Genomic DNA, 57,342 nt, shown 5'->3' on the forward strand with positions numbered 1-57,342 from the left:
GTCGACGATGAGACGGCGACGGCGGTCGAACGCGACGCGGAACTGCTCCGCCTCGGTCTGCGGACCCGTGAGCGCGGCCACCGCGGCGCGCTGCGCGACGTTGTTGACGTTGCTCGTGAGGTGCGACTGCAGGTTGCCGACGAGCGCGACGGCGTCGGAGGGGCCCACGAGCCAGCCCACGCGCCATCCCGTCATGGCATAGGTCTTCGCGACGCCGTTGAGCAGCAGGGTCTGCTTCGCGAGCTCGGGCACGGCCTCGACGATCGACACCGCCCGCACGCCCTCGTAGACGAGGTTCTGGTAGATCTCGTCGGTGACGACCCAGATGCCGTGCTCGAGCGCCCACTGGCCGATCGCCGCGGTCTCCTCCGGCGTGTACACCGATCCCGTCGGGTTCGACGGCGACACGAACACGAGCACCGTGGTCTTGTCGGTGCGCGCGGCCTCGAGCTGGGCGACGGTGACCTTGTACTCCTGGTCGGCGCCCGCGAATACCTCGACGGGGACGCCGTCGGCGAGTGCGATGGCCTCGGGGTAGGTGGTCCAGTACGGGGCGGGGAGGAGCACCTCGTCGCCCGGGTTCACGACCGCCTGGAAGGCCTGGTAGACGGCCTGCTTGCCGCCGTTCGTGACGACGACCTGCGACGGTGCGACCTCGAGGCCCGAGTCGCGCAGCGTCTTCGCCGCGATCGCCTCTCGCAGGACGGGGAGGCCGGCGGCCGGCGTGTAGCGGTAGCTCGCCGGGTCCTTCAGCGCCTCGGCGGCCGCGTCGACGATGAACTGCGGCGTCGCGAAGTCGGGTTCGCCGGCGGCGTACGAGATGACGGGCCTGCCTTCGGCCTTCAGCGCCTTGGCCTTCGCGTCGACCTTGAGGGTCGCGGATTCGGCGATGGCGCTGAGCTTGCGCGAGAGGGCGGGCGTGCGGGAGAGCGGTGCGCGGTCGGTCACGGCACCCAGCGTAGCCGTGCCCGCATTCCGCTGCGCGTACCCGCGTCACGCCCCGTCGTCCTCACATCATGGTGTCGAGGATGGCCTCGAGCTGCGCGCGGGTCGTGCGGGGGTTGAGGATGGCGAAGCGCACGTTGGGTCGACCGGCGTGCGAGCTCGGCACGACGAACGCGCGCTGCGCGTCGAGCAGTCGGTCCGACCACACGGCGTAGTCGGCCTTCGACCAGCCGTCGCGCTCGAACACGACGACGCCGAGCTGCGGTTCGCGCACGAGCGAGAACCCGTCGCGGGCGCGGATGCCGTCGGCGATGTCGCGGGCGAGCGCGATGGACGCGCCGATCGCGTCGCGGTACGCGGCGGCGCCGTAGCTCGCGAGCGAGAACCAGAACGGCAGGCCCCGCGCCCGGCGCGTGAGGTGCGCGGCGTAGTCCGACGGGCTCCAGTCGGCGGTCTCCGTGAGGGTGTCGAGGTACTCGGCGTGCTGCGTGTGGGCGCGCCGGCCCGTCTCCGGGTCGCGGTAGACGAGGGCGCAGGCGTCGAACGGCGCGAACAGCCACTTGTGGGGGTCGACGACGAGGGAGTCGGCGTGCTCGACGCCCGCGAAGCGGTCGCGCGCGAGCGGCGAGAGCATGGCGGCGAGCCCGTACGCTCCGTCGACGTGGAGCCAGAAGCCGTGCTCCTCCTTGAGCGCGGCGATCGAGGCGATGTCGTCGACGATCCCGAAGTTCGTCGAGCCGGCCGTGGCGACGACGGCGAAGACGGCGTCGCCGTGCGCGGCGAGCGCGTCGGCCACGGCGTCGCCGCTCAGCACGCCGTCCTCGCCGGGGACGACGCCCACGACGTCGACGTCCATGACGCGCGCGGCGGATCCGATCGAGGAGTGCGCCTCCGCGCTGCACACGACGATCCAGCGTGCCGGCGCCGGCGCGCCCGACTCGGCGAGCCGGGCGCGGGCGGCCTCGCGCGCCGCGACGAGGGCGGAGAGGTTCCCGAGCGTGCCGCCCTGCACGAACACGCCGCCCGCCCCGCGCGGCAGTCCGAACTCGGCGGCGAGCCACGCGATCACCTCGTTCTCCGCGTGCACGGCGCCGGACCCCTCGAGCCACGATCCGCCGTAGAGCGCGCTGGCCGAGACGACGAGGTCGAACGCGGTCGCCGCCTTCGTGGGTGCCGTGGGGATGAACGACAGGTACTGCGGATGGTCGGTCGTGATGCATGCGGGGGCGAGCACGTGCTCGAAGACGGCGAGCGCCCGCTCGCCGCCGATGCCCTCCTCGCGGATGGTCGTGCCCGCGAGGCGACGGAGCTCGGCAGCGGACGCCGGCTTGTCGAGCGGGACGTCGGGGTCGAGCATCCGACGGCGGGAGTAGTCGAGCACGAGGTCGATGAGCCGCTCGTTCTCGGGGGTGACGTCGTGCATGCGCGCGGGGGCAGCCATGCTCCGAATGTAGGACAGCCGCCTCGCGACGCGCGAGACCCCGGACGGGCGGCCGTCCGGGGTCCTGCGGCCGCTCAGCGCGCCTCGACCTCGACGAGGTGGTCGGCGTACGCCTTCACGGTGAGGAACGCGCGGAACGTCTCGCTCAGCGCGACGTCGCGGAACACCCCTGCGGCGTCGTCGAATCGGTCGCCGGGGGAGCGCGGCACCTCGGCGAGCACGCGGTCGACGAGAGCCGAGACGTGGTCGCGGGTGATCGGGGTGCCCTCCTCGGTCGCCTGCTCCTGACGGATCCACTGCCAGATCTGCGAGCGCGAGATCTCGGCCGTGGCGGCGTCCTCCATGAGGCCGTCGATCGCGACGGCACCCTGCCCGCGCAGCCACGCCTCGATGTAGCGGATGGCCACGGAGACGTTCCCGTGCACGCCGGCGTCGGTGATGGGGCGGCCGATGAACAGGTCGAGGAGGTGCCGCTCGTAGACGCGCACGTCGTCGCGTGTGCGATCGAGCTGGTTCGGGCGGGCGCCGAGCACGGCGTCGAACTCGGCCTGCGCGGTCGGGATGAGGTCGGGGTGCGCGACCCACGTGCCGTCGAACCCGGCCCCCGCCTCGCGGCGCTTGTCTGCCGCGACCTTCTCGAGCGCCCTGGCGTTCGCCGCCGCGTCGCGCCGGTTCGGGATCGAGGCGCTCATGCCGCCGATCGCGTAGGCGCCGCGACGGTGGCACGTCTGCACGAGCAGCTCGGTGTACGACCTCATGAACCCGACCGTCATGGTGACCTCGTCGCGGTCGGGCAGCACGAAGCGCGAGCCGCGGCCGCGGTAGGTCTTGATGATCGAGAAGATGTAGTCCCAGCGGCCGGCGTTGAGGCCCGCGCAGTGGTCTCGGAGCTCGTACAGGATCTCCTCCATCTCGAACGCCGCGGGCAGCGTCTCGATGAGCACGGTCGCGCGGATGGTGCCGTGCGCCAGGTCGAGGTACTCCTCCGTGAACGAGAACACCTGGTCCCACAGCCGCGCCTCCTCGGAGGACTCGAGCTTCGGGAGGTAGAAGTAGGGGCCGGCGCCGCGCGCGACGAGCTCGCGCGCGTTGTGGAACGCGTACAGCCCGAAGTCGACGAGCGAGCCGGAGGCCGGAAGCGTGCGCCCGTGCCGGTCGGCGAACCGCAGATGGTGCTCTTCCAGGTGCCATCCGCGCGGCCGCATGACGATGGTCGGCGTGCGCTCCGCCGTCACCTCGTAGCGTCGTCCCTCGGGGCTCGTGAACGAGAGCTCGCCGCGGATGGCGTCGCGCAGCGACAGCTGCCCGCCCACGACATTGCGCCACGTGGGGCTCGTCGCGTCCTCCTGGTCGGCGAGCCAGACGCGCGCGCCGGAGTTCAGCGCGTTGATGGTCATGCGGGGGTCCGTCGGTCCGGTGATCTCGACGCGGCGGTCCTCGAGCCCGGGGCCGGGGCCTGCGACGCGCCACGTGCGGTCGGCGCGGATGCGGGCGGTGTCCTCGAGGAACCGGGGATCGCGCCCGTTGCCGATCTCGTAGCCGCGCCGCATGCGGTCGGCGAGGCGGTCGTAGCGCGGGCCGGCGAACAGATCGTGCAGCTGTGCGAGGAAGGCGAGGGCCTCGGGCGTGAGGATCTCCTCGAAGCGGTCGTGCAGGGCGCCGGCGATCTCGATCGCGGGCGCCCTGCGCGCGGGTTCGATGCGGACACGGGCGGTGGCGGGGGCGGCGATGGTCATGATTCCTCCTCGGATGGTAGCGGCGTGCTCAGTGGAACTGCTCGGACTCGGTGGAGCCCGCGAGGGCGAGGGTGGCGCTCTCGGGGTTGAGGGCGGAGGACACGTGGTCGAAGTAGCCCGTTCCGACCTCGCGCTGGTGGCGTGTGGCGGTGTACCCGTCGGCTTCGGCGGCGAACTCCGCGTCCTGCAGCGCCACGTAGGCGCTCATCGCGCTGCGCGCGTAGCCGCGAGCGAGCTGGTACATGGAGTGGTTGAGGGCGTGGAAGCCGGCGAGGGTGATAAACTGGAAGCGGTACCCGAGGGCGGCGAGCTCGTCCTGGAACGACGCGATCTGCGCATCGTCGAGGGCGCGGTGCCAGTTGAAGCTCGGCGAGCAGTTGTAAGCGAGCATCTTGCCCGGGTGCTCCGCGTGGATCGCGGCGGCGAACTCGCGCGCGAGCTCGATGTAGGGTGTGCCCGTCTCGACCCACAGCAGGTCGGCGTAGGGGGCGTAGGCGAGGCCGCGGGAGATGACCGGGTCGATGCCGCCCCGCACCCGGTAGAAGCCCTCGCTCGTGCGCTCGCCCGTCGTGAACGCGCGGTCGCGCTCGTCGACGTCGCTCGTCAGGAGGTCGGCGGCGAGGGCGTCGGTGCGGGCGATCTGGATGGTCGGGACGCCCGCGACGTCGGCGGCGAGCCGCGCGGCGTTGAGGGTGCGGATGTGCTGCTGCGTGGGGACGAGCACCTTTCCGCCCAGGTGCCCGCACTTCTTCTCGCTCGCGAGCTGGTCCTCCCAGTGGATGCCGGCGGCGCCCGCCTGGATCATCGACTGCGCGAGCTCGTAGGCGTTCAGTGGACCGCCGAAGCCCGCCTCGGCGTCGGCGACGATGGGCGCGAGCCACTCGCGTGTGACGGCCCCCTCGGCGTGCTCGAGCTGGTCCTGGCGGAGGAGGGCGTTGTTGATGCGGCGTACGACGGCGGGGACGGAGTTCGCGGGGTAGAGCGACTGGTCGGGGTACGTCTGCCCCGACAGGTTGGCGTCGGCGGCCACCTGCCAGCCGGAGAGGTAGATGGCGGGGAGGCCCGCCCGCACCTGCTGCACGGCCTGGTTGCCCGTGAGGGCGCCGAGCGCTCGGACGTACGTGTCGGAGCGCAGCCGCTCCCACAGCGTCTCCGCGCCGCGGCGTGCGAGCGTCGGCTCCTCGCGGACGGTGCCGCGGAGGCGGACGACGTCCTCCGCGGTGTAGTCGCGGCGGATGCCGGTCCAGCGCGGGTCGGCGCTCCACTCCAGGCGGAGGTCGTCTGCGGTCTGCGTCTGGTCGCCCGGACGGGCGGCGGAGGGGGTGCTCATCATCGTGCTCCTCGTCGTCGGCGGCTGCGGTGCCGCGGGGTGGTGCTCCCACGATGCTCGACCGCCGCTGCCGTCGACCGGAATCTATACGGAGAATTTCCCCGCTTCTTCTGCGAAACGGATGTCCTGTGGCATCATCGGCGCATGGCACCGGCAGAAGACGTCGACGACGACGGGCTCGATGCGCTCGCTGTGGGGAGGCGCATCCGGCAGCTGCGCACCGACCGCGGCATGACGCTCGACGCGCTCGCCGCGGAGGTCGGGCGTGCGCCCAGCCAGCTGTCGATGATCGAGAACGGGCGGCGCGAGCCGCGGCTGTCGATGCTGCGGACGATCGCCCGCGCGCTCGGGGTGGGCGTCGACGCGCTGCTCGAGACGGCGCAGCTCGACGGACGCGCCGAGCTCGAGATCGCGCTCGAGCGCGCGCTGCGCTCGCCTCGCATGCAGACCATCGGCGTCGAGCCGTTCCGCGTGCCCAAGGGCGTCCCCGACGAGGTGCTCCGCACCATCCTGCGGCTCTCCGGGGAGGTCGACCGGCTGCATGACGAGCGCTCGGCGACGCCCGAGGAGGCCCGCCGCGCGAACGTGGAGGTGCGACGGCTGATGCGGCGGCAGGACAACCACTTCCCGGAGCTCGAGGCCCAGGCGCAGGCGCTGCTCGCCGCGGTGGGCCATCCGGGCGGTCCCCTCACGCAGCGCGCGGCGAGCGACATCGCCGCGCACCTCGGCTTCACCATCCACCACGTCCCCGATCTGCCGGCCTCGACCCGCAGTGTGGCCGACCTCCGCCACGGGCGGCTGTACCTGTCCGACCGCGGCGGCGGAGACCCCCGGGCCGCTGTGCTCCAGGCGCTCGCGAGCCGTGTGCTCGGCCATGCCGAGCCGACAGGATACGAGGAGTTCCTGCGTCAGCGCGTCGAGCAGAACTACCTGGCGGGCGCCCTGCTCGTGCCCGAGAGCCACGCGGTGCCGTTCCTCCAGGACGCGAAGGCGCGCAAGGCGATCTCGATCGAGGACCTCCGCGATGCCTACTCGGTGTCGTACGAGAGCGCGGCGCACCGGTTCACGAACCTCGCCACGCGGCACCTCGGCATCCCGGTGCACTTCCTCAAGGTGCACGAGTCGGGGACGATCACGAAGGCGTACGAGAACGACGGCGTGAACTTCCCCGCGGACCGCTTCGGCTCCATCGAGGGGCAGCTGTGCTGCCGGCGCTGGACGAGCCGGGTCGTCTTCGACGTCGACGACCGGTTCAACCCCTACTACCAGTACACGGACACGGGCGGCGGCACGTTCTGGTGCACGGCGCGCGTCGAGCAGTCGAGCCAGGGCGCCCACTCCGTCAGCGTGGGCGTGAGGTTCGCCGACACGAAGTGGTTCGCCGGCCGCGACACCCCGCATCGCGGGGTGTCGCGGCATGCCGTCGAGACCTGCTGCCGCCGCCCGCCCGCCGACCTCGAGGCCGCCTGGCGCGAGGGCGCGTGGCCGAACGTGCGGACGCCGCGCACGCTGCTCGCGACGCTCCCCACGGGCGCCTTCCCCGGTGTCGACACGACCGACGTGTACGCGTTCCTGGAGGCGCACGCGCCGGCGTGATCCACCCGAGGCCCTGAACTTAGGCTAGCCTTGCCTGACCGTAGCAATGTCGTGCCGGTGCCCGCGCAGTCCTCCGTCACGAGCGGAAGCGCGGGCGCCCGCGATCCCCGCGCCTCGCGCGGGCAATCAGGGAGCCATCGTGGCGATCGAGCGATTCGGCCTGTACGACCCCTCCGCAGAGCACAGCGACTGCGGCGTGGGCTTCATCACGCGCAAGGACGGCGTGCCGTCGCACGACGTGATCCTCCGCGGCGACGCGGCGCTCTGCGCCATCCCGCATCGCGGCGGGATGTCGTCGGAGGGCGTCGGCGACGGCGCCGGCGTCAACGTCGACCTCTCGGAGGAGTTCTTCCGCGCCCTCACCCGCCGTCCGCTCCAGACGGGGCGCTTCGGCGTCGGCAACTTCTTCCTCCCCGACGACCCCGCGCAGGAGGGCGCGGCGCGCGCGGTGGTGACGGCGGCGCTCGAGGCGGAGGGGCTCGAGGTCGTGCTCGTGCGCGAGGTGCCCGTCGACCACTCCGTGGCGCGCCCCGCGGCCGCGCGATACCAGCTGCCCATCCTGCAGTGGGTCTTCGCTGCGGGCGATCGGGCCGCCAGGGCCGACACCGACCACGCGGCCCATGCCGCGCTCCTCGCGATCGAGCGCGAGGCGTACGGGCGCGAGGAGCTGAGGGGCCTCTACCCGCTGTCGCTCAGCACGCGCACGCAGGTCCTCAAGGGGCGGCTGAACTCCCACGAGGTCATCCCGTTCTTCACCGACCTGCTCGACGAGCGCCACTCGGTGCGCACGCTGTACTTCCACACGCGCTTCTCGACGAACACCGAGCCGCACCCGTCGATGGCGCAGCCGTTCCGGCTCATGGCGCACAACGGAGAGCTCAACACCGACCGCAAGAACCGCCTCGCCGACGACGCCGTCGCCCGCGCCCGCTCGCGCCGCATCGTCCGGCCGCCAGGCCAGTCCGACTCGAGCCGTCTCGATCAGAGCCTGCAGAGCCGCGTGTTCGACGACGGGCTCGACCTCGTCGAGGCCGTCGTCGCCCTCATGCCGCCGGCTTGGGAGAACGACGCCACCCTGTCGCAGCCCGTGCGCGACATGCTCGAGTACTTCTCGCTGTACGAGGAGAAGAACGACGGCCCCGCCGCGGTCATCTTCAGCGACGGCGACGTCGTCGGCGCCCGTCTTGACCGCCTGGGCCTCCGCCCGCTCCGCACGGTCGAGACCGCCGAGTACCTCATGGTGTCGTCGGAGGCCGGTCAGCTCGAGGCCGCCGACGAGGACGTCGTCGCGCGAGGCCGCATCGAGGCTGGCGGCATGCTCTACCTCGACCACAGGACGGGCCGCAGCCACCGCACGCGCGAGGCGCTCGAGATGCTGGGCGCGCGCCGCGACTACGGTGCCCTGCTCGCCGAGGCCCGCGTCGAGATCTCCGACATCGCCGTGACGGGCATCGAGCGCGGAGACGACACCCTCGGCTACGAGGGCGACCTCTCGCCGGCCGGCCGCTACGTCGCCTACTCCCTGAACCAGGAGAGCTTCCGGTTCATGATGGACCCCATGCTCGCCACGGGCGCCGAGCGCATCTCGGCGATGGGCTACGGCAACGCGATCAACGCGCTCTCCGACCAGGAGGGCGGGATGGCGAAGTACTTCTCGCAGCGCTTCGCCCAGGTGACGAACCCGCCGCTCGACAGCATCCGCGAGGCCGACGGCATGAGCTTCCGCGTCGCGCTCGGGGCGAAGCCGGACGGCCAGGGGCGCGCGACGCGGCAGATCGTCGTGCCGTCGCCCATCCTCAGCCACCTCGACATGGTGCGCCTGCGCGAGCAGGAGGTCGCGCCGCTGGAGCGCTTCGACATGCTCTTCGAGGCTGACGCGCACGACCCTGCGCGCAACGAGCGGGCGCTCGTCGATGCGCTCGACGCGCTCTGTGACGGCGTCGAGCGGTTCGCGAGGGAGCGCGGCGGCATCGCCGTGCTCACCGACCGCGAGGTCGACGTGCGCCGCGCGCCGCTCCCGCTCCTGCTCGCCGTCGCCGCCGTCAACCAGCGCCTCATCGAGACGGGCCTGCGCCTGCGCGTGTCGCTCGTCGCCGAGAGCGGCCAGCTGCCGAGCTCGCACCACATCGCGGCGGCCCTCGGGTTCGGGGCGAGCGCGGTCTACAGCCTGAGCGCCCGCCTCCGCGCCGAGGAGAAGCACCCGAGCCCCGCGGGCCCCGCAGGTCGCGAGACCGAGACCGACCGCGCCTTCGACCGCTTCCGCAAGGCCGCGCTGAAGTCGCTCGGCAAGACGATGGGCCGTGTCGGCCTCTGCACCGTGGAGAGCTACATCGGCGGCGAGTTCTTCGAGCCGAACTACCTCGACACGCGCGACCCCGTGCTCGCACGCTGTTTCCCGCACATGGCGGCGCCCGTGGGCGGCGTCGGCTTCGCGCGCATCGCGCAGGCAACGGCGCAGTGGCACGACAGGGCGCGCTCGGTGCGGATCGAGAACCAGATCCCGCTCATCGGCCTCTTCAAGGAACGTTCGGAGGGTGCCGGCCACTCCTTCGGGACGGCCGCCGTGCGCGGCTTCGCCGGGATGACGGAGGAGCCGGTCTCGCTCTCGGCGGAGCGGCCCGACGACGACGCGCTGCGCCTGCTCACCCTCGGGCAGCTGAGCGACGCCTTCGGCCTCGACGACACTTCGTACCGCAACGCGGGATACGCGCAGCTGCCGCCCGAGCGCATCGACGGCTTCCACGTGACCCCGGGATACCGCGACTTCGTCTCGACGACCGAGGCCGAGCGCTCCCGCCGGCCCTCCGCGCTCCGTGACGTGCTCGCGCTGCCCGCCGATGTGACGGGGCTGCGAACGGCCGACGACTTCGCTCGCGAGCTCGGCCGGTTCTCGATCGACGGCAACCTCTCGATCCAGGTGCGCGGTCTCGAGGTCACGGGCGCGGACGGCGCGTTCTCGCTCGCGCTCGCGCCAGGCTACGGCACGCCGGACGCGCTCGCGCGCCACGGCGAGCTCGCCGTCTGGCTGCGCGACGCCCATCCCGGCGAGATCGCGCACGTGCGGGTCGCGGCCGAGGGCGTCGACCTCGATGCGACGGGCTCCGCACGCCGGTTCCTGGAGCTCCTGCAGGAGGCGCCGGCGTCCGTCCCCCTCGACGACGTGCAGCCGGCGCACGAGATCACGCGCACGCTGGCCTCGGGCGCGATGAGCCACGGCGCGCTCGTCGCGACGGCGCACGAGGCCGTCGCGCACGGCACGAACATGGTGGGAGGGATGTCGAACAGCGGCGAGGGCGGCGAGCACTTCTCGCGCTACGGCACCATCCGCGGCTCGCGCATCAAGCAGTTCGCGTCCGGGCGCTTCGGCATCTGGGCGGGCTACCTCGCCGACCCGCAGCTGCAGGAACTCGAGATCAAGATCGGCCAGGGCGCGAAGCCCGGCGAGGGCGGCCAGCTCCCCGCGCCCAAGGTCACGGTCGACATCGCGGCCGCCCGCGGCGGCACCCCCGGTGTCGAGCTCGTGTCGCCGCCGCCCCACCACGACACGTACTCGATCGAGGACCTCGCCCAGCTCATCCACGACTGCAAGGCGGCGCGCGTGCGCGTCATCGTCAAGCTCGTGTCGTCCGAGGGCATCGGCACGATCGCCGTGGGCGTCGCGAAGGCGGGCGCCGACGTCATCAACGTCGCCGGCAACACCGGCGGGACGGGCGCCGCTGCGGTCACGAGCCTCAAGTACGCGGGGCGCTCGGCCGAGATCGGCGTCGCCGAGGTGCACCAGGCGCTGCTCGTCAACGGGCTGCGCGACAAGGTGACGCTGCGCTGCTCCGGCGCGCACCAGACCGGACGCGATGTCGTCGTCTCGGCGCTGCTGGGCGGCGACTCGTTCGAGTTCGGGACGACGGCGCTCATGATGCTCAAGTGCGTCATGGCCAAGAACTGCAACATCAAGTGCCCGGCCGGGCTCACGACGAACCCCGAGGTGTTCGACGGCGACCCCCGTGCGCTCGCGCAGTACCTCCTCAACATCGCCCACGACGTCCGCGAGATCCTGGCGCGCCTCGGACTGCGGACGCTCCGCGATGCGCGGGGCCGCAGCGACCTGCTGCAGCTCCTCGAGCATCCCGCGAGCGTCGGACGCCTCGACGTGCGCGCCATGCTCGCGCGCGTCCCCGAGAAGGTCGTCATCGACCCCGTGTACCTCGAGAAGGACTTCTCGGTGGACGACGCGCTCGTCGAGACCGTGCGCGCCGCCCTCGTCGAGCGGCGCGAGCCCTCCGTCGCGATCGACGGCGTCGCGCTGCGCAACAGGAACAAGTCCGTCGGCGGGCAGCTGTCGATCGACGTCGAGCGCCTGCTCAACCACGAGCTCGATGCCGGCGTCGTCGACGCGCTGCCCGCAGTCCTCCGCGACGACCGCGGGCGAGCGCGCCTCGCGGACGGCGCCGTCGTCGTGCACACGCACGGCTCGGCGGGCCAGTCGTACGGGGCGTTCTGCAACGACGGCGTCGAGCTCGTGCACGCCGGCACCGCGAACGACGGCGTCGGCAAGAGCCAGTCGGGCGGGCGGATCGTCGTCCGGACTCCCGGCGGCGGTTCGTCCGAGCGCGGCGGCAACGTGCTCATCGGCAACTTCGCGCTGTTCGGCGCGACGGGCGGGCGGCTGTTCGTCGAGGGCGAGGCCGGCGACCGCTTCGCCGTGCGCAACTCCGGAGCCTCGGCCGTCGTCGAGGGCATCGGCGAGTTCGGCTGCGAGTACATGACGAACGGCGCCGTGCTCAACCTCGGCTCCTTCGGCAAGGGCCTCGGCAACGGCATGTCGGGCGGCTTCGTCTACCAGTACGACCCCGCCGGCGAGCTCGCCGGCATGGTGAGCGCCGACTCGCTCGCGGTGTTCCCCGTCACCGAGGAGCCCTTCCATGAGGACGCCGTGCTGCTGCTCCTCCGCTGGCACCTCGAGGCCACCGGGTCGGAGCTCGCCGCGCGCCTGCTCGACGACTGGGAGGAGACCAGGCGGCACGTCTTCTGCGGCATGCCTCGGGCGCTCCTCCTCACGCAGGACGCCGACGCCATCCTCGCCGCCGCGACGCGCAAGGAGCTGCTCGACGAGCTCGCGACGTCCATCGCGACCGACCGCGTCCGCGCCTTCAAGGTCGACTTCCGCGACCAGCGGCTCATCGCGGGAGGGAGGGCGCCGCGCGCCGGCGAGCAGGGCGCGTCCGACATGTTCGCACTGCTCGCCTCGTACACCGTGCTGTCGTCTGCCCGCGAGATCGCCCGCGAGCGCGTGCCCGGGGCGTCCGGGCCCGACGACCCGCGCATCGAGGACGCGGCGCGCAGGCTCATCCTCACCGAGGACTTCTTCGTCATGCAGAAGGTCGTGCGCTACCTGCGCGATGCCCTCGACCGCTTCGACGACGGCGAGCTCGCCGTCCTCATCTCGGCCAAGCGCCTCGACGACTACAAGCGCTCGCTGACGCTGCGGAACGTGCGCGGCATCGACGCGCCGGGCACCTACGGATGGATCCTGCACCAGGACCGCAAGAACGCCGGCCGCGCCGACGTCTCGCGCTTCGACGAGATCATCGCGACGGCCTCGCTCGACGACCTCGCGCGTGTCTGGTACGACGCGCAGGAGGTGACGGCATGAGCCTCCTCCTCCCGACCGGCGCGCCCTTCAGCGTCGAGCAGCAGGCGTGGCTCAACGGCTTCTTCGCCGGCCTCGACATGCGGCGCGGAGACGACGCCCCGACCGCGACGCTCACGGTCGAGGTGCTCTACGGCACGCAGACGGGCAACTCCGCCGACATCGCCGAGCAGCTCGCGGCGGGCGCCCGCGGCTCGGGCCTCGGCGCGAACGTCGCCGAGCTCGACACGGCCGGCGTCGAGCGGCTGCGGGCGGCGTCGCACGTCGTCATCGTGACGTCGACGTACGGCGAGGGCGAGATGCCCGACGACGCCGAGCTGTTCTGGGAGGCGCTCGAGGCCGAGGACGCCCCGCGGCTCGAGCACCTGCGCTATGCGGTGCTCGCGCTCGGCGACAGCGGCTACGACGACTTCTGCCAGGCCGGCCGGCTCATCGACCTGCGGCTCGAGCAGCTCGGCGCCGTGCGGTTCGCCGCGCGCGTCGACTGCGACGTCGACTTCGACGAGCCGGCGTCGGCGTGGACGGCCGAGGTGCTGCAGGTGCTCTCGGCCGAGGCCCCCGCCGGCGCGACGGCTCCCGCGGCCGCGCCCGCGCCGTCCGCCCCCGCCCGTGCGCGTTCGCCGTGGAACCGGCGGACGCCGTACGCCTCGCGCCTCGCCGTCAACCGCGTGCTGTCGGCGCCCGCGAGCGCGAAGGAGATCCGGCACTACGAGTTCGAGCTCGGCGACAGCGGCATCGCCTACGCCGCGGGCGACGCGCTCGCCGTCGTGCCGGAGAACGACCCGCAGCTCGCCGACGCCGTCATCGCGCACCTCGGCCTGCGCGGCGACGACGACGCGGGCGGCGCGCCGCTCGCGCAGCGGATGAACCTGGAGTGGGAGATCCGCACGCCGTCGAAGGAGCTCATCGCCGCGATCGCCGAGCGCGACCCGGAGAGCGAGCTCGCCGGGATGGTGCGGCGCGACGACCGCGACGCCATGGACTCGTGGCTGTGGGGGCGCGACGTGCTCGACCTGCTCGAGCAGAGCCCCGGCGTCCGCTTCGACCCGCTCGAGCTCGCCGAGGTGCTGCGTCCGCTGCAGGCGCGCGCGTACTCGATCTCGTCGAGTCCGCTGCAGAGCCCCGACCGCATCCACCTCACGGTCGCGTCCGTGCGCCACGGCGAGGACAGGGTGCGCGGCGGCGTCTGCTCGACGTTCCTCGCCGACCGGCTCTCCGACGACGACCCCGTCGGCATCTTCCCGCAGCCGAACGCGGCGTTCAGCGTGCCGGACGACGGGGCGCGGCCGATCATCATGGTGGGGCCGGGGACGGGCGTCGCGCCCTTCCGCGGCTTCCTGTACGAGCGCGCGGAGAGCGGCGCGACGGGTGGCAACTGGCTCTTCTTCGGCGATCAGCACCGTGCGACCGACTTCATCTACGAGGACGAGCTGCTGTCCCTCGGCGAGCGCGGCGTGCTCACCCGGCTCGACCTCGCGTTCTCGCGCGACCAGGCCGAGAAGGTCTACGTGCAGACGCGTATGCGCGAGAAGGCGGCCGAGCTCTACGCGTGGCTCGAGGACGGCGCGCACTTCTACGTCTGCGGCGACGCGTCGCGGATGGCGAAGGACGTCGAGCAGGCGCTCGTCGACGTCATCGCCTCGCAGGCGGGCGTGGACGACGACGGCGCCCGCGACTACCTCGCCCGCCTCAAGCGCGAGAAGCGCTACGTGAGGGACGTGTACTGATGGATGCGGTCGACGCGTGCGGCTGTGCGGGGGACTGCCCCTGGGGCGGGCCGGCGCCGAGCGGCGGTCCCGCCGCGCTCGTGCTGCCGGCGCTGCCTCTGCTGGAGTTCGCGCTCGCCGTCACGGGGCGCCCGGGTGTCGTCATGGCTCAGACGGGGCGCTACCAGCCCGTGACGCGCCCCGGCGAGGCGCTGGCTGCGCCGAGGGGGGCCATCGGCCTGCGTGTCGCGGAGGACCGGCTGCGGGCCTCGGTGATCGTACGCGGGCGGGGCGAGCGCATGCTGCGGCTCGCGAGCCGCGGCGGCGAGGTCGTCCACACCGTGCGGTCGCTCTCTCCCGCCGACGCGCTCGTCATCGACAGCCTCGATCGGCCGGAGGCGCGACTGGGCCGGTCGCGCCCATCAGCTCGGCGGGGGGCGGCGTCTGACGGCGGGGACCAGCTCGCAGACCTCGACGCCGTGATCGCGGACGGCGGCGCGGAGCGTCGTCGTCGGATGGCGGGTGCCGGACGAGAGCGGGCCGTCTCGATCGACGTCGGCGTGATCCCCGAGGTGCTCGACCATCTCTGCGCGACGGAGCTGCCGCTGTCCGCGGTCGTCTTCGCGGACGGAGCTGCGCAGATCGCGGACGGCGCCGTGCAGGTGGTCACGGGGACGGCGCAGGGCCGTGTCGGCGCGGTCCTCGGCTCGTGCACGATCGACGTCGACCTCGCGCACGTGCGCGAGGCGCTCGCGGTGACCTCCCACGGACCGCACGGACCGACCTCCGCGCTCGAGCTCTACGCGCACGACGGCTCCGTCCTGCTCCTCCTGACGCAGCTGGGGATCGTCGCCCCCGGCATCCACGCCGCCTGGCAGGACATCATGGAATCGCTGCCGCTTGCTCATTAGGTAAGGCTTACCTAATATGTAACGATGATCCCCGACGTCGACCGTCCGCATTTCCTCATAGCCGGAGACAGTGCCGATCTGCCGGTCATCAGGCGGATGCTCGGGCGGCTGCCCGTCGACGCCTACGGGCAGGTGCTCGTCGAGGTCGCCTCCCGCATCCAGGTCCAGCGCATGCACCTCCCGGCGGAGATGACCCTGACCTGGCTCCTGCGCGATGCCGATGGGACGGCGAGGTGCATGGCGCCGCGCGGAGAGCGTGTCGTTCGCGCCGTAAGGGCCTGGTTCGACGAGTGGATGGGCGCCGGCGGCCATGAGGCGCCGCGCGTGATTTGGATCGGCTGCGCGGCGAGCCCCCGCGTGGGCCGGCTGCACCGTGAGCTCCGCGAGCGTTTCCCGCTCCTCCGTCCGGAGAGCGCCGCGTCGCGGGAGCGCTAGGCTCACGATCCGTGAGCCAGTCCGCGACCGCCGCGCCCCGTGTCTTCCGCCAGTCGATGCTGCGGAGGATCCCGCTCGGTCTCATCCTGTCGGCGCTCGTCGTCCTCCTGGGCCTCGGGCTGCTGCCGCAGTTCAAGCCCGTGACGATGCCGAAGGCGCAGTTCGGGATGCTGTCGCTCGCCGTCATCTCGATCCTCATCGTGCTCATCTGGTTCTGGCTGCTGTGGTGGGCGAACACGCGCGTCGTCGTCACGGACGAGCTCGTCGAGGTGCGCCGTCCGTTCATGACGGTCCACTCCTGGCGCCGCGACGCCGTCGGTTTCTCGAGCACCGTGACGCGCCAGTACACCAACGGCATCCGCAGCGGCACGACGCGCACCCTCACGGTGCACACGCAGGGCGGGCAGACGGCGATCGCGCTCGCGGGCATGCCGCAGGCCGCGTTCAGCGACCTGCTCGCCGTGCTGCAGGCGCCCGCCGTGCGCGCGCCCGAAGACGACGCGTTCCTCCGCTCGGTCCCGCTTCCCGCCGTGTTCGCGCCGACACGCGGGCCCCTCGTGCGACGCGCCGTCGTGACGGGAGCGGTCGCCGCCGCCCTCCTGCTGCTCGGGCTCGGCGCCGTCGTCGCGGGCATCCTCCTGGACGGCGCGCTCATCGTGGTCGGGGCCCTGCTGCTGCTCGCCGCGACGGGGCTCGGGATCGCCGCGGGCGTCGCGGGCGGGCGCGCGGGCCGCATCCCCGGGCGCATCGAGGTGTCGCGCGGGGCGATCGCGATCGACGGCAGGGTCATCCCGCTCGGATCCCTCGAGCGCGTCTGGATCAGCCCGCCGACCTACACCGCATCCCGGCGGCTGTCCGTCGTCCACCCCGGCGGGAGCCGGGAGCGCTGGGCGCTCGGGGCGGGGAACGACGCCGCGAAGGTCATGCCGCAGTGGGAGCAGCTCGTCGTCGCGGTGCAGGCGGCGGCCGTCGACCATCCCGAGCTCGTCGCCTACGACCTCGAGTGACCGACACGCCCCGGTTCGCGGTGGGCATCGGCATGCCCTATGCTGGATCGAGCAGTGATCGTCTGCATTCTTCCGCCGTGCCTGGCGTGGCGGAGGGGATGGAGGGGATCGCCTCGAGATCGCGAGATCTCTAGGGCGGTAGCTCAATTGGCAGAGCAGCGGTCTCCAAAACCGCAGGTTGCAGGTTCGATTCCTGTCCGCCCTGCGCGTCAGCGACAGCTGACCCACGAAAGGTGACGAATGGCCCACGACGCATCGGGCGGCGAGATCGTCGCGGCGAACGGCACGACCGGCGAGAAGAAGGCGAACGTCTTCGCCCGCATCGTGATCTTCATCCGCCAGGTGATCGCCGAGCTCCGCAAGGTCGTCACGCCCACGCGCAAGGAGCTCGTCAAGTTCACGGCCGTGGTGCTCGGGTTCGTCGTCGTCATGATGGCACTCGTCTACGGCCTCGACTTCGCCTTCTCGTGGGTCACCTCGGTGGTCTTCGGGGTTCCGAGCTGATCCAGCCCGTCGGATGACGCGCGCGCTTCCCCGCGTCACAATGGGGGAGGGCGAATCTGCGTGACGCCGGCCCGGCGTCCGGAACGGAAGAGATAACCACGTGGCTGAGAAGTACTCCGACGACGTCGACCTGGCGACGGCTGCCGAGCAGTCGAGCGAGGAAGACGAGGCCCAGGAGGGCAACGTCCTCGCGCAGGAGGAGCGCGCGAGCTCCGCCGCCGAGCACTCCGCCATGCACGTCGAGGGCGACGACGCTGACGCAGACGACGAGGACATCGACGACATCGACGACCCGGAGGCGGACGCGATCGTGAACGACGCACTGAACATCGACGAGACGAGCGAGGTCGAGGCCGCGGCCGAGGTGCTCGCGGACTCCGCGGCCGAGGAGGCGGAGGAGGCCGCTGCGGCCGCCGCCGACGACGTGGAGCCCTACGACGGCCCCGAGCTCGGCGAGGACGACGACGCCGAGGCGTCCGACGACCCCTACGAGGCGTTCCGCCAGGAGCTGCGCTCCCTCGAGGGCAAGTGGTATGTCATCCACTCCTACGCCGGTTTCGAGCGCAAGGTGAAGGCCAACATCGAGCAGCGCAAGTCGACGCTCGAGGTCGAGGACGACATCTACCAGGTCGAGGTCCCCATGGAGGACGTCGTCGAGATCAAGAACGGCCAGCGCAAGATGGTCACGCGCGTGCGCATCCCGGGCTACGTGCTCGTGCGCATGGAGCTCAACGAGGACACCTGGTCGGTCGTGCGCCACACGCCGGGCGTCACGGGCTTCGTCGGCAACGCCCACAACCCGACGCCGCTGCGTTTCGAAGAGGCGTTCAACATGCTCAAGCCCCTCGCGGAGCTCAAGGAGGCGCAGGCCCAGGCCGCATCCGGCACGCCCGCGAAGAAGGGCTCGCCGGCGGCGACGCGCACGATCCCGGCCGAGGTCGACTTCGAGATCGGCGAGACCGTCACGATCAAGGAGAGCTCGTTCGCCGGCCTCCCCGGCACGATCAGCGAGATCTCGCCGGAGAGCGGAAAGCTCACGGTGCTCGTGTCGCTGTTCGAGCGCGAGACGCCCGTCGACCTCACGTTCGACCAGGTCACGAAGATGGTCTGAGGCCCGCCGCCTCCCACGCCCCCGTCGGATGCCGACGGGGGCGTTCCCGTCGGCGTGCGCGATCGGGTAGACTTGCGGGGTTTGCGTCCTGTCACGGGGCGCGAGCGTGCACCGCGCCCGGACCATCCGGGCCGCGGGAGAGCGGATGCATCCGGCGTCCGCTCGATGAAAGGAAGAGGAAATGGCACCGAAGAAGAAGGTGACCGGCCTGATCAAGCTTCAGATCAACGCCGGTGCAGCCAACCCGGCGCCGCCGATCGGCCCGGCCCTGGGTCAGCACGGCGTCAACATCATGGAGTTCTGCAAGGCGTACAACGCCGCGACCGAGTCGCAGCGCGGCAACGTCATCCCCGTGGAGATCACCGTCTACGAGGACCGCAGCTTCACGTTCGTCCTGAAGACCCCGCCGGCCGCGGAGCTCATCAAGAAGGCGGCGGGCGTCGCCAAGGGCTCGTCCACGCCGCACACGGTCAAGGTCGCCAAGCTCACCAAGGAGCAGGTCGCCGAGATCGCCAAGACGAAGCAGCCCGACCTCAACGCGAACGACCTCGAGGCCGCCTCGAAGATCATCGCCGGCACGGCCCGCTCCATGGGCATCACGGTCGAGGACTGAGGGAGAGAACGAACATGGCTGCCAAGTCCAAGGCTTACAACGCCGCCGCCGAGAAGATCGAGGCCGGCAAGTACTACACCCCCGCCGAGGCCGTCGCCCTGGCGAAGGAGACCGGCTCGAAGAAGTTCGACTCGACCGTCGAGGTCGCGCTGAAGCTCTCGGTCGACCCGCGCAAGGCGGACCAGATGGTCCGCGGCACCGTCATCCTGCCCCACGGCACGGGTAAGACGGCGCGCGTCATCGTCTTCGCCAACGGCCCCGCCGCCGAGGCCGCGATCGCGGCCGGCGCCGACGAGGTCGGTGGCGCCGAGCTCATCGAGAAGGTCGCCGCCGGCTGGACCGACTTCGACGCGGCCGTCGCCGTGCCGGAGCTCATGGGCCAGGTCGGACGTCTGGGCAAGGTGCTCGGCCCCCGCGGCCTCATGCCGAACCCCAAGACGGGTACCGTCACCCCGAACACGGCCAAGGCCGTCGAGGAGATCAAGGGCGGCAAGATCGAGTTCCGCGTCGACAAGCACGCCAACGTGCACTTCGTCGTCGGCAAGGCATCGTTCTCCGCCGAGCAGCTGAACGAGAACATCGGCGCGGCGCTCGAGGAGATCGTGCGCCTCAAGCCGTCCAGCTCGAAGGGCCGCTACATCCAGAAGGGCGCCGTGTCGACCACGTTCGGCCCCGGCATCCCGCTGGACGTCAACGCCATCGCGTGATCGCGTCCGCGTGAGAAGGGCCCCGCCTCGGCGGGGCCCTTCGTCGTTCTCACCGCGAACGGCCATCCGACTGCCGAGAGCTCATCGCCTGCCGAACATCCGGGTGGCTTCTCGTCCAACGGATATCCGTTGGACGAGAAGCCACCCGTTTGCGCCGAATCAGGTGCGCGTTCGGCGTGCAGGTGTGGGTTCGGCGTGCAGGTGCAGCCCCGCGGCAGGCCGTGTCAGCCGGCGCCGACGTCGACGACGATCTTGCCGCGGGCGTGGCCGTCGCGCACGGCGTCGAGGGCGGCGTCGGCCCGCGCGAGCGGATGGACCTGGTCGACGTAGACGGCGAGGTCGCCGGCGTCGAAGAGGCGCGCGAGGGTGGCGAGCGCGGCCCCGTCGGGGGCGACGGTGAACGACGTCGTGCGCACGCCGGCATCCGCGCCCGCCTCGGAGAACCCCTGCCATCCGCCCCGGGGCACCGTCACGAGCAGGCCGCCCCTCCGCAGCACGCCCAGCGACCGCGACCCGGTGCGGTCGCCGCCGTCGCCCACGAGGTCGAGGACGACGTCGACCTGCGGCACGACGTCCTCGAAGCGGGTCGTCGTGCGGTCGACGACGACGTCGGCGCCCAGTTCGCGCAGCCACGCCGCGTTGCGCGGCGAGCTCGTCGTCGTCACATGGGCGCCGAAGTACGACGCCAGCTGCACGGCGAGGTGGCCGACGCCTCCCGCGCCCGCGTGGATGAGGATGCGCTGGCCCTCGTGGGCGCGCGCCGTCTCGACGACCAGCTGCCATGCCGTGAGGGCGGCGAGTGGCACGGCGGCGGCCTCGACATGCGACAGCTTCGCCGGCTTCGCGGCCACCGAGTGGGAGGCGGCCACGACGTATTCCGCGAACGACCCGCTGACCCGGGGGAACGCGGTCATCCCGTAGACCTCCGTGCCGGGCGCCAGCGGATGGGCCTCGTAGGGTGCGCGCACGACGACGCCCGAGAAGTCGAAGCCCGGCGCCGTCGGGTACGCGGCGATCTGCGGTGCCACGCCTCGCCCCTCGCGCGTCGCCGCGTCGACCGGGTTCGCACCCGCCGCGACGACCCGGATCAGCAGCTCGTCCATGGTCGGCTCGGGCACGGGCACGGTGGCGATCCGCAGCGGCTGGCCGGGCCCCGCCGACGACGCCCTCCGCATCGTCGTCGGCACGGTCGCGGCGGCGGCGTCATCGGCGGGCGTGCCGTCGGAGCCCGATGCGGCGGGGGAGCGGGTGGTGCGGAAGCGCATGGATGTGCCCTCTCGGCTCGTCGGGCGCGGCCCCGCGCCCCGTCCTCGCAGTCAACAGGCGCATTGTCACCCCGGCGTTACGGGAGTGAGACCCTTGCGAGTCGGCTCATGCCCGAGTGATGCTGTGCGGGGTTGCGGTACCCGCCCGAACCCTGGAGGATCGGTCATACCGATATCCACGGGGGTATCCTTCGACACAGCTGGGGAGCTGACATGGCAGACGACACTCGACGCCGCAAGGTATTCGCCGTTCTCGCAGGAGGACTCGTGCTGGGGGTCGGCGCCGCCGTGACCCTCGCCGCCTGGAACGACTCGGAGTTCGTCACGGGCGACTTCGCCGCGGGCGCGTTCAACCTCGAGGGCTCCACGACGGGAGCCGATGCGGGATACGACGAGCACCCGGACGCGGCCTCCGCCGCCGACCTCGTCTTCGACCTCCCCGCAGACCTCGTCGACAACCTCGCTCCCGAGGACACCGTCTACGCCCCGTTCTGGGTGCGCCTCGATGACACGACGACGACGGCGGCCACCCTCGTCGCCGACAGCACCGTCGCGGGGACGGGCGCGAACGCCGCCAACCTCTCCTACACGGTCTATGAGATCCCGGCCGCGGGCACGTGCGACGCGGCGACGGTCGCCGCCGCTCCCGTCGTGGCATCCGGCGCCACGCTGACCGCGATCACGGTCGGCGACTCGGTCGACCTCGCGATCGGCACGACCGCGGGCGAGGCCGGTGCTCCTGCGCAGCTCTGCTTCGAGGTGACGGCCGGCGCCGACCTCGTGGAGAGCGAGACCGCGACGGCGACCTGGTCGTTCACGGCGACGTCGAACTGACATCGTGCAGCGCAAGGACACGCGGAAGGCGGCTCGGTCGGGCCGCACCTGGCGTCGCGTCCGCGCGCTCCTCGCGGCGGGGGTCGTGCTCGGCATCGGATCGGGCGCGACCCTCGCGGCGTGGAACGACACGGAGTACACGACGGCCACCCTGACGGCGAGCACCTTCGGCATCGTCGGCGCCGCCGACGGCGCGACCTTCACCGAACACAGCACGGCCGGCACGGCTGCAGCGCTCGCGTTCTCGACCCCCGCGACGGCGATGTCGCCCAGCACGACGACGTACGCGCTCTTCAGCGTGCGGACGATCGCATCGTCGCTCGGCGGGACGCTCAAGATGAACGCCACGACCACGGCGTCGACGCTCAGCGCCCAGCTCACCTACGGCGTGCGCACGATCGCAGGCACGACGTGCAACCTGACGACGTTCAACGCGGGAGCCGAGATCCTCGCACGCGGTGCCGCGATGACCGCCAGCCCTGCGGGCACGCAGACGCTCGCCGCGAATGCCGGCACCGCCGTGAACTACTGCATCGAGATCACGATGAGCCCGACCGCTCCGTCGAGCGTGCAAGGGCAGTCGGCCGCCCTCTCCTGGGAGTTCGTGGGAACCTCGTCCTCGTGACGTCGGAGCACTCCATGAGCACCACCGCCGTCCCCGCGACGCGACGTTCGCGTCGCGGGGGCGGCGACGCCGCGCGCCCGCGCAGGACGGCGGGTCGCGTCCTGGGCGATCTGCTGCTGAGCGCGGCCGCGCTCGCCGGCACGATCTGCATCGTCCTCGTGATCCTCGCCGCCGTGCTCGACATCACGCTCATCATGTTCCGCACCGGGTCCATGGCGCCGACCATCCCCGCGGGGTCGGTCGCCGTGGTGCAGCGCATCCCGGCGAGCGAGATCGACGTCGGCGAGGTGGTGACCGTCGACCGCGCGGGGGAGCTTCCCGTCACCCACCGGGTCACCTCGGTCTCGGCCGGCGCATCCGACGAGGAGCGGGTCATCACGATGCGCGGCGATGCGAACGAGGCCGACGACGTCGCGCCCTACACGGTGTCGTCGGCGCGTCTGGTGCTCTTCTCGGTGCCGGGCATCGCGCCCGTGATCGCCTCGTTCGGCAGCCCCTTCGTGATCGGCGGGATGACCGTGGGCGCGGCTCTGCTCGTGGGATGGGCGTTCTGGCCGCGGACGGCGCGGATGGAGCGGACGGTCGACGAGAGGGCCGACGCAGGATGATCCGCGTCGCCCTCGGCATCGTCGCCGCCGTCCTCCTCCTCGGGGCAGCGGCGGTGCCGGCGAGCGCGGCCGAGTCGACGGAGGTCTACCAGGGCAGCGTGATCAGGGTCGTCTCGGTCGCCGACTGGGAGCGCGCCGGCCGGCTCGCTCCCGGCGAGGCCGTGGACTGGACGCTCGACATCTCCGCCTCGCCGCCCGATCCCGGCACGCTCGAGGTCGGCGTGCGCGGCGGCGGCGAGCTGCCGGTGTCGCTGGACGCCGAGACGTGCAGCCGGCCCTGGCAGGGCGCGAGCTGCACGGGCGAGCGCACCACGCTGCTCGAGGGATGGCGGCCGGCCGGCGACGGGACGACCTGGATCGAGGAGGTCGACGCCGACAGGTCCGTCCACCTGCGGCTCGTCGTCTCCCGCGACGACGACGCCGTCGAGGGGCAGGAGGCCGAGGTCGCCGTTCACGTGCGGGGAGCGTCGGAGGAGATCATCGTCGGGGAGCAGCCGCCGCCCCTCGCGCCGACGGGCGGCGGGCCGCACCCCCTCCTCCCCGCGATCGTCGCGGGCGTGCTCGGCGCCGCGATCGCCGCGACGGGCTGGCTGCGACGCGGCAGGGAGCGCAGCGGATGACGCGCCGTCGACTGCCCCGACTCGCCGCCGTGATCGCCGCCGCAGGGCTGCTGTTCGCGACGCTCGCGCCCGCGCAGACCGACGCCGCCTGGGTCGATCGAGAGCACAGCCAGGCGACAGTGACCGCGTTCGTGCTTCGCCCGCCCGTGATCACGAATGTGACATGCTCCCGCCCGGCGCTGCTCAACCCGGGAGCCGTGTACCTCACGATCACCTGGCGCTGGACGAATCAGTCCGCCCCCTATTCCGCCTACACGGGCGCGAACGCCATCTGGAGTCTGAACGGCGTGGCGGCGACGAATCCCGCGCCGACGACGACGGTGAACGGCAACACCTACACGACGACCTTCACGGGAACGCTGCTCGGCAACCTCCTCGGCGGCCTCAGCAACCTGCTCCTCGGTTCGACCATCAACGCCGATGCCGTGACCACCGGACCCGTCGGCACGCCCACCTGGACCTCCCCGGCGAGCAGCGGCATCGTGATGAACATCCCCGCCCTGAGCACCACGGCGAGTTGCAGCATCAAGGCGTGAGCTTCAGCGCGCCTCCGGCGTGACCCCGTTGGTCAGGGCGTGGAGCAGCTCGGCGAGATCGCGCACGCGATCGACGTCCCACAGGCGCAGCGTGTCGTAGAGCAGGCTCTCATGGTGCGACCGGGCGGCCTCGAGACGGCGGATGCCCTCTGGTGTCGCCTCCAGGAGGCTCACCCTCCGGTCGGAGGGGGCGGGCGTGCGGGCGATGAGCCCGAGGCCCTCGAGCTCGCGGATCGTGCGGCTGAGCTGCCCCTTGTCCACGGCCATCCGATCGACCATGTCGGAGGAGGTGACCGGCCCGTGCCGCACGATCGAGGTGAAGATCTTGTACGCGCCCGGGTTCAGGCCGGGCGACACGCGCTCGGCGTGCTGGTGGATGATCCGTCGCACCTGCGTCATGAGCTCGCTGAACTCCGCCTCGACGGCCTTGATCGCCTCGGCCTGCTCGGGGGCGACGTCGGCCGCCCCCGAGCGGGTGTCCTCGGCGTTCGCGCGCGAGGGGATGTCGGTGGTCACGACGACATTCTCTCGCGTCAGCGCGCGCGGTCCGCGTCGTCGGCCACGTGCACAGGGATGGACCCCGTCTCCGCGGTCGCCACCGCGAGCTCGCCCTCGAGGCGCTGGGCGCGCATCCGCTCGACGTTGTTCTGGCGGGTGAGCGGCTTGTTCGGGAGGAAGACGATCGCGATGAGGCTCAGGACGGCCAGGGGCACGCCGATGAGGAACGCGTGCGAGATGGCCTGGGCCGACGCGTCCTCGATGATGACGGCGATCGCCTCCGGCATGTCGCGCGTCGTGGGCAGGGCGCCGGACTGGAGCTCGGCGAGGATGGTCTGGCCCTGCTCGCCGAGGGTCGCGATCGCGGCCCCGATCTCGGCCATCCGGTCGGTGAGCTGCTGCGACAGGCTCGACGCGAGCACGGAGCCCATCACGGCGACGCCCGTCGTGCCGCCCACGGTGCGGAAGAAGTTGACGCCCGAGCTCGCGACGCCGATCTCCTGCGGCTTCGTCGTGTTCTGGACGACGAGGACGAGGTTCTGCATCGTCATGCCCGTGCCGGCGCCGAGGAGGAACATGTACGTTCCGACGAGCCAGAGCGACGTGTCGTAGCGCAGGGTGGAGAGGAGGCTCGTGCCGGCGATCATGAGGATCGCGCCGACGACGAGGTAGCTCTTCCACCGGCCGAAGCGCGTGACGAGCTGGCCGACCACGGTCGAGGCGATGAGCATGCCCGCCGCCATCGGGATCGTGAGCAGGCCCGCCTCCGTGGGACCGTAGCCGCGTGAGATCTGCATGTACTGGCCGAGGTACACCGACGTGCCGAACATGGCCACGCCGATGGAGATCGAGGCGAGCACCGACAGCGTGAACGTGCGGTTGCGGAAGAGCGTGAGCGGGATGAGAGGCTCCGACACCCTGAGCTCGACGAGCACGAAGGCGATGGCCGCGATCACGGCGATGCCCACCATGTACAGCGTCTCCCAGCTGGCCCAGCCGTAGTCCGAGACGTTCGAGATCCAGATCAGCAGGAGCCCGGCCGCGACGCTCAGCAGCACGATGCCGAGGTAGTCGATGCGCACCTTCGCGGCGCGGACCTGGTCGATCTTGAGCGTGCGCAGGAGGACGACGAAGGCGATGATGCCGAGGGGCACGCCGACGTAGAAGTTCCAGCGCCATCCGATCGTGTCGGTCATGACGCCGCCCAGGAGCGGCCCGCCCACGGTCGCGACCGCCATGACGCCCGCGAAGAGGCCCATGTACTTGCCGCGTTCGCGCGGGCTGATGATGTCGGCCATCAGCACCTGGCTGAGAGCGGCGAGCCCGCCGCCGCCGAGGCCCTGGAAGGCGCGGAAGGCGATGAGCATCTCGGCGCTCGTCGACATGCCGGCGCCGGCGCTCGCGAGCACGAAGATCGCGAGGGCGAGGAGCATGAGCGTCTTGCGGTTGACGAGGTCGGCGAGCTTGCCCCAGATCGGGGTCGAGATGGCCGTGGTGAGGAGGGTGATGGTGACGACCCAGGTGTACGACGCCTGGGTGCCGCCGAGCTCGGGGACGATGATCGGCAGCGAGGTGCCGACGACGGTCGTGGAGACCATGGAGCAGAACATCGCCAGGAGGAGGCCGGAGAGGGCCTCGAGCACCTGGCGTCGGGACATCCGCGCGGCTGTAGCCTGCGTGTCCGTGGAGTGCGCGCTCATATGCGCCTTTCGATGAAGCGGTGGAGAGGGCATGGCGGCGTCGGCATGCAGAAGTTGATGGAAGTCAACGATACCCGGAACGTTGACCTGGCGCAACTAATTCCCCGGGCGCGCTCGCTCCTCGGGCGGATGGCCCGCCCGCCGCGTCCGCGCGGGCTCAGTCCATGAGCGCGAGCGCGCGGTACGCGGAGCGCTGGATGGCGCGCTCGCGCGGCGTCGGCGCGTCGTCGGCGCGCCGCGTCGGCGGCTCGTTCCCCGTGGTGCGGCGGTACAGCTCGTCGATCAGCGCCGTGGCGAGGCGCACGAGCTGGCCGATCTCCGCGTCGTCGCGCTCGATCCAGAGGCACTTCGGCTCGTCGTGGAGAGGTCGGAAGTCGCGGTGCTCCTCCCACGCGAAGAGCGTCCGCTCCGCGCCCAGCACGTGCTGCTGCCACCACACCTGCCGCAGGTAGGAGCGGGGGATCGACCGCCACGACTTGTTCGTCGTCTTGATTTCCGCGAGGAGCACGCGACCGCCGCCGTCCACGGCGATGCCGTCGGGGGTGGCGAGGTGACGCCGCTCGACCTCCGCGTGGAAGAGCGCGCTCGACGGCTGGATGCCGTGCGTCGCGGCGACCCATGCCGCGATCTCGGGCTCGCGCCGGCGGCCGTGGTCGGTGTACGCGTTGCCGCCGAACGACGATCCGCGCAGCTTCTGCTCGGCGGCACGCGGGATGACGCGCTCGCTCGTGATGGTGGCGATGTCGGTGGCCGTGATGCCCTGCGATCGCGCCCGCAGCCACGCGACCCGGTCGCGCGAGTCCGCGACGATCCGGGCGGCGAGTTCGGGGGTCACGGCTCGACCCTAACCCCGGCGCCCGACAGGTCTCCGCGCGGACGCGCCCGATTCGGCGGATGGCCATCCGGCCTGCTACAGTGGTCGAAGCCGAAGACCGCCGGTCATCGTCGTGTGCGCAAGCGCCGGCGATCGAAGCTCTGCGAAAGCAGGGGCCCGCGCAGGTGTCACGAAATCTCCTCAGAGCTCCGTGCGCTTGCGCCGGGGCTCTTCCTGTTTCTCCGGGGCGGGCGGCGCGGCCGGTGCCCCACCACCGTGGGGCTCCCCGTATCCACCAAGGAGTGACCATGGCGCAGAAGGATGCAACGGTCTCCGAGCTCACGAAGTCTTTCGAGAACTCGAACGCCGTCCTGCTGACCGAGTACCGCGGTCTGACGGTTGCCCAGCTCAAGCAGCTGCGCAACAGCATCCGTCAGGACGCCGAGTACGCCGTGGTGAAGAACACGCTGACCAAGATCGCCGCGAACAACGCGGGGATCACCACGCTGGACGACGACCTCAAGGGTCCGTCGGCCGTCGCGTTCGTGCACGGCGACTTCGTCGCCACCGCCAAGGCTCTGCGTGACTTCGCCAAGGCCAACCCGCTTCTCGTGATCAAGGGCGGCGTGTTCGAGGGCAACACCCTCACCGCCGCCGAGGTCGAGAAGTACGCATCGCTCGAGAGCCGCGAGGTTCTGCTGGCGAAGGCCGCGGGCATGATGAAGGCGACGATGGGCAAGGCTGCCGCCACCATCGACGCGCTTCGCGAAAAGCTGGAGACCGCCCAGGCCGCGTGAGCGGACGGCGCTTTCTTTCCCCACAAACCCCATCTATCTAGGAGATACATCATGGCGAAGCTCACCACTGACGAGCTGCTCGAGCAGTTTGCCGACCTGACCCTCGTCGAGCTCAGCGAGTTCGTGAAGGCGTTCGAGGAGAAGTTCGACGTCACCGCCGCCGCTCCCGTCGCGATCGCCGGTGCCGGCGGCGGCGCCGCTGCCGAGGAGGTCGAGGAGAAGGACTCGTTCGACGTCATCCTCGAGGCTGCCGGCGACAAGAAGATCCAGGTCATCAAGGTCGTCCGCGAGCTCACCTCGCTCGGCCTCGGCGAGGCCAAGGCCGTCGTCGACGGTGCTCCCAAGGCCGTGCTCGAGGGCGCGAACAAGGAGACGGCCGACAAGGCGAAGGAGGCCCTCGAGGGCGCCGGCGCCACGGTGACGCTCAAGTAAGTCTTCCCCGCGAAGAACCTCGAAGGCCCCGGGCTCGTCCCGGGGCCTTCGTGCGTCTGCGGACGTTACGTCTCCGTGACTGTCAAGAGATTGTGGAAGCGCTCCTACGGCTCCTACGTTGGGGACGGTACCCGTTCCACGAAGACATGGCTCGAGATGGGAGCAGACGATGGAGACTGCAGGACGCAAGAGGATCCTCCTCGCGACAGCGGGGCTGGGGATCGCGGGGCTCGCGCTCGCGGGCTGCACGAGCGGCCCCGGCGCCTCGGACGGCGGCGGATCGGATGGCGGGGGAGACGGCGACACGCCCCAGGTGACGGTCTACGGCACGATCGTCGACGCCGAGGCCGAGCTCCTCGAGGAGTCGTGGGCCGACTGGGAGGAGGAGAACGGCATCGACATCGTGTACGAGGGCTCGCAGGAGTTCGAGGCGCAGATCGCGGTGCGCGCGCAGGGCGGCAACCCGCCCGACCTCGCGATCTTCCCGCAGCCGGGACTCCTCGCCGACATGGCGAGCCGCGGCTACCTCACGAAGGCGCCGGAGGGCGTCGTGTCGAACCTCCGCGACTACTGGGCGGAGGACTGGGAGACCTACGCGTCGGTCGACGGGACCGTCTACGGCGCACCGCTCATGGCGAACGTGAAGGGGTGGATCTGGTACCAGCCCGGCGTGTTCGAGGAGAACGGCTGGGAGGTGCCCACCGACTGGCAGGGGCTCCTCGACCTCACCGCGCAGATCCGCGAGGAGACCGGTGCGGCGCCGTGGTGCGCCGGCTTCGGATCCGACGCCGCGACCGGATGGCCGGGAACCGACTGGATCGAGGACCTCGTCCTCCGCCAGGCCGGCCCCGACGTGTACGACCAGTGGGTCGCCAACGACGTGCCCTTCACGGACCCGCAGATCACGGCGGCCTTCGACGCGACGGGACAGATCCTCCTCAACCCCGACTACGTGAACGCCGGGTTCGGCGACGTCGCCTCCATCGGGTCGACGCCGTTCGGCGACGTGGCGAACGCGCTCGTCTCGGGAGACTGCCTCCTCACGCACCAGGCGTCCTTCCTCGACGGATTCATCGTCGAGGCGGGCGGCGAGGTCGGCGAGGACGGCGACGTCTGGGCCTTCATGCTCCCGCCCGTGGAGGCCGGCTCCGGCCAGGTCATCACGGGCGGCGGCGAGATCGTCGGCGCGTTCAGCGACGACGAGAACGTCGTGAAGGTGCAGGAGTACCTGTCGAGCCCGGAGTGGGCGAACTCGCGCGTCGCGCTCGGCGGCGTCATCAGCGCCAACACGGGCCTCGACCCCGCCAACGCGCAGAGCCCCATCCTGCAGGCGGCGATCGAGATCCTGCAGGACGAGAACACGACGTTCCGCTTCGACGGCTCCGACCTCATGCCCTCCGCCGTGGGCGCCGGCACCTTCTGGACCGGCATGCGCGACTGGGTGAACGGCTCGTCGACCGACTCCGTGGTCGAGCAGATCGAATCGGGCTGGCCGGAGGAGTGACGGCCCGGCCATGAAAGCCTTCCTCGACTGGCTGAGCACCCTCTCGCCGTGGCTCGAGATCCCGATCATCATCGGGGTGTTCCTGCTCGCGGTGGGCGTGCTGCTCTTCTTCATCGAGATCGCGCCGCGCGCGGGCCGGATGTACACCGTCATCCGGCTCGCCGCGTGCGTTCTCTTCCCCCTCGCGATCCTGTGGATCCTCCAGTCGTACTGGTGGGCCATCCTCGCGGCGGGCGCGCTCGGCCTCCTCTTCTTCTGGCTCGACTACCGGTCGAAGCAGGGGGCGGGCTACCTCTTCCAGCTGGTCGGATTCCTCGCGCCCGCGCTCATCCTCCTGCTCATCGGACTCGTCTTCCCCGTCATCCAGACGTTCGGGCAGTCGATGTTCAACGCGGCGGGCAACCGCTTCGTGGGGCTGGACAACTTCATCTGGATCTTCACGCAGCCGCAGGGCATCCGCACGGTCGTCAACACGATCGTCTGGGTGCTCGTGGCGCCCGTGGTCTCGACCGTGATCGGCCTCGTGTACGCGTACTTCATCGACAAGACCCGCGGGGAGAAGATCTACAAGATCCTCGTGTTCCTGCCGATGGCGATCTCGTTCGTGGGGGCGTCGATCATCTGGCGCTTCATGTACACCGCCCGCCCGGCCGATGCCGAGCAGATCGGCTTCGTCAACCAGATCCTCGTCTGGCTGGGCGGCTCGCCCGTGCCGTTCCTGCAGGTGGAGCCGTGGAACACGCTGTTCCTCATCATCGTCTTCGTCTGGATCTACACGGGCTTCGCGATGGTCGTGCTCTCGGCGGCGATCAAGGGGGTCCCGGCCGAGCAGCTGGAGGCGGCGGAGCTCGACGGCGCGAACGCGTTCGAGCGGTTCATGAACGTCGTCGTGCCGGGCATCCGGGCGTCGATCGTCGTCGTGCTGACCACGATCGCCATCGCGTCGATGAAGATCTTCGACATCGTGCGCACGATGACGGCGGGCGCGAACAACACCTCGGTCCTCGCGAACGAGATGTACTCGCAGTTCCGCAGCTTCGAGGCCGGGCGGTCCGCGGCGTACGCCGTCGTGCTGTTCGTGCTCGTGCTGCCGCTCGTCATCTACAACGCCCGTCAGCTCAAGGCACAGAGGGAGGTGCGCTGATGACCGCGACGGAGCTCGTCACGACGGCAGGGAAGCCGTCGAGGAAGCGCGCGCTGAGCGACACCAAGCGCCGGCTCACCAACCCGTGGGCGACGGTCGCGGCCCTCGTGATCGCCGTGATCTGGACCATCCCGACGTTCGGCGTCTTCATCTCGTCGTTCCGTCCGCGCGTGGAGATCCAGACGACGGGATGGTGGACCGTCTTCGAGAACTGGGGCTGGACGTTCGACAACTACGTCGAGGCGCTCGGCACCTCGACGGGCGGCCTCACGATGCTGAGCGCGTTCGTGAACTCGTTCGCGATCACGCTGCCGGCGTCGATCATCCCGCTCATCATCGCGACGCTCGCGGCGTACGGCTTCGCGTGGATGGACTTCCGCGGCAAGAACGTGCTGTTCGTCCTCGTGTTCGCGCTGCAGATCGTCCCCATCCAGATGGCGTTCATCCCGCTCCTGCAGCTGTTCTCGCAGGGCACGCTGTTCGGCGTCGAGGTGATCCAGGCGGTGGGGTCGTCGGGCTACGCGCAGGTGTGGATCGCGCACACGATCTTCGGCCTGCCGCTCGCGATCTTCCTGCTGCACAACTTCATCGCCCAGATCCCCGCCGACGTGATCGAGGCGGCGAAGGTGGACGGCGCGGGGCACGGGCAGATCTTCTTCCGCATCGTGCTGCCGCTGTCGATGCCGGCGATCGCGTCGTTCGCCATCTTCCAGTTCCTCTGGGTGTGGAACGACCTGCTCGTCGCCCTCATCTTCGCGGACGGCAACGTGGCGCCCGTCACGAAGCTGCTCGCCCAGATGACGGGCTCGCGCGGTCAGGACTGGCACCTCCTCACGGCGGGCGCGTTCATCGCGATCATCGTTCCGCTGCTGGTGTTCCTCTTCCTGCAGCGCTACTTCGTGCGGGGCCTGCTCGCGGGCTCGGCGAAGGGCTGAGGCACGACGAAGGGCCCGCCGCGAGGCGGGCCCTTCGTCGTGTCCGGCGTCACGCAGAGCAGCCGAGGCGCTCCTGGATGTCCTGCATCGCCGCGATCTCCGCGGTCTGGTTCTGTCCCATGTGCCGCGCGGTGTCGATGACGCGCGGGTCGCTGCCGAGCTCGACGACGGCGTCCGTCATCTCGATGGCGCCGGCGTGGTGCCGGATCATGAGGTCGAGGAACAGGCAGTCCTGCGTGGTTCCGGACGCCTCCTGCAGCCGCGCCATCTCGTCGTCGTCCGCCATCCCCATGGCGGCCTCGAGCTCGGCCGTTGTCGCCTCGGCGCCCGCCCCGTGGTCGTGGCCCGTGCCCGACATCCACGACATGAGCGGATCTCCCGACTGCGGCAGGCCCCATCCCACGAGCCAGCCGTACATCTCGCCGCGCTGCCCCGCCTGGGCCGTCGCGATGTCGTAGGCGAGCACGCGCAGCTCCTCGTCGGCGGTCGAGCGGTACTCGATCATCGCCATCTCCACGGCCTGCGAGTGATGCACCTGCATGTCGCGGGCGAAGCCGGCGTCTGCCGCGTTCGGCCCGGCTGTCGCCCCCGTGGCCTCGGAGAGGAGGCCGAACGTCGAGAAGCGGCCGATGGCGAACGCGAGCGCGCCCACGAGCACGATCGCGACGACAGCGAGCAGCCAGGGGATGCCCGGGCGCCCTGGTCGCTCGACGGGGTCGCTCATGACGCCGTCAGGCGGTCTTGCCGGGGCCGTCGATGGCGCCCGTGCAGACGGCGTTCGGCTCCGGGACGTCCTGGTTGCGCCAGTACTCCTCGAAGAACTCGGGGATGCGCTCGTCGTCGACCGAGTCGAGCTTCAGCTGCGCGTTCCATGCGCTCACGGCGACCGCGGTGCCGAGGTCGGGGTAGGGCGAGAGGATGGCGTAGCTCGAGGGCAGGTAGCTCTCGAGCGTCGCGACGCCCTCCTCGTCCACGAGCTCGGGGTCGTAGGTGACCCACACGGCGCCGTGCTCCATCGAGTGGACGGCGTTCTCGTTCGTCTGCGGCTCGGTGTAGACGCCGCAGTTCAGCCAGTACGGGTTGTGGGGGCCGCCGGCAGGCGGGGTCTGCTCGTAGTCGACCGTCCCCTCGACGTGCGTGTTGGTGTTCGAGAACGTCTCGACGCCTTCGATCTCCACGCCGTCGCCGCCGGCCGTGTACGTCACGCGGTTCGACTGCGGCGTGAACACGATGGAGGCCACGATGGCGCCGACGACGGCCACCGCGGCGACCGAGCCGACCGTCCACCAGACGACCTTGCCGCGCTGGCGCTTCTGGAGCTGCCGCTGGTACTCGGCCAGCTTCTCCTGGCGCTTCGCCTCGCGCTGCTGCTTCACTGACTGGTTGATCTCGGCCTGCTTGGCGGGGTTGCCGCTCGACCGCTGGGGGCGCTTCTGCGTCGACACGCCTCGATCCTATGCGGGCGCATGGACGCCGTGCCTGGGAGAACCGCGCGACGATCCTGGCTTTCTCCCCTATGCATCGCCTGGCCGCGGGCCTAGGATCGGATGAGTCCCCATCGCCTGTCGAGGAAGCGGTGTCCGGGACCTCTTTCTTTTCTCCCCCCCCATCTGCGAAAGCGCCGACGCCTCACGATGACCCACGACGAGCACGACTCCGCCCACCCCCGTACCGGGATCATCCCCACCGCGACGGGCGTCATCCCCGTCCCCACGGGGTCGTTCCGCCTCCCGGACGCTGCGCGCGCCGCGGCGGGCGAGCTGCCGCCCACGCATCGGGGCGATGCCCTCTCGAGCCGTCGGCGCCTCATCTACGTGCTGCTGCTCGGCGCGCTCACGGCGCTCGGGCCGTTCACGATCGACCTCTACCTGCCGGCGTTCCCCCTGCTCGAGCGCGACTTCGACACGACGAGCGCGGCCATCCAGCTCACCCTGACGGGGACCATGATCGGGTTCGCGCTCGGCCAGCTCGTCGTGGGGCCGCTGAGCGACAAGGTCGGCCGGCGCGTCCCCCTGCTCGTCGTGACGGCGCTGCACGTCATCGCGAGCATGGCGGCCGCGTTCGCGCCGTCGCTCGCCCTGCTGGGCGCTGCGCGCGTGCTCATGGGGGTGGGCGCGGCGGCGGGCGGCGTCGTCGCGATGGCGATGGTGCGCGACCTGTTCGGCGGTCGGCGCCTCGTCGTGATGCTCTCGCGGCTCGCGCTCGTGACAGGCGTCGCGCCGGTCGCGGCGCCGCTCATCGGCTCGGCGCTGCTCGCCGTCATCCCGTGGCGGGGCATCTTCATCGTGCTGGCCGCGTACGGCGTCGTGATGCTCGTCTGCGCGATCCTCGCGCTTCCCGAGACGCGCCCCGCGGCGGATCGGACGTCGCACGAGACCGTGTCGGTGCTGCACCGCTACCGGGTCGTCCTCACGGACCGCGTCTTCCTGGGCGTGCTCGTCATCGGCGCCATGACGTTCTCGGGGCTGTTCTCCTACCTCTCCGCGTCGTCGTTCCTCTTCCAGGAGACCTACGGCTTCACGCAGGTGCAGTACGGCCTGCTGTTCGCGGCGAACTCGATCGGGCTCGTCATCGGGAACCAGATCGCCGCGCGGCTGGCGGCACGGTTCGGACCGCAGTGGGTGCTGGCCTGGTCGACCGCTTCGCTGCTGGTGTCGGCCACGGCGATCATCGTGTGCGACCAGCTCGGCCTCGGCGTCTGGGGCATCGTCGTCCCCCTGTTCGTCTTCATGTCGACGTGCGGTTTCACCTTCCCGTGCGCGCAGGTGCTCGCGCTCGACCGGCATCCCGAGGCGGCGGGAACGGCGGCGTCGATCCTCGGGGCGACCAACAACGGCATCGCCGGCGTGATCTCGCCCGTCGTCGGGCTCATCTCGGCGGCGTCGGGGATCACGGGCACGACGATGGCGGTCGTCATGGTCGGCTGCGCGGCGATCGCGGTGCTGTCGCTGTGGGTGGTCGTGCGACCGCGCTCGCTCGGGCAGCTGGCCGATTGAGCGGTCGCTTCGGTGCGCAGCGGGCACAATGAGGCGATGAGGCTGTCGCGCAGAGCAGAGGGATGGTGGGGGCTCGGGCTGCTCGTCGCGGCGGCGGCCCTCGGCTACGCGACGATGCTCCACGGCATCCCGTTCGCGATCGACACGTGGTGGGCCGGTGTGCTCGCCGATCCGCCGCCGGGCGCGCGACTGGCGTTCTCGCTCCTGCTCGACGAGGTCGGCGGCGGCTGGTGGGCCATCCTCGTCGTGCCGCTCGCCGCGGCCGCAGTGCTGCTCATCCGGCGTCGGCGGGCGGGTGCCCTGTACTTCGCGCTCGCCACGGCGGCGAGCGCAGCGCTCGTGCAGCTGCTCAAGGCGCTGTTCGGGCGGGAGCGACCGGAGGACATCCTCGTCATCGTCGACGAGGGCTCGTTCCCGTCGGGGCACGTCGCGAACGCCGCGACGGTCGTCTTCGCGCTGTGGATGATCGTCGACCGGTGGTGGATGGCCGCCATCGCGGTCGTCTGGACGCTGTCGATGGCCTTCGCCCGCACCTACCTCTCCGCGCACTGGGCGAGCGACACCCTCGGCGGCGCCCTCATCGGCGTGGGGGTCGCGCTCGTGCTCGCCGCGCTGCTGCACGCACCGCTCGACGCGGAGGAGCAGCGGCTCCGCGCCCTGCGGGGGTGAGGCCCGCGGGCGGGCGCGCGCCGAGGTCGGCGGAGGGCATGGGTCCGGGGGCGCGGCGGCGCCGGCCCGGCAGTCCGGTGCGGACACGGCGCAGGAGATCCGGCGTCGCGGGGCGGCGACGCCCGCGGGGTGCCGGCATGGTCGGGCGGGGCACGGCCCGGATCTCCTGCATCGTGTCCGGCGGATCGGCGCCGCACCCTGGCTAGGCTGTGCCCATGAGTGCCGAGAACGCGCCCGACGCCGCTGCCGCCGAACTCGAGAGACTCCGTGCCGAGGCCGCCGTGGCGGATGCCGCGTTGAAAGCGGCGGAGGCCCGAGCCGCGCTCGCGGCGGCGGAGGCCGCGGCAGCGAACGCGGCCCGCGCCGGCACGCCCGCAGCTCCGTCGGGCTCCTCGTCCTCCGTGCCGGCGCCACCCGAGCCCGCCTCCTCGGAGCAGCCATCCCAGCCCGCGCCCGCCGAGCGCGCGTCCGCCTCCTCGTCTTCCGCGCCGACGCCATCCGATCCGCGAGCCTCCGAGCCGGCGCCGTCCGAGGGCCCGCTCGACGACGCCGAGGTGCAGCGCATCCGCGACGGGTACGCGTTCGCGGGGGAGACGCTCGACCTCGGGGCGCTCGTGAACGGGGAGCCGCGGGCCGATGTCCAGGTGCGCATCCCGCTGCCGATGCTGAACCGCCACGGGCTCGTCGCGGGGGCGACGGGCACGGGAAAGACGCGCACGCTGCAGGGACTGGCCGAGCAGCTCGCCGCGAAGGGCGTACCCGTGTTCGCCGCCGACATCAAGGGCGACCTCACGGGGATGGCGTCGCCGGGCGCCTCGAGCGACAAGCTGCTCGCCCGCACGAAGGCGATCGGGCAGGAGTGGGAGCCCGAGGCGGCCGCCGTGGAGTACTTCGCGCTCGGCGGTCTCGGAACGGGCGTTCCCGTACGGGCCACGGTGACGGGCTTCGGGCCGCTGCTGCTGTCGAAGGTGCTCGGGCTCAACGACACCCAGGAGTCGAGCCTCGGGCTCGTGTTCCACTACGCCGACGAGAAGGGGCTTCCGCTCGTCGACCTCGCCGACCTCCGCGCCGTCCTGCAGTACCTGACGAGCGACGAGGGAAAGGGCGAGCTGAAGGGCATCGGCGGCATCTCGGCGGCGACCGCCGGGGTGATCCTGCGCGAGCTCGTCGCGTTCGCGGAGGGCGGCGCCGACGTCTTCTTCGGCGAACCCGAGTTCGACGTGCAGGACTTCCTCCGGACGGCTCCGGATGGCCGCGGCATCGTCTCGCTGCTCGAGGTGCCGGGCGTCGTGGACCGCCCGCAGCTGTTCTCGACGTTCCTCATGTACCTGCTGGCCGAGCTGTTCGAGCTGCTGCCCGAGGTGGGCGACGCCGACAAGCCGAAGCTCGTGTTCTTCTTCGACGAAGCGCACCTGCTGTTCCGCGACGTCTCGAAGGACTTCCTCGCGGCGATCACCCAGACCGTGCGGCTCATCCGGTCGAAGGGGGTCGGCGTCTTCTTCGTGACGCAGACCCCGAAGGATGTGCACGGCGACGTGCTCGGGCAGCTCGGCTCGCGCGTGCAGCACGCGCTGCGCGCGTTCACGCCCGACGACGCGAAGGCGCTGCGCGCGACGGTCGGCACCTATCCGACCTCGGGATACGAGCTCGAGCGCGTGCTGCAGGAGCTCGGCACGGGCGAGGCGATCGTCACCGTGATGAGCGAGAAGGGCGCGCCGACGCCGGTCGCGTGGACGCGGATGCGGGCTCCGCAGGGGCTCATGGACGCGTCGCCCGCTGCGACGGTCGAGGCGGCCGTGGCCGCTTCCCCGCTGCTCGCCGCCTACGGCGAGCGGGTCGATCGGGAGTCGGCCTACGAGATGCTCACCGCGAAGATGAACGCCGCCTCCGCGGCGGCCGAGGCGGAGGAGGCGGCGCTCGAGAAGGCCAGGACCGATGCGGAGTACGAGAAGCAGCGGGCCGCGATCGAGAAGAAGGCGCAGAAGGAGTACGACCGGCTGCTGAAGGCGACGACGGGGCGCTCGACGACGAAGCGACAGACGCGCACGAGCACGGACCGCGTCGTGGAGCGCGTCGTCGGGTCCGCCGCCACCACGCTCGTCAACAGCGTCATCCGGGGGCTGTTCGGCACAGGGCGGCGGCGCTGACGGCGGATGGCGGCCGCGTGGCGGCGAGCCACCCAGTCGCTCCGGGGTGGGAGGAGACGGCCGACGGCGCGCAGGCCCGCTTCGCGGCCATCCCCCTGCGGATGCGCACCCTCGTCGCGCTCATCCTCGTGACGGTGCTGGCCGGCGGCATCGGAGCGGCCCTGCTCGTCATCGCGCTCGACGGCGTGCTGCTGCGGGCGGGCGCGCGGGTCACGGTGATCGCCGTCGGGGTGCTCATCGCGCTTCCGGCCTACGCGGTCCTGCGGGCGTCGTTGCGGCGCCGGACGGTGACGTGCCGGATCGCGATGGCGAGAGAGGGGCTCATCCTCGAAGCGGGGGCCATGACGCTCCGGATGGCGTACGCGGACGTCGACGAGATCGTGTGGCGTCCGTCGTCGGATTACGCGCGAGTCGAGGTGCGCGGCGCCGGCGTCGACGTCTCGCTGCTCGTCGGGCTCGCAAGACCCCTCGCGGGCCGGTCGGCCACCCTTCCGGGATTGGCCGGGCGGCTGCCTCGGCTGCTCGAGCGCGCAGGGCTGAGTCTCGTGCGCTCACGTCGCGGCGACGTGTCGCGGTTCGTGCGCAGCGCTGCTGTCAACGCGGGATGAGCCCGAGCTCGCGGACGGCCTCACGCTCGGCTGCGAGCTCCGCGACCGACGCATCGATGCGCGACCGCGAGAAGCCGTCGATCGCGAGGTCGGGGACGATCGCCCAGCGGCCATCCGACGTCGTCACGGGGAACGACGACACGAGTCCCTCGGGGACGCCGTAGGAGCCGTCCGACACGACCGCCATCGAGGTCCAGTCGTGCGGACCGGTTCCGTTCAGCCAGTCGCGCGCGGCGTCGATCGTCGCGCTCGCGGCGGAGGCGGCCGAGGAGGAGCCTCGCGCCTGGATGACCGCGGTCCCGCGGTTCGCGACCGTGGGGAGGAAGTCGTCCTCGACCCAGGCGCGGTCGACGAGGTCGCGGGCGGGGCGGCCGTCGACGAGGGCGTGCGAGAGGTCGGCGTACTGCGTCGCGGAGTGATTGCCCCAGATCGCGAGGCGCGTGATGGCGCGGACGGGCGAACCGGTCTTCTGCGCGAGCTGGGCGACGGCGCGGTTGTGATCGAGCCGCGTGAGCGCGCTGAAGCGGTCGGCGGGGACGTCCGGCGCGTTCTGCTGGGTGATGAGCGCGTTCGTGTTCGCGGGGTTGCCCGTCACGAGCACGCGGACGGCGTCGCCCGCCGCATCGTTCAGCGCGCGGCCCTGGGCGGTGAAGATGGCGCCGTTGGCGGAGAGCAGGTCCGCGCGCGTCATGCCGGCCGTGCGGGGCCGGGCGCCGACGAGGAGCGCGAGGTCGGCGCCGTCGAACGCGACGCGCGGGTCGTCGGTGAGGGCGAGACCCGCGAGCTGCGGGAAGGCGCCGTCGACGAGCTCCATGGCGACCCCTTCGGCCTTCTCGAGAGCCGGCGTCACCTCGAGGAGGCGCAGATCGACGTCGCGCGGGCCGAGCGCGCCTGCGGCGAGTCGGAAGAGCAGGCTGTAGCCGATCTGGCCGGCGGCACCCGTGACGGCGATGCGGAGCGGAGCGGTCATGTCGCCGACGCTATCGCGGATGGCGCGGGCGGGGGAGGTGACGCGTCAGCTCGGGAGGCCGCGGCGCAGGAACCGGTCGGCGATCTGCAGGCCGAGGCCGCCATCCAGCACGATGCCGTGGCGGGCCCCCTTGACGATCGTCAGCCGCGCGGTCGGGATGTGCTCGTCGAGGATGCGCGCGTTGTCGACCGGGGTGAGCTCGTCGTGCTCCCCGTGCAGGACGAGCGTCGGCGCGGAGATGCGCGACAGGTCCGCGAGGGAGTCGTGGTGCCGGCTCGCGCGATGGTGCCGAGCGAGCGCCGTGCGGTCGCGCCCCACGGCGAGCAGCCGGACGAGGTCGCGACCCGACTCGTCCCAGAACACGCTCGCGACCACCTCGGGGTCGGGGGAGCGAATGGCGCGGTCGACCTCATCGGTCCGGCGCGTCCCGTGCGCGTCGCCGGCCGAGGTCGACGCGAGCACGAGCCGTCTGACACGGTCGGGATGATCGGCCGCGAGCCACTGCGCCACGCGACCGCCCATCGAGTGGCCCAGCACGTCGGCGCGTTCGACTGCGGCGTCGTCGAGGATGCGCACGATGTCGTCGGCGAACAGGCGCGTCGTGAAGCGATCGGCGTCGCCGAGCTCGCTGTCGCCGATGCCGCGGTGGTCGAACACGATCACACGGCGCCCCGGCAGCAGCATCGGACCGGCGATCTGCCATGACCGGTGGTCGACCGCCTGACCCGCGATGAGGATCAGCGGATGGCCCTCGCCGGCGCTCCAGTACGCGAGCCGGATGCCGTCGGCCGCGATCGCATCACGGCGCACCCATTCGGGCCCGTACGGGTGTTCGGTCACGAAAGGCGAGCGTAGCCATGCGTCGCGGCTATCCGAAAACAATCGGACCCACGAGCTCGGGCCAGACGTCGAACATCAGAAGCGGCGAAGCCTCGCTGCCGGCAAGCGGGGCTCCGAAGTGCGCGAAGTCGTATCGAACCTCGACGATATCGTCGAACAAGTCATAGTCGTGGACGAGAGCCAGCCGACCCCGTGTGAAGGTGAGCTCCGAGCGACCGTCCTCATCGAAAACGCCGTCGGCTGCGAGTTCGCCCTTGTAGAAAAGCGAGACATGCGCGCCGGGCTTTCCCCCCACCGGCAGGGTGATCGTGACGTTGTCGCCTTCAGACGAGGACGCGGCGGCAGGGGAGATCGGTGATATTTCAACAGGCGTGACCGCGGGGATCAGACCATCTACTCCGAGCTCGGTCAGATGCGCGGATGCGGAGAGTCCCCACACCGACGACTCCTCGTACTCGGCTGCTATGACTGAGTCGATCGCGAGCTCCAACTCGTCAGGCGCCAACACGGGGGCGTACGCCAGCTCGCCCGACCCGCTGTCGTCGAGCGTCACGTGAATCGATGTCCCTCCGTCGACGGATGCCCTGACAAGCGCACCTGGTTCGCCGTGAACGGGGATGAGGACAGTGAACGACTGCTCGTTAGCGTCCCGCGTGGCTTGACCGAGAACAAGATCCTCGTCGAGCAGCGACTGCAGCCCGAGATCGGCAACTGAGAGCGTGCGTTCGTCTCCCACCGCATGGGGAGCCGTGTACGCGACGGTCAGCATGAGTCCCGAGCGCACTTCGGTCTCGGACAGGACGAGTGTCGAGAGGGCCTCGCCGTCGTCGCCTAGGGTTACCACGCTCTCGACGACGCTCTCTTCAGGAGAGATGAGAACGATGGCGCCCGGCTCACCTGAAATGCGCAAGTTCGCGGACTTCGTAGCGCCGTCGATTGACAATGGGTCGACGTCGACATGGATATCGGCATCGATCGCGACGTCATCGATGTCGATGAGCGCACCCAGCGTCGTCGTGGCATCCAGTTCGCTCAGACCCTCGCCGGTGTACGCGACGCGGATCGGCAGGTCCGCGACGGCCTGGCCCGCGCCGAGGGAGAACTCGAGTTCGCCGCTTCCGTTGCCGCGCAGCTCGACCGCATCCGCGGGAGCGGCGCTGTCGCCGACATAGACCGCGACGTCGTACTTGCGTTCTCCGCGCACCTCGATCTCGACCCGTCCGGCGTTCTTGTCGAGGACCGTTCCCCCTTCCACGCTGAGCGATGCGATCGGGGCAGGGGTCTCGATGGGCGGAGTGACCGTCGGGGTCGGCGTCGGCGTGACTGTCGGGGTCGGCGTCGGGGTCGGCTCCGGCGTCGTGGTGATCGTCGGCTCCGGCATCGGCGTGAGCGTCGCCGTCGGGCTCGGCTCCGGCGTGACCGTCGCCGTCGGGCTCGGCTCCGCCGTCGCGGTCGGGCTCGGCTTCGGGGTGGGCGCGACCGCCGCGAGCAGCGGATCCCGCACTCCGGCCGCCGACAGCGTGAACCTTAGCGCGTCGCCCTCGACCTCGGTGTAGGAGACGACGACGTCCACATCCTCGGCCACCTGCGCGGCAGTCAGCTCCACCTGCAGCTCGGCGAGACCGTCATCCGAGAACGACGCCGTGCCGAGCGAACCCGACAGCGTCGTGAAGAACGACATCATCCGCGCCGACGACACCGTCGACACGGGCGACGCCTCGCCCGTCGCGACCGTCACCGTCTCGTCGGGCTCGCCCGACAGCTCCAGCGACACGATCCGCCGCGCGGCATCGACGACGGACGCGTCCTCGAGCGCGATCGGCGCAGCCGCAGCCTCGGACGGCGCGGGCGACTCGGAAGGGGATGGCGACGGCGATGCCGACGGAGTCGGCGCGGGCGACGGAGAGGCCGTGGGCGAGGCCGTCGGCACGGGATCGGGCACGACGGGGGCGGCGGGCTCGGTCGGAGTCGGCTCAGCGGTCGGCTCGGAAGTCGGCGCCGCCGTCGGCGCGGCGGGCGGCACGGGCGCCAGCGTCGGCGAGGCCGACGGGCTGGCGGAGGGCGTCGCCGACGGCGTCGCACTCGGCTCGGGCGTCGCGATCGGGGGCTCGACGACCTCCTCCGCTTCGGTCATGAGCTCGTCCGACGCCTCGATCGACGCATCCTGCTGCGCCGGGTCGTCGAACGACGATGCGGCCTCGCTCGCCGAGCCTCCGAAGCCGCCCGTCAGCGTCGCGGCCAGCACAGCTCCGGCCACGGCGGCCGCCGCGACACCGGCCCCGACGATCCCGCCGATGGTCCACGCAGGGTTCGTCGCGGCACCGCCGCCGCCCGATCCCGATGCGGCGCCCGCGCCCGCGAGCGCCTTCGCCGCGCCATCCGCTCCGGCCGCGCCCACGACTCCGCCCGCGCCGACAGCGCCGCCTGCCACCACGACGGCGCCCTCGTATACCGACGACGGCATGGCCGCAAGGGCGATGTACGCCGCCTCGTCCCGCTGCAGCGAGGCGAGATACGACGTCGCACCTGCGGCGCCCATCGCGAGCGGCAGCAGCACGAGCGCGAGCCGGCTGCCGACCTCCTTCGCCTCCGACGCGACGATCGCGCATCGCGCGCACTCCGCGAGATGGGCGTCCATCTTCGCCCTGTCTCGTGCGCCGAGGTTGCCGCGGGTATGCGCTCCGAGACGCTCGATCGTCCAGGCGTGCTCTGACCCGGCGTCGACGGAGGCGATGTGCGCCTGGATCCACGCCTCCCGCAGGCCTTCGCGCGCCCGGAACGCGAGCTGCGACACGGCGGCCGCCTTCATCCCGAGCAGCGGCGCGATCTCGCCCGGTTTCATCTGCTCGATCTCGGTGTACCAGAGCACCTCCTGCCACCTCGTCGGCAGGCTGCGGAACGCGCTGTGCGTGAGGCTCCGGTCGAGTGCCTCGTCGGTCGCCGCCTCGGTCGACTCCGGATCCTCGACCTCGTCGAGGAAGTCGCTCGTCGCGGCCGACGGCGCGCGCCCCCACGACGCCGCGATGTTGCGGATGGTCGTGAAGAGATATGCGCGGAACGATCCCGTCGGGCCGTTGCCGCGCTGGATCGACTGCAGGATCTTCGCGTACGCCTCCTGCACGAGGTCGTCGGAGTCGATGCTCGACGTGATCGACCGTGCGGCGACGATCCCCGAACGGTAGTGACGGCGCCACAGCTCCCCGTACGCCTGCTGGTCGCCCGAGCGCGACCTCAGCACGAGGTCGGCGTCCGGGGTCGCCGAGCCCTCGGCGTCGGGGATGGTGTCGTCAGTCGTCATTCGCGGGTCGTGTCCGGTCGTCAGGCATGCCGATCACCGCTTCGGTTCGCGGTGGCCGCTGGCAGGCCCGCGTTCGGGTTCGCAGGCCTCCGGACATCTTCCTCCGGATCGTCCGCCACCGCCACCCCCGGGCGCGATCTCACGGCGTATTCCCCTGGACGGGGGCCGTTTTCGACCATCCTCGAGATTTTTCCGGAACCCGCGTAATGAAACCGCCCGTACCCCGTCTCATGGGGTGTAGGAGACGCCGACCCGGCAGCTGGGGAGCGCGGGGCGGTCTCCTGGGGGACTCGTCGCGTACGCGGCGCAGGGGCTCGGACGACTCGGGGGAGGGGTCCGAGCCCCTTACTCGTCCCCCGCCGTCCACACGTGCGCGATCTCGAGCCCGGATGTCCACAGCACGAGATCGGCGCGCGCCGCCACGCGCAGCGTCCCGATCTCCCCGGCCATCCCCAGCACGCCGGCCGGCGTCGACGTGGCCGCGCGCAGCGCCTCCCCGATCGGGACGCCGAGCCCCGCGATCCGCCGCACGGCCGCGTCCTGCGTGAGCGTCGACCCGGCGATCGTGTCGGTCCCCGCGACGCGCGCCACGCCGTCCGTCACCATGACGTCGAGATCGCCCAGCCGGAAGTCGCCGTCGGCCATGCCCGTCGCCGCCATCGCATCCGTGACGAGCGCGATGCGTCCCGGTGCCGACCGGAGCAGCATCCGCATCACCTCGTCGGCGACGTGCACGCCGTCGGCGATGAGCTCGAGCACGACGCGATCGTCGTCGATCGCGACCGGCACGGGCCCGGGCGCGCGGTGGTGGATGCCCGGCATGGCGTTGAAGGCGTGCGTGAGGAGCGTCGCCCCCGCCTCGACCGCCTGCCGGGTCGTCGCGGCGTCGGCGTCGGTATGGCCGATCGCGGCGACGATCCCCGATTCCGTCAGGCGCCGGATCGCCGCCATCGCGCCGGGGAGCTCCGGCGCGATCGTCACCTGCCGGATGGTCTGGCGTCCGTCCACGACGCCGGCGTCGAGCACGCGCGCGACGGCATCCTCCGACGGGGCGACGAGCAGCGCCGGATCGTGCGCACCGTGGTGGCCCGGATCGAGGAACGGCCCCTCCAGGTGGCTGCCGAGCACGCCGGCGTCCTCCCGCGTGAGCCGTGCGACGGCGCCGACGCGTTCGACGAGCGCATCGATCGAGGCCGTCACGAGCGAGACCACGGCGCTCGTCGTGCCGTGCGCCCTGTGCAGCGACCTCGTCGTGCGGATGGCCGTCGCCCCGTCGTCGACGGCCGCGCCCGCCCCGCCGTGGACGTGGAGGTCGACGAGCCCCGGCGACAGCAGGGCGCCATCGCCCGCGAGCTCCCGCAGGTCGTGCACGACATCGCCCGCCTGCGCGGCGGCACGCCATCCTTCGCCGTCCCCCGTCGCGACGATCCTGCCGTGTTCCGCGCGCAGCCATCCGCCGCGCACGGCACGTCCGTCTGTCACGAGCATCGCGGAGTGGAGCAGCAGACCCATGTCGAGAACACTCCCACATCGCGCGCTATGCTGTTCGCGTCGCGACTGGCGTTGAGGTGGTGTACCACCGGGAAGCGACCGAGACGGCATTCGACCGCACGCCTGGGCCGATGCGATGACCCCTTTTCGCCTGTCGTCTGGAGATCGTCATGACCGATCCGCTGTTCAACGCCCCCCTCGCCGAGGTCGACCCCGAGATCGCCCAGGTGCTCCAGCGCGAGCTCGACCGCCAGCGCGGCTTCCTCGAGATGATCGCGTCGGAGAACTTCGTGCCCGTCTCGGTCCTGCAGTCGCAGGGATCGGTGCTGACGAACAAGTACGCCGAGGGCTACCCCGGCCGTCGCTACTACGGCGGCTGCGAGGAGGTCGACGTCGCGGAGGAGCTCGCCATCGAGCGCGCGAAGTCGCTCTTCGGCGCCGCGTTCGCGAACGTGCAGCCCCATTCGGGCGCCACCGCGAACGCGGCCGTGCTGCACGCCATCGCCCGTCCCGGCGACACGATCCTCGGGCTGTCGCTCGACCACGGCGGCCACCTCACGCACGGCATGAAGATCAACTTCTCCGGTCGGCTCTACGACATCGTCGCGTACGGCGTCGACCCCGAGACGTCGCTCGTGGACATGGACGAGGTGCGTCGGCTCGCCATCGAGCACAAGCCGAAGGTCATCATCGCCGGCTGGTCGGCCTACCCTCGCCAGCTCGACTTCGCCGCGTTCCGCGCCATCGCCGACGAGGTGGGCGCGTACCTGTGGGTCGACATGGCGCACTTCGCGGGCCTCGTCGCCGCCGGTGTGCACCCCAGCCCCGTCCCGCACGCGCACGTCGTCTCGTCGACCGTGCACAAGACGATCGGCGGCCCGCGTTCGGGCTTCATCCTCACGAACGACGCCGACCTCGCGAAGAAGATCAACACGGCCGTCTTCCCCGGTCAGCAGGGCGGCCCCCTCATGCACGTCATCGCCGCCAAGGCGACGGCGTTCAAGCTCGCGGCGAGCCCCGCGTTCAAGGACCGCCAGGAGCGCACCGTCCGCGGCGCGGCCATCCTCGCCGACCGCCTCGCCCAGCAGGACGTCAAGGACGCCGGCATCGCAGTGCGCTCGGGCGGCACCGATGTGCACCTCGTGCTCGTCGACCTGCGCGACGCGGCGATCAACGGCAAGGAGGCGGAGGACCTCCTCCACGACATCCGCATCACGGTCAACCGCAACGCGGTCCCGAACGACCCGCGCCCTCCGATGGTGACGTCGGGTCTGCGCATCGGCACGCCCGCCCTCGCGACGCGCGGCTTCGGCGACGCGGAGTTCACAGAGGTGGCCGACATCATCGCGCTCGCGCTCATCCCCGGCGCCGACGTCGCGGCGCTCCGCGACCGCGTCGCCGCGCTCGCCGACGCCTTCCCGCTCTACCCGGGCCTCGAGCAGGCCGGCCAGGGCTACGCGGGCGTCTGACCCACTGCACGTCCTGCCGAGACCGGCCCCGGTCGCCGGGACCCGCGCTGTCCGCGCGGTCTCGTCGACGCAGGCCGGTCTCGGCGGAACCCGACCGAGGAATGAGGGAACCCGGATGACCGCGCAGATCCTCGACGGCAAGGCCGCGTCGGCCGCCATCAAGGCGGAGCTCGCCGACCGCGTCGCCGCGCTGAAGGAGAAGGGCGTCACGCCCGGCATCGCGACCGTGCTCGTCGGCGCCGACCCGGCGTCGCAGCTGTACGTCGGCATGAAGCACAAGCAGTCCGTCGCGATCGGGATGAACTCGATCCAGCGCGAGCTGCCGGCCGACGCCACGCAGGCCGAGGTCGAGGCGCTCATCGACGAGCTCAACGCCGACGAGACGTGCCACGGCTACATCGTGCAGCTGCCGCTGCCGAAGCACCTCGACACCGACGCGATCCTGGAGCGGATCGACCCCGCGAAGGACGCCGACGGCCTGCACCCGACGAACCTCGGGCGGCTCGTGCTGAACGTCAACGCGCCCATCGCGACGCCGCTGCCGTGCACGCCGCGGGGCGTCATCGAGCTGCTCGTCCGGGGCGGCTACGACCTCGGCGGCAAGCACGTCGTCGTGGTCGGCCGCGGCGTGACGATCGGCCGTCCGATGGGTCTGCTGCTCACGCGGCGCGACGTCAATGCGACGGTGACGCAGGTGCACACCGGCACTCCCGACATGGCGCCCTACCTGCGCCAGGCCGACGTCATCGTGGCGGGCGCAGGCGTCAAGCACCTCATCCGCGCCGCCGACGTCAAGCCCGGCGCCGCCGTGCTCGACGTGGGCGTGACGCGCGAGACCGACGCCGAGACGGGCAGGTCGAAGGTCTACGGAGACGTGCACCCCGACGTCGCGGAGGTCGCGGGCTTCGTCTCGCCGAACCCCGGCGGCGTCGGGCCCATGACGGTCGCCCTCCTCATGACGAACGTCGTGGAGGCGGCGGAGCGCTCGGTCGCCTGAGGCGGGGCCCGCGGTCCCGGACCGCCGCGGGGATCCGCGTCGGCCCGGGACCCGGCGTCACGGACGTCCGCCAGCGGTCATCCGTGCACCGCCAGCTCGTAGACGCGGGCGATCTCCGGCTCGGTCGTCGACGCCGAGGGGTCGGTCGCGACCAGACGCACCGCGTCGACGCCGTCGACCCCGACGGTCACCTCCCGCACGCTCTGGGCGTTGCCCGTGACGTCGGCCGCCTGCTGCCAGCCCGTCGCGGTCCGCACGTCGACCGTGAAGTCGACGAGCACGACGCCGCTTCCGCCCCCGTAGCCGCTGTAGACGGTGATCGACGAGACGTGCTGCGCCTGGTCGAGGACGACGGTGGCCGTCGGCGTCGCGTCTCCGACCGCCGAGAGCCAGCGGCCGGCATCCGTGCAGTCGCCGTCGACGAGGTTGTCCCCGCCGTACGCGGACGAGTACGTCGACGACACCGTGACGGCCGCACCGACGGCGTCGTGGGAGGCGCACGGCGAGACGCTCGGCAGGCCTCCGAGCCAGTCCTTCACGAACTGCCCCTGGTGCTCGCCACCGAGGACGTTCCAGTCGTAGTCGAACATCTGCGGCTTCCAGAAGTTGTCGAGGATCCACGCCTGCCAGCCGATCCACGGGCGCTCGTCCATGTAGGCGCGGAACGGCACACCCCAGTTCGTCGTCGTGCCGGCGGTGATGCTGTCGGAGAACTCCCCGGGCGGGTTCCAGCCGAACTCGGTCACGACCACCGGGAGCTGCTCGGCGGCGTCGCCGAACTTGCCGTCCAGCAGCGCCGTCGTCGGCGCGCCCTGGTTGGGGTAGAGGTGGTAGACGTACGCGACGTTGTCGTCGACGATCGGATCGCTCACGGCCCCGTTCAGCATCGTGCTCCACTGCGGGGAGCCCATCAGCAGCAGCGTGTCGGGGGCCGTCTCGCGGATGGCGTCCACGACCGGCTGGATGTACGACTTCCAGGTCGTCCAGCTCGCAGGGTTGATGGGCTCGTTGAACACCTCGAACACGACGTTCGTCGTGCCGCCGTAGCGCGGGGCGATGTACTCCCAGAACCGCTGCACGGTCGAGCGAGGCACGGCGCCCGTGCCGTCGCCGTAGTCGCGCACGAGATGCAGGTCGATGATGAGGTAGACCCCGAGATCGACGGCCTGCTCGACGTACGGCGCGATGTACTGCGCGTCGTAGGCGGCGAGATCGGTCGTGGCCGAGATCTCCGTGACTGGCAGTCGCACGATCCTCGAGCCCCACTCCGCGGCGAGGTCGATCATCTCGGAGGTTGGGCGGGCATCGCAGTAGTCGCAGACGTCGTTCTGCTCGGGCGCGAGCACCGACACCCCGCGCAGCGCGACGTCGGCGCCTGCCTCGTCGACGACGCGGTTGCCCTGCACGGAGAGGGCGGGCGCCGAACCGTCGGCCGCCGCCGCACCGGGTGCCGCCGTCGCGAGCGCGGCGGTCACCGCGAGCGCGGCCAGGAGAGCGCCTGCGCGTCTGCGCAGGCCGGGGGGATGAGACATGATCGTTCTCCTTCCGGGATACGGCGCCGGCCTCGTCGCCGGCGCCGGGTGCGGCCCTCAGCGGGCCGCGACGACTTCGCCTTCGGCGGGTCGCGGCTTCCAGTGGTGCGTGCGCACCTCCTCAGGCCATCTCAGGGCGATGCCGAGCGGTCCGGTCAGCACCCGGCGCAGCTCGTCGAGGAGGTCGCCGCGCGCCCGCACGGCGCGCGGCGGCACCCGGTTGCCCAGCGACACCGCGGCGAGGGCGCCGACGGCCTCGCCGATCGACCACTCGACGGGGTGCAGGCGGTAGCAGCCGTTCGTGATGTGCGTCGAGCCGATGTTCTTCGCCGCGGGCAGCAGGTTCTCCATCCGCACCGGCAGCAGGGCGCCGAGGGGGATCTGGAACGGGTACGACTCGATGTCGACGTACGTGCGGCCGGCGGTGGACGGATGGAGGTCGATCCGGTAGTGCCCGAGGCCGACGCTGTCGTCGAAGACCGCGCTGCCGGTCCCGGCGCCCCGCGCCTCGACGCCGACGTGCTGCTCGAGCACCCGGAACTCGGTCAGCGCCCGACGCGACTCGCGGATGTACACGCGCTTCGCGAAGCCGTCGGCGGTGCCGGTGACGTCGCCGCGCAGCCGGAGCCCCGGGTAGCCGGAGCCGCCGTCCTCGCGCGGGGCCTCGGTCTGCATCCAGTACAGGAACGACTCCGACAGCTCGCGGCTCGCGGCGAGCGCGCGGGCGGCCGCGTCCGGCTCGACGCCGAGGACAGGCGCCTCCCAGTAGTCGATCTGCGGCCAGTTGACGAGGGTGACGTCGTCGATGCCGCCGGTGAAGCTCGACGCCGCGAGCACCCGGCGGTACCGCCACAGGTCGAACGGCACGTCGGGCGTGTCGACGCTCTGGAACAGGGGCCGCGTGCGCACCCGCAGGCCGATCGGCTCGATGTCGGTCCACGACAACTGCGGGCCTGGCCAGAACGGGTCGACGTGCGTGCGCCAGTGCTCGTACCGTGCGGGACGGTCGCCCACGTGATCCTCACCCGCCCGGTGCTCGAGCGCGAAGCACCACGACACCGCCTGCTGGTCGAGCGGGTCGGCGATCGCGGGCGCATGGAGCTCGCCGGTGTCGTCCGCCCCCTCGGCGCCGATGACGTGCTCGGCGCCCGCGAGGGCGAGCAGCTCCCCCGTCTCGGTCGCGTCGACCACGAGCGGCGCGCTGAGGGTCAGCTCGCGACCGCGAGGATCGCGGACCACGACGGCGGCGACGCGGTCGCCGGTGACCTCGGCGGCGACAGGCGCGTGCTCGAGCAGCACCTCGAGCCGCCCGCTCGCCCGCCAGGGGGCGAGCATCTCGGCGATGACGGCCTCGGTCACGCGGGGCTCGTGGCAGATCCGGCTGACGATGCCCCTGCCGGGGTTCAGCAGGGGGTCCGCCGCCGCCTCCGCGGTGAGCGGGTAGTTGCGCCGGTAGTAATCGCGCACGCGCCGCCGCAGCTCCGCGTATCCGCGCGAGGTCGACGGCTGCTCGATCCAGGCGTGCTCGTCGGGCGGCACCGCCTGGGAGGTGAGCTGACCGCCCAGCCAGTCCGACTCCTCGGTCATCACCACGCGCAGGCCCAGTGTGACCGCGGTCAGCGCGGCGGCCACGCCGCCGACCCCGCCCCCGACGACGAGCAGGTCGATCTGCCGCGTCATCGCCGGTCCTCCCGCACCCCGGCGACGGTCTCCCCCGGCATCGCCTCGCATGCCACGTACGTGCTCTCGCGCGGCGCCGCGGGGTCGGACACCATGTCGATGAGCCGCTCGACGGCGATGCGCCCGATCTCCTGCCGCGGGATGCGCAGGTCGTCCCATCCGACGTCGGCGGCCGAGGTGTCCTCGAGGACGGCGACCGAGACGTCCTCGGGGATGCGGACGCCCCGGTCGGTGAGCCGCGCCCTCAGCTCGGCCGCGACCCGCTCGCTCTCGGCGACCGCGGCGGTGCACGTACCGTCGGCGAGGGCCGACACCACCTCGTCCGGAACCCCCGCTGTGCCCGAGACGAAGCCCGGCGAGCGGTCGACGACGCCCAGCCGGGTGACCGCGTCCGCGTAGCCGGCGCGGCGGTCCTCGTACGGCTCGACGTCGATCGAGTCGCGCAGGTACGCCAGTCGGCGGTGCCCGAGGCCGTGCAGGCGCTCCACGATGCCCGCGGCGGCCCCCGAGTAGTCCGGGATGACGCACGGGATGGGCGCGCCGGGCACGTCGCGGCGTCCGATGTGGATGAAGGGGTACCCCTCGTGCCACAGCCGCGCGAGCTCGGCGCGGTCGGGCGAGACGCCCAGCAGCACGCTCCCGTCGGCGATCCGCAGCCGGTTGGTCTCGTCGCGGTAGATGCGCCGCCCGCCCGCGCCGTCTCCGGTCGAGCTGAAGAGCACGAGGTCGTGGCCGGTCTCCTCGGCGCGCTGCTCGATCCCGAGGAGGAACTCGACGTAGAAGCCCTCGCGCGCGTTCGGGAACAGCGGCTCGAACGTGTGCACGCCCAGCAGCCGCGTGCGGGCGCCGCGCAGGTTGCGGGCGACCGGGTTGGGCACGTACCCGAGCTCCGCGATGGCGTCGTGGATGCGCCGGCGCGTCTCCGCGGGGATGCGCGCCGCGTCGCCGCTGATGACGCGCGACACCGCGGACTGCGAGACGCCGGCGATCCGGGCGACGTCGGACTGCCGCGCGGAGCGGGGACGGGGGGAGGGGGCGGTCACGGGATCTCCTCGGTCAGGGTGCGGGACACCAGTCGGGTCATGGACGCGCTCGCGAGCTCGTCGCCGCGCCCGGCCTCGTGCAGCCAGCAGTCGGCGCCGTGCCCCGGCCCGACCTCGGCGCGCGGCGGCCGGGTGGTGCGGCACCGCTCCATCGCGAACGGGCAGCGCGGGTGGAAGCGGCATCCGCTCGGCGGGTCGATGAGGCTGGGCGGCTCGCCCAGCTCCTCGGCCGACCCGAAGACGTCGTCGCGGTCGAGCGCGACGTCGCGGTGCGGGTCGGGGGAGGACTCGATGAGCAGCTTCGTGTACGGATGCCGGGGGTTCGAGATGACGGCCTCCTTCGGGCCGCTCTCGACGACGCGTCCGGCGTACATCACGACGATGTCGTCGCACAGGTAGCGGGCGCTGGCGATGTCGTGGGTGATGTAGAGCAGGGCGAGCCCGTCCTCGCGACGCAGCCGGTCGAGCAGGTTCAGCATCTCGAGGCGGATCGACACGTCGAGCATCGAGATCGGCTCGTCGCCGAGCAGCACGCGGGGCTCCACGGCGAGGGCGCGGGCGATGACGACGCGCTGCCGCTGCCCGCCGGAGAGCTCGTGTGGGAACTTCCGCAGGTAGTCGTCGGCGGGGGTGAGGGAAACCCGCTCGAGCAGCTCGCGCGCCCGCGCGAGCCGCTCGGCGCGCGAGAGGCCGCGGTGGTGCAGCCGGATGGCGCGGTCGATGTTGTGCCGCACCCGGTGGAGCGGGTTGAGAGAGCCGAACGGGTCCTGGAAGATCAGCTGCACCGCCTTGCGGTAGGCCAGCTCCTCCCCGCCGCGCGGACGCCCCACCAGACGCCCCTCGAGGCGGATGGCCCCCTCCGTGGGCTCGTAGAAGCGCGCCAGCAGCCGCGCGAGCGTCGTCTTCCCGCTGCCGCTCTCGCCGACGACCGCGGTGACGCGGCCGGGGTGCAGGCGCAGCGTGACGTCCTCGACGGCGCGGACGGTGGCCGTCGATCCGACGCCGGACGTCACAGCGAAGTGCTTGGTGACGTCGACGGCCTCGAGCACGGGCTCGCTCATGACGGTGCCTCCTCGGAATCGCGCAGATCGGGGTCGTGCAGATGGCAGGCGACGGCACGGTGCCCGTGCGCGGAGAGCGGCGGGAGCTCGTGCCGGCAGCGGTCGAAGGCGTGCGGGCACCGCGCCGCGAACGGGCACCCCGGCGGCAGCGCCTTCAGGTCGGGCGGCGTGCCGGGGATGCCCTCCAGGCGCTCGACCGGCGCGTGCAGCGGCGGGAACGAGTCGCGGAGTCCCCGGGTGTAGGGGTGGAGCGGCGAGCGGTAGATCTCGTGCGACGCCGCGAGCTCGACGATCCGGCCCGCGTACATCACCGCGATGCGGTCGGCGAGCTCGAGCAGCAGCGACAGGTCGTGCGTGACGAAGACGACGGCGAACCCCAGCTCGCGCCGCAGCCGCAGCACCTGGGCGAGGATCTGCCGCTGCATGACGACGTCGACGGCCGTGGTCGGCTCGTCCATCACGACCAGCTCCGGGCGGCAGGCGAGGGCGAGCGCGATCGTGGCGCGCTGCCGCATCCCGCCGGAGAGCTCATGGGGGAAGCCGCGCGCGCGGTCGGCCGAGATGCCCACGAGCCCGAGCAGCCGGCGCGCCTCGTCCCACGCCTGCGCGCGGCTCATCGACCGGTCGTGGGTGCGCAGGACGTCGACGAACTGCGCGCCGACGCGCGCGACGGGGTTGAGCGCGTCCATCGCGCTCTGCAGCACGATCGACAGCCGCGTCCAGCGCAGCGCCCGCAGGCGCCGGCCCGAGAGAGCGACGAGGTCGATCGGGGCGCCGCCCTCGCGCGGGTGGTAGAGCACGCGTCCGGCCGCCGTGACCGCGGGCGGCCGCTGCAGCCGCGTGAGCGCCGTGATGAGCGTCGACTTGCCCGACCCGGACTCGCCCACGACGCCGAGGATCTCCCCGCGGCGCAGTGTGAACGAGACGTCGGTGCAGGCGCGGACGGGGTCGCCGGCGCCGGCGTACTCGACCGTGAGCCCCTCGACAGCGAGGAGCACGTCGGCGTCGCCGGCCGCCGTGGGCGCGCCGGCCTCCTGGACCATCGTCATGTCATGCTCCTTCCGGCACGGCCGCGACCGCGGCGCGGCGGGCGGCGACGCGCTTCGCGACGGGGCGGCTCGCGGCGCGCAGCTTGGGGTTGGCCAGCTCGTCGACGCCGAAGTTGATGAGCGCCGCCGCGGTGCCGACCAGGGCGATGCACAGCCCAGGCGGGACGAACCACCACCACAGCCCGCGCAGCACGGCGCTCTGCTGCTGCGCCGCCTGGATCATGGTGCCCCAGCTGACGGCCGAGGAGTCGGAGACGCCGAGGAAGGCGAGGCCCGCCTCGGCCATGACGGCGCCGACCAGCCCGCCCAGGAACATCGAGGCGATCCAGCCGTAGAGATGGGGCAGCACCTCGACGAAGATCAGCCGGCGGTGAGGCTCGCCCAGCATGCGCATCGCCTGCACGAAGTCGCGGCTCCGCACGCTCATCGCCTGGGCGCGCAGCGTGCGGGCGCCTCCCGCCCAGCCGAAGAGGCCGATGATGAAGGCGATCATCACGAGGCCTGTGCCCTGCAGGTAGCCCGCGACCACGAAGATGAGCGGCAGCACCGGCATGACGAGGAAGAGGTTCGTGAGGAAGTTCAGGAGGTTGCCGACGGCTCCGCCGAAGTACCCGGCCGGCACGCCGACGAGGATGGAGATCGCGGTGCCGATGGCCGCGCCGAGGAACCCGACGAACATCGACCCGCGCGCGCCCTCGATCACCTGCGCCAGCACGTCCTGGCCGAACTGCGTCGTGCCGAGCGGATGTGCGGCGCTGGGCGGCGCGGAGATCGCGGTGACGTCGTTGGCGCGGGCGTCGAGCCCGAGCAGGGACAGCAGCCACGGGCCGAGGGCCGCGAGCAGGACGAAGAAGGCGAGGACGACGACGCCGAACAGGACCTTGCCGTTGCGAAGCGGCGACGAGGACATCAGCTCCCCTCCCTCACCCGCGGGTCGAGCCAGACGTACAGCGAGTCGGCGATGAGGTTCGCGATCAGCACCGTGAGGGTGACCAGCAGGAAGACGCCCTGCATCACGGGGTAGTCGCGCTTCTGCAGGGCGGAGAACAGCAGGTACCCGATTCCGGGGTAGCTGAACACGATCTCGGTGAGGAGCGCCCCGCCCACGACGCCGCCGAGGGCCATCGCGAACCCGGTGAACTGCGGCAGCATGGCGTTGCGCGCGGCGTAGCGCCAGCGCACCCGGGCGGGCGAGAGGCCCTTGGCCTGGGCGAGCAGCACGTAGTCCTCGCGGACGGTGGTGACGGTCATGTTGCGCATGCCGAGCATCCAGCCGCCGAAGGCCGAGAAGACGATCGTCAGAGCGGGGAGGGCCCCGTACTGCAGCACGCTGGCGATGAAGGCGGGATCGAACGAGATCGCGAGGTTCGGGTCGTAGCCGCCCGAGAGCGGGAACCAGCCGAGCAGGAAGCCGAAGAACCACAGCGCCAGCAGCGCGATCCAGAAGTACGGGACGGACGACAGGAACGTGATGAGCGGGGTCGCGATCGAGTCGAAGCGCGAGCCGGCGCGCCATCCGACCGCGACGCCCAGCATCGTGCCGAGGACGAACGACGCCACGGTCGTCGTGCCGACGAGCAGCAGCGTCCACGGGAGGCCCGTTCCGACGAGGTCGGCGACGGGGACGGGGAAGTTCGAGATCGACACGCCCAGGTCGAACCGGGCGAGCTGGCCCAGGTACGCCAGGTACTGCGCGAACAGGTTCTGGTCGGGGTCGCCGAACAGCCCCCTGATCGACACGAGGGCCTCGGGCGGCAGCGCCTGCCCGCTCACGCGCTCGAGCTGGTCGATGATCGCCGCCGACGGATCCCCGGGCATGAGCCGGGGGATGACGAAGTTCAGGGTGACCGCCGACCATGCGGCCGCGGCGTAGAAGCCGAGGCGTCTGAGGAGGAAGGCGCCGCTGCGTCGACGCGGCCGGCGTCGCGCGGCGACCTCCGCGATCGCGGTCGTCGTGGTCGGCGACGCCGCTTCGGGCGCGACCGTCATGACGCCGGCTTCAGCGACAGCAGGGTACGGATGGTGTCGGGGCCGAGGCTCGGGAACGGCACGGCGTCGAAGTCCTCCGGAGTCGGCCACCCCGTCCAGTTCGACGCGTTGACATCGACGAACCAGTACGAGTTGTACAGCGGCGAGAAGGGCACCTCCTCGACGACGATCCGCTGCATCCGCTCGCCGAGTTCGCGCATCTTTGTCTCGTCGGCCGCCCGGGTCATCGCCGCGAGCACCTCGTCGGTCTCGGGGTCGTCCCAGCGTCCGACGTTGGTCGCCGCCGCCGTGCCGATCGGCTCGACGTAGCGGCTGTCGAGGAAGCTGTAGACGCCGTACACCCCTGCGCCGCCCGTCGTGGCAATCGTGAGGTCGAAGTCGCCGGTCTTCTGCTGGTCGTACAGCGTCGCGCCGGGGGCGCCGGCGGGCGTCACCGACAGGCCCAGCACCTCCTTCCAGCTGTTGATCATGATGTCGGCGTACGCGTTCCAGCCGAAGTCCTGGTTGAACGACAGCCGCGGGGCGAACGTCTGGCCGTCCTTCACGAGCGCGCCGTCGACGACCTCGTACCCGCTGGCCTCGAGGGCGGCCACGGCGCCCTCGGCGTCGACCTCCTGCACGAGCCCGCGGTACTCCGGGGCGATCCAGTCGCCGTAGATCTGATCGACGAGCCCGGTCGGGCCCGCCTCGGTGCCCGGACGGTTCAGGGTGGCGGTGATGTCCGACCGCGGGATCGACAGCGCGAGCGCGCGACGCAGGTCCGGGTCGTCGAACGGCGCCTGCGCGGTGTTGTAGATCATGGAGTAGGCCCCGCCCGTCGCGTACAGCTGGTACAGGTTCGTCTCGGGGCTCTCGGCGACGAACTCCTCCTCCGCGCCCGCCCACGACGCCGGCGCCCAGTCGACGTCGCCGCGCAGCAGCTGCGCCTTCACCGTCTCGGCGTTCGTGGCGAGGATCTTGAAGTAGGTCATTGGCAGCTCGCCGCCCCAGTAGTCGTCGCGGGCCTTCAGGGTGACCTGCTGCGCCGCGAAGGACTCCACCGTGAACGGACCGGTGCCCACGGGGTCGGGGTTCGTCCAGGTCATGAGGTCCTGATCGGCCCAGATGTGCTCGGGGACGACGGGCAGCGAGCTCGACGAGAACTGGTTGAGCGCGGCGAAGGAGGGGGAGTCGAACCACACCTCCACCGTGTCGCCGTCGACCTTCTCGACCGCGGAGTACGTCACGCCGGCGAGGTTCAGCTCGGGGCGCTCAAGCGGCAGCGAGAGCGAGAAGACGACGTCGTCGGCGTCCATCGCCTCGCCGTCCGAGAAGGTCACGTCGGTGCGCAGGTCGATCGTGAGGACCGTGCCGCTGTCGTCGAACTGCAGCGACTCCGCCAGCCATGGCTCGACGACGGCCCCGGCGGAGTAGTCGATGCGGGCGAGCGGCTCGTAGATGAGCTCGGCGTTGGGCGCCTTCTCGGTCGCGGGCCCAAGCACGTTGTAGTTGCGCACGTACGT

The 57,342-nt window shown here is 71.6% G+C and carries 48 protein-coding genes, 1 tRNA gene and 1 riboswitch (2 of these 50 only partly in view); of the genes, 27 read left to right on the top strand and 22 right to left on the bottom strand.

All coding sequences use genetic code 11. The features are described 5' to 3' along the window. The 4 genes from ABD998_RS14285 to aceA all read right to left on the bottom strand — a co-directional run. A protein-coding gene (locus tag ABD998_RS14285) for a pyridoxal phosphate-dependent aminotransferase (RefSeq protein WP_345440426.1) crosses the window boundary here: on the bottom strand, nt 1–948 show its 5' portion. 270 nt of this gene lie to the left of the window's left edge; 948 of the gene's 1,218 nt are visible here — the first part of the coding sequence; its start codon is at nt 946–948; the stop codon falls past the left edge of the window. A 61-nt stretch (nt 949–1,009) separates the two neighbouring features. Beyond that, nucleotides 1,010–2,386: a pyridoxal phosphate-dependent decarboxylase family protein gene (locus ABD998_RS14290; protein WP_345440431.1), complete on the bottom strand. Its 1,377-nt coding sequence runs from the start codon at nt 2,384–2,386 to the stop codon at nt 1,010–1,012. 74 nt (nt 2,387–2,460) lie between these two features. Further along, a complete protein-coding gene (gene aceB, locus ABD998_RS14295; protein WP_345440434.1) occupies nt 2,461–4,122 on the bottom strand; it encodes a malate synthase A in 1,662 nt (553 codons plus the stop codon). Between the two features lie 28 nt (nt 4,123–4,150). Continuing rightward, nucleotides 4,151–5,452: an isocitrate lyase gene (gene aceA, locus ABD998_RS14300; protein ID WP_345440437.1), complete on the bottom strand. Its 1,302-nt coding sequence runs from the start codon at nt 5,450–5,452 to the stop codon at nt 4,151–4,153. Nucleotides 5,453–5,596: 144 nt separating this feature from the next. On the opposite strand from aceA, the gene ABD998_RS14305 reads away from it, so the two are divergent. The 11 genes from ABD998_RS14305 to rplA all read left to right on the top strand — a co-directional run bounded on the left by ABD998_RS14305 (nt 5,597) and on the right by rplA (nt 19,689). Next, nucleotides 5,597–7,048, top strand: a complete 1,452-nt coding sequence (locus ABD998_RS14305) for a helix-turn-helix domain-containing protein (RefSeq protein ID WP_345440440.1) — start codon at nt 5,597–5,599, stop codon at nt 7,046–7,048. Nucleotides 7,049–7,187: 139 nt separating this feature from the next. Continuing rightward, nucleotides 7,188–12,698, top strand: a complete 5,511-nt coding sequence (locus tag ABD998_RS14310; protein ID WP_345440443.1) for a glutamate synthase-related protein — start codon at nt 7,188–7,190, stop codon at nt 12,696–12,698. Next, a complete protein-coding gene (locus ABD998_RS14315) occupies nt 12,695–14,422 on the top strand; it encodes a sulfite reductase subunit alpha (protein ID WP_345440446.1) in 1,728 nt (575 codons plus the stop codon). Before ABD998_RS14310 ends, ABD998_RS14315 begins: the two co-directional genes overlap by 4 nt. After that, nucleotides 14,422–15,312: a hypothetical protein gene (locus tag ABD998_RS14320; protein WP_345440449.1), complete on the top strand. Its 891-nt coding sequence runs from the start codon at nt 14,422–14,424 to the stop codon at nt 15,310–15,312. The genes ABD998_RS14315 and ABD998_RS14320 overlap by 1 nt, the downstream gene beginning before the upstream one ends. 24 nt (nt 15,313–15,336) lie before the next feature. Then, nucleotides 15,337–15,747, top strand: coding sequence for an SIP domain-containing protein (locus ABD998_RS14325; protein WP_345440452.1), 411 nt, complete (start codon nt 15,337–15,339; stop codon nt 15,745–15,747). A gap of 11 nt (nt 15,748–15,758) precedes the next feature. After that, nucleotides 15,759–16,754 (top strand): hypothetical protein, encoded by a 996-nt coding sequence (locus ABD998_RS14330; protein WP_345440455.1) that lies wholly within the window; start codon nt 15,759–15,761, stop codon nt 16,752–16,754. Between the two features lie 132 nt (nt 16,755–16,886). Beyond that, nucleotides 16,887–16,959, top strand: a tRNA-Trp gene (locus ABD998_RS14335). Between the two features lie 35 nt (nt 16,960–16,994). After that, on the top strand, nt 16,995–17,258 hold the full coding sequence (gene secE / locus ABD998_RS14340; protein ID WP_345440458.1) for a preprotein translocase subunit SecE: 264 nt from the start codon (nt 16,995–16,997) through the stop codon (nt 17,256–17,258). Nucleotides 17,259–17,358: 100 nt separating this feature from the next. Then, nucleotides 17,359–18,369: a transcription termination/antitermination protein NusG gene (nusG, locus tag ABD998_RS14345; protein WP_345440461.1), complete on the top strand. Its 1,011-nt coding sequence runs from the start codon at nt 17,359–17,361 to the stop codon at nt 18,367–18,369. Nucleotides 18,370–18,550: 181 nt separating this feature from the next. Further along, the gene (rplK, locus tag ABD998_RS14350; RefSeq protein ID WP_271173641.1) at nt 18,551–18,982 is read left to right on the top strand and encodes a 50S ribosomal protein L11; all 432 of its coding nucleotides are present in this window, start codon (nt 18,551–18,553) and stop codon (nt 18,980–18,982) included. Nucleotides 18,983–18,996: 14 nt separating this feature from the next. Further along, nucleotides 18,997–19,689: a 50S ribosomal protein L1 gene (rplA, locus tag ABD998_RS14355; protein WP_345440471.1), complete on the top strand. Its 693-nt coding sequence runs from the start codon at nt 18,997–18,999 to the stop codon at nt 19,687–19,689. Nucleotides 19,690–19,913: 224 nt separating this feature from the next. On the opposite strand, the gene ABD998_RS14360 is transcribed toward rplA, so the two are convergent. Continuing rightward, complete coding sequence (locus ABD998_RS14360) at nt 19,914–20,954, bottom strand: NADP-dependent oxidoreductase (protein WP_345440474.1); 1,041 nt, start codon at nt 20,952–20,954, stop codon at nt 19,914–19,916. Nucleotides 20,955–21,167: 213 nt separating this feature from the next. Between ABD998_RS14360 and ABD998_RS14365 the strand changes: the two genes are divergently transcribed. From ABD998_RS14365 to ABD998_RS14385, 5 genes are read left to right on the top strand one after another with little or no spacing between them, the layout of a single operon-like run. Next, nucleotides 21,168–21,788 (top strand): SipW-dependent-type signal peptide-containing protein, encoded by a 621-nt coding sequence (locus ABD998_RS14365; protein ID WP_345440477.1) that lies wholly within the window; start codon nt 21,168–21,170, stop codon nt 21,786–21,788. A gap of 4 nt (nt 21,789–21,792) precedes the next feature. Further along, nucleotides 21,793–22,413 carry a SipW-dependent-type signal peptide-containing protein gene (locus ABD998_RS14370; RefSeq protein WP_345440480.1) on the top strand — a complete coding sequence of 207 codons (621 nt, stop codon included), beginning with the start codon at nt 21,793–21,795 and terminating at the stop codon, nt 22,411–22,413. A gap of 14 nt (nt 22,414–22,427) precedes the next feature. Next, complete coding sequence (locus tag ABD998_RS14375) at nt 22,428–23,021, top strand: signal peptidase I (protein ID WP_345440483.1); 594 nt, start codon at nt 22,428–22,430, stop codon at nt 23,019–23,021. Further along, nucleotides 23,018–23,641 (top strand): hypothetical protein, encoded by a 624-nt coding sequence (locus tag ABD998_RS14380; protein ID WP_345440486.1) that lies wholly within the window; start codon nt 23,018–23,020, stop codon nt 23,639–23,641. Before ABD998_RS14375 ends, ABD998_RS14380 begins: the two co-directional genes overlap by 4 nt. Further along, nucleotides 23,638–24,177: a hypothetical protein gene (locus tag ABD998_RS14385; RefSeq protein ID WP_345440489.1), complete on the top strand. Its 540-nt coding sequence runs from the start codon at nt 23,638–23,640 to the stop codon at nt 24,175–24,177. The genes ABD998_RS14380 and ABD998_RS14385 overlap by 4 nt, the downstream gene beginning before the upstream one ends. A 3-nt stretch (nt 24,178–24,180) precedes the next feature. Here the strand turns inward: ABD998_RS14385 and ABD998_RS14390 are convergent, their stop codons facing one another. The 3 genes from ABD998_RS14390 to ABD998_RS14400 form a co-directional block, all read right to left on the bottom strand. Further along, nucleotides 24,181–24,693: a MarR family winged helix-turn-helix transcriptional regulator gene (locus ABD998_RS14390; RefSeq protein WP_345440492.1), complete on the bottom strand. Its 513-nt coding sequence runs from the start codon at nt 24,691–24,693 to the stop codon at nt 24,181–24,183. A 17-nt stretch (nt 24,694–24,710) separates the two neighbouring features. Continuing rightward, on the bottom strand, nt 24,711–26,333 hold the full coding sequence (locus ABD998_RS14395) for an MFS transporter (protein WP_345440495.1): 1,623 nt from the start codon (nt 26,331–26,333) through the stop codon (nt 24,711–24,713). 199 nt (nt 26,334–26,532) lie between these two features. Further along, on the bottom strand, nt 26,533–27,210 hold the full coding sequence (locus ABD998_RS14400) for a YqaJ viral recombinase family protein (protein WP_345440498.1): 678 nt from the start codon (nt 27,208–27,210) through the stop codon (nt 26,533–26,535). A gap of 287 nt (nt 27,211–27,497) precedes the next feature. Between ABD998_RS14400 and rplJ the strand changes: the two genes are divergently transcribed. The 5 genes from rplJ to ABD998_RS14425 all read left to right on the top strand — a co-directional run bounded on the left by rplJ (nt 27,498) and on the right by ABD998_RS14425 (nt 32,001). Then, nucleotides 27,498–27,986 (top strand): 50S ribosomal protein L10, encoded by a 489-nt coding sequence (gene rplJ, locus ABD998_RS14405; RefSeq protein ID WP_345440501.1) that lies wholly within the window; start codon nt 27,498–27,500, stop codon nt 27,984–27,986. Nucleotides 27,987–28,037: 51 nt separating this feature from the next. Next, entirely contained in the window at nt 28,038–28,418 is a 381-nt protein-coding gene (gene rplL, locus ABD998_RS14410; RefSeq protein WP_345440504.1) for a 50S ribosomal protein L7/L12, read from the top strand. A 169-nt stretch (nt 28,419–28,587) separates the two neighbouring features. Then, nucleotides 28,588–29,922, top strand: a complete 1,335-nt coding sequence (locus tag ABD998_RS14415; RefSeq protein ID WP_345440507.1) for an ABC transporter substrate-binding protein — start codon at nt 28,588–28,590, stop codon at nt 29,920–29,922. Between the two features lie 10 nt (nt 29,923–29,932). Further along, nucleotides 29,933–31,066, top strand: coding sequence for a carbohydrate ABC transporter permease (locus ABD998_RS14420; RefSeq protein ID WP_345440510.1), 1,134 nt, complete (start codon nt 29,933–29,935; stop codon nt 31,064–31,066). After that, on the top strand, nt 31,066–32,001 hold the full coding sequence (locus tag ABD998_RS14425) for a carbohydrate ABC transporter permease (RefSeq protein WP_345440513.1): 936 nt from the start codon (nt 31,066–31,068) through the stop codon (nt 31,999–32,001). Before ABD998_RS14420 ends, ABD998_RS14425 begins: the two co-directional genes overlap by 1 nt. Before the next feature lie 49 nt (nt 32,002–32,050). On the opposite strand, the gene ABD998_RS14430 is transcribed toward ABD998_RS14425, so the two are convergent. Next, on the bottom strand, nt 32,051–32,725 hold the full coding sequence (locus ABD998_RS14430; RefSeq protein WP_345440516.1) for a DUF305 domain-containing protein: 675 nt from the start codon (nt 32,723–32,725) through the stop codon (nt 32,051–32,053). 7 nt (nt 32,726–32,732) lie between these two features. Next, on the bottom strand, nt 32,733–33,446 hold the full coding sequence (locus ABD998_RS14435) for a DUF3105 domain-containing protein (protein ID WP_345440519.1): 714 nt from the start codon (nt 33,444–33,446) through the stop codon (nt 32,733–32,735). A 189-nt stretch (nt 33,447–33,635) separates the two neighbouring features. Here ABD998_RS14435 and ABD998_RS14440 point away from each other — a divergent pair, with 189 nt between their 5' ends. The 4 genes from ABD998_RS14440 (at nt 33,636) to ABD998_RS14455 (ending at nt 38,421) form a co-directional block, all read left to right on the top strand. Next, on the top strand, nt 33,636–34,997 hold the full coding sequence (locus ABD998_RS14440) for a multidrug effflux MFS transporter (RefSeq protein ID WP_345440522.1): 1,362 nt from the start codon (nt 33,636–33,638) through the stop codon (nt 34,995–34,997). Between the two features lie 36 nt (nt 34,998–35,033). Next, nucleotides 35,034–35,666, top strand: coding sequence for a phosphatase PAP2 family protein (locus ABD998_RS14445; RefSeq protein ID WP_345440525.1), 633 nt, complete (start codon nt 35,034–35,036; stop codon nt 35,664–35,666). 215 nt (nt 35,667–35,881) lie between these two features. Next, on the top strand, nt 35,882–37,813 hold the full coding sequence (locus ABD998_RS14450) for a helicase HerA-like domain-containing protein (RefSeq protein WP_345440528.1): 1,932 nt from the start codon (nt 35,882–35,884) through the stop codon (nt 37,811–37,813). A gap of 17 nt (nt 37,814–37,830) precedes the next feature. Next, nucleotides 37,831–38,421 (top strand): hypothetical protein, encoded by a 591-nt coding sequence (locus ABD998_RS14455; protein WP_345440530.1) that lies wholly within the window; start codon nt 37,831–37,833, stop codon nt 38,419–38,421. Here the strand turns inward: ABD998_RS14455 and ABD998_RS14460 are convergent. The 4 genes from ABD998_RS14460 to ABD998_RS14475 all read right to left on the bottom strand — a co-directional run bounded on the left by ABD998_RS14460 (nt 38,408) and on the right by ABD998_RS14475 (nt 45,041). After that, nucleotides 38,408–39,391, bottom strand: a complete 984-nt coding sequence (locus ABD998_RS14460) for a malate dehydrogenase (RefSeq protein ID WP_345440532.1) — start codon at nt 39,389–39,391, stop codon at nt 38,408–38,410. The genes ABD998_RS14455 and ABD998_RS14460 overlap by 14 nt on opposite strands. Before the next feature lie 45 nt (nt 39,392–39,436). Beyond that, nucleotides 39,437–40,231, bottom strand: a complete 795-nt coding sequence (locus ABD998_RS14465; protein ID WP_345440534.1) for an alpha/beta fold hydrolase — start codon at nt 40,229–40,231, stop codon at nt 39,437–39,439. Nucleotides 40,232–40,259: 28 nt separating this feature from the next. After that, a complete protein-coding gene (locus ABD998_RS14470) occupies nt 40,260–43,529 on the bottom strand; it encodes a sigma-70 family RNA polymerase sigma factor (protein WP_345440537.1) in 3,270 nt (1,089 codons plus the stop codon). A gap of 345 nt (nt 43,530–43,874) precedes the next feature. Then, on the bottom strand, nt 43,875–45,041 hold the full coding sequence (locus tag ABD998_RS14475) for an N-acetylglucosamine-6-phosphate deacetylase (RefSeq protein ID WP_345440540.1): 1,167 nt from the start codon (nt 45,039–45,041) through the stop codon (nt 43,875–43,877). A gap of 31 nt (nt 45,042–45,072) precedes the next feature. Further along, a riboswitch (ZMP/ZTP riboswitch) is annotated at nt 45,073–45,156 on the top strand. A gap of 34 nt (nt 45,157–45,190) precedes the next feature. On the opposite strand from ABD998_RS14475, the gene glyA reads away from it, so the two are divergent. Both glyA and ABD998_RS14485 read left to right on the top strand, forming a co-directional pair. Next, a complete protein-coding gene (gene glyA / locus ABD998_RS14480) occupies nt 45,191–46,489 on the top strand; it encodes a serine hydroxymethyltransferase (protein ID WP_345440543.1) in 1,299 nt (432 codons plus the stop codon). 115 nt (nt 46,490–46,604) lie between these two features. Beyond that, nucleotides 46,605–47,486 (top strand): bifunctional methylenetetrahydrofolate dehydrogenase/methenyltetrahydrofolate cyclohydrolase, encoded by an 882-nt coding sequence (locus tag ABD998_RS14485; RefSeq protein ID WP_345440545.1) that lies wholly within the window; start codon nt 46,605–46,607, stop codon nt 47,484–47,486. A 77-nt stretch (nt 47,487–47,563) separates the two neighbouring features. Here the strand turns inward: ABD998_RS14485 and ABD998_RS14490 are convergent, their stop codons facing one another. The 8 genes in view from ABD998_RS14490 to ABD998_RS14525 are tightly spaced (at most 57 nt apart) and all read right to left on the bottom strand, a layout consistent with a single transcriptional unit that may run on beyond the window. Further along, nucleotides 47,564–49,018: a cellulase family glycosylhydrolase gene (locus ABD998_RS14490; RefSeq protein WP_345440547.1), complete on the bottom strand. Its 1,455-nt coding sequence runs from the start codon at nt 49,016–49,018 to the stop codon at nt 47,564–47,566. 57 nt (nt 49,019–49,075) lie between these two features. Next, a complete protein-coding gene (locus tag ABD998_RS14495; RefSeq protein WP_345440550.1) occupies nt 49,076–50,698 on the bottom strand; it encodes an FAD-dependent oxidoreductase in 1,623 nt (540 codons plus the stop codon). Then, complete coding sequence (locus tag ABD998_RS14500) at nt 50,695–51,741, bottom strand: LacI family DNA-binding transcriptional regulator (protein ID WP_345440553.1); 1,047 nt, start codon at nt 51,739–51,741, stop codon at nt 50,695–50,697. Before ABD998_RS14500 ends, ABD998_RS14495 begins: the two co-directional genes overlap by 4 nt. Further along, the gene (locus tag ABD998_RS14505; protein ID WP_345440556.1) at nt 51,738–52,802 is read right to left on the bottom strand and encodes an ABC transporter ATP-binding protein; all 1,065 of its coding nucleotides are present in this window, start codon (nt 52,800–52,802) and stop codon (nt 51,738–51,740) included. Before ABD998_RS14505 ends, ABD998_RS14500 begins: the two co-directional genes overlap by 4 nt. Continuing rightward, entirely contained in the window at nt 52,799–53,851 is a 1,053-nt protein-coding gene (locus ABD998_RS14510; protein ID WP_345440559.1) for an ABC transporter ATP-binding protein, read from the bottom strand. Before ABD998_RS14510 ends, ABD998_RS14505 begins: the two co-directional genes overlap by 4 nt. Nucleotide 53,852: 1 nt before the next feature. Next, nucleotides 53,853–54,761 (bottom strand): ABC transporter permease, encoded by a 909-nt coding sequence (locus ABD998_RS14515; RefSeq protein ID WP_345440561.1) that lies wholly within the window; start codon nt 54,759–54,761, stop codon nt 53,853–53,855. Continuing rightward, nucleotides 54,761–55,840, bottom strand: a complete 1,080-nt coding sequence (locus ABD998_RS14520; protein ID WP_345440564.1) for an ABC transporter permease — start codon at nt 55,838–55,840, stop codon at nt 54,761–54,763. Before ABD998_RS14520 ends, ABD998_RS14515 begins: the two co-directional genes overlap by 1 nt. Further along, nucleotides 55,837–57,342, bottom strand: the 3' portion of a protein-coding gene (locus ABD998_RS14525) for an ABC transporter substrate-binding protein (RefSeq protein WP_345440567.1). The gene runs 144 nt beyond the window's last position; 1,506 of the gene's 1,650 nt are visible here — the last part of the coding sequence; the start codon falls outside the window, past its right edge; its stop codon occupies nt 55,837–55,839. Before ABD998_RS14525 ends, ABD998_RS14520 begins: the two co-directional genes overlap by 4 nt.

It is taken from the genome of Microbacterium gilvum (genome assembly GCF_039543865.1).
GTDB lineage: Bacteria > Actinomycetota > Actinomycetes > Actinomycetales > Microbacteriaceae > Microbacterium > Microbacterium gilvum.

Excerpts from the sequence above, each read along its gene's own strand:
- ABD998_RS14290 (WP_345440431.1), bottom strand. The coding sequence starts at position 2,386 with ATGGCTGCCCCCGCGCGCATGCACGACGTCACCCCCGAGAACGAGCGG.
- aceB (WP_345440434.1), bottom strand. The coding sequence starts at position 4,122 with ATGACCATCGCCGCCCCCGCCACCGCCCGTGTCCGCATCGAACCCGCG.
- aceA (WP_345440437.1), bottom strand. The coding sequence starts at position 5,452 with ATGAGCACCCCCTCCGCCGCCCGTCCGGGCGACCAGACGCAGACCGCA.
- ABD998_RS14305 (WP_345440440.1), top strand. The coding sequence starts at position 5,597 with ATGGCACCGGCAGAAGACGTCGACGACGACGGGCTCGATGCGCTCGCT.
- ABD998_RS14315 (WP_345440446.1), top strand. The coding sequence starts at position 12,695 with ATGAGCCTCCTCCTCCCGACCGGCGCGCCCTTCAGCGTCGAGCAGCAG.
- ABD998_RS14320 (WP_345440449.1), top strand. The coding sequence starts at position 14,422 with ATGGATGCGGTCGACGCGTGCGGCTGTGCGGGGGACTGCCCCTGGGGC.
- ABD998_RS14325 (WP_345440452.1), top strand. The coding sequence starts at position 15,337 with ATGATCCCCGACGTCGACCGTCCGCATTTCCTCATAGCCGGAGACAGT.
- secE (WP_345440458.1), top strand. The coding sequence starts at position 16,995 with ATGGCCCACGACGCATCGGGCGGCGAGATCGTCGCGGCGAACGGCACG.
- rplK (WP_271173641.1), top strand. The coding sequence starts at position 18,551 with ATGGCACCGAAGAAGAAGGTGACCGGCCTGATCAAGCTTCAGATCAAC.
- rplA (WP_345440471.1), top strand. The coding sequence starts at position 18,997 with ATGGCTGCCAAGTCCAAGGCTTACAACGCCGCCGCCGAGAAGATCGAG.
- ABD998_RS14360 (WP_345440474.1), bottom strand. The coding sequence starts at position 20,954 with ATGCGCTTCCGCACCACCCGCTCCCCCGCCGCATCGGGCTCCGACGGC.
- ABD998_RS14365 (WP_345440477.1), top strand. The coding sequence starts at position 21,168 with ATGGCAGACGACACTCGACGCCGCAAGGTATTCGCCGTTCTCGCAGGA.
- ABD998_RS14375 (WP_345440483.1), top strand. The coding sequence starts at position 22,428 with ATGAGCACCACCGCCGTCCCCGCGACGCGACGTTCGCGTCGCGGGGGC.
- ABD998_RS14380 (WP_345440486.1), top strand. The coding sequence starts at position 23,018 with ATGATCCGCGTCGCCCTCGGCATCGTCGCCGCCGTCCTCCTCCTCGGG.
- ABD998_RS14385 (WP_345440489.1), top strand. The coding sequence starts at position 23,638 with ATGACGCGCCGTCGACTGCCCCGACTCGCCGCCGTGATCGCCGCCGCA.
- ABD998_RS14395 (WP_345440495.1), bottom strand. The coding sequence starts at position 26,333 with ATGTCCCGACGCCAGGTGCTCGAGGCCCTCTCCGGCCTCCTCCTGGCG.
- rplJ (WP_345440501.1), top strand. The coding sequence starts at position 27,498 with ATGGCGCAGAAGGATGCAACGGTCTCCGAGCTCACGAAGTCTTTCGAG.
- rplL (WP_345440504.1), top strand. The coding sequence starts at position 28,038 with ATGGCGAAGCTCACCACTGACGAGCTGCTCGAGCAGTTTGCCGACCTG.
- ABD998_RS14415 (WP_345440507.1), top strand. The coding sequence starts at position 28,588 with ATGGAGACTGCAGGACGCAAGAGGATCCTCCTCGCGACAGCGGGGCTG.
- ABD998_RS14420 (WP_345440510.1), top strand. The coding sequence starts at position 29,933 with ATGAAAGCCTTCCTCGACTGGCTGAGCACCCTCTCGCCGTGGCTCGAG.
- ABD998_RS14425 (WP_345440513.1), top strand. The coding sequence starts at position 31,066 with ATGACCGCGACGGAGCTCGTCACGACGGCAGGGAAGCCGTCGAGGAAG.
- ABD998_RS14430 (WP_345440516.1), bottom strand. The coding sequence starts at position 32,725 with ATGAGCGACCCCGTCGAGCGACCAGGGCGCCCGGGCATCCCCTGGCTG.
- ABD998_RS14440 (WP_345440522.1), top strand. The coding sequence starts at position 33,636 with ATGACCCACGACGAGCACGACTCCGCCCACCCCCGTACCGGGATCATC.
- ABD998_RS14445 (WP_345440525.1), top strand. The coding sequence starts at position 35,034 with ATGAGGCTGTCGCGCAGAGCAGAGGGATGGTGGGGGCTCGGGCTGCTC.
- ABD998_RS14450 (WP_345440528.1), top strand. The coding sequence starts at position 35,882 with ATGAGTGCCGAGAACGCGCCCGACGCCGCTGCCGCCGAACTCGAGAGA.
- ABD998_RS14460 (WP_345440532.1), bottom strand. The coding sequence starts at position 39,391 with ATGACCGCTCCGCTCCGCATCGCCGTCACGGGTGCCGCCGGCCAGATC.
- ABD998_RS14470 (WP_345440537.1), bottom strand. The coding sequence starts at position 43,529 with ATGACGACTGACGACACCATCCCCGACGCCGAGGGCTCGGCGACCCCG.
- ABD998_RS14475 (WP_345440540.1), bottom strand. The coding sequence starts at position 45,041 with ATGGGTCTGCTGCTCCACTCCGCGATGCTCGTGACAGACGGACGTGCC.
- glyA (WP_345440543.1), top strand. The coding sequence starts at position 45,191 with ATGACCGATCCGCTGTTCAACGCCCCCCTCGCCGAGGTCGACCCCGAG.
- ABD998_RS14485 (WP_345440545.1), top strand. The coding sequence starts at position 46,605 with ATGACCGCGCAGATCCTCGACGGCAAGGCCGCGTCGGCCGCCATCAAG.
- ABD998_RS14490 (WP_345440547.1), bottom strand. The coding sequence starts at position 49,018 with ATGTCTCATCCCCCCGGCCTGCGCAGACGCGCAGGCGCTCTCCTGGCC.
- ABD998_RS14495 (WP_345440550.1), bottom strand. The coding sequence starts at position 50,698 with ATGACGCGGCAGATCGACCTGCTCGTCGTCGGGGGCGGGGTCGGCGGC.
- ABD998_RS14505 (WP_345440556.1), bottom strand. The coding sequence starts at position 52,802 with ATGAGCGAGCCCGTGCTCGAGGCCGTCGACGTCACCAAGCACTTCGCT.
- ABD998_RS14510 (WP_345440559.1), bottom strand. The coding sequence starts at position 53,851 with ATGACGATGGTCCAGGAGGCCGGCGCGCCCACGGCGGCCGGCGACGCC.
- ABD998_RS14515 (WP_345440561.1), bottom strand. The coding sequence starts at position 54,761 with ATGTCCTCGTCGCCGCTTCGCAACGGCAAGGTCCTGTTCGGCGTCGTC.
- ABD998_RS14520 (WP_345440564.1), bottom strand. The coding sequence starts at position 55,840 with ATGACGGTCGCGCCCGAAGCGGCGTCGCCGACCACGACGACCGCGATC.